Origin of the sequence: Planobispora longispora (assembly GCF_016863135.1) — a bacterium.
Lineage (GTDB): Bacteria > Actinomycetota > Actinomycetes > Streptosporangiales > Streptosporangiaceae > Planobispora > Planobispora longispora.
The window spans coordinates 1-56143 of sequence record NZ_BOOH01000021.1 but is presented as its reverse complement, the minus strand read 5'-3'; the positions used below and the strand labels follow the sequence as shown (position 1 = coordinate 56143).

General features: G+C 70.9%; 55 protein-coding genes, 2 tRNA genes and 3 pseudogenes (1 of these 60 cut by a window edge). 37 read left to right on the top strand and 23 right to left on the bottom strand.

Annotation, left to right across the window (positions count from 1 at the left end):
- On the top strand, window positions 1-542 hold the 3' portion of the coding sequence (locus tag Plo01_RS14320; RefSeq protein ID WP_203891059.1) for a helix-turn-helix domain-containing protein. The gene continues 292 nt to the left of window position 1, outside the view; only the last 542 of its 834 coding nucleotides appear in the window; its start codon lies off the left edge, out of view; its stop codon occupies window positions 540-542.
- An 81-nt stretch (window positions 543-623) separates the two neighbouring features.
- Here Plo01_RS14320 and Plo01_RS14315 read toward each other — a convergent pair whose 3' ends face one another.
- From Plo01_RS14315 to Plo01_RS14300, 4 genes are all read right to left on the bottom strand, one after another.
- Window positions 624-1139 carry a hypothetical protein gene (locus tag Plo01_RS14315; protein WP_203891058.1) on the bottom strand — a complete coding sequence of 172 codons (516 nt, stop codon included), beginning with the start codon at window positions 1137-1139 and terminating at the stop codon, window positions 624-626.
- Between the two features lie 69 nt (window positions 1140-1208).
- Window positions 1209-1730, bottom strand: coding sequence for a hypothetical protein (locus Plo01_RS14310; RefSeq protein ID WP_203891057.1), 522 nt, complete (start codon window positions 1728-1730; stop codon window positions 1209-1211).
- Between the two features lie 103 nt (window positions 1731-1833).
- Window positions 1834-2976: a lipase family protein gene (locus Plo01_RS14305; protein WP_203891056.1), complete on the bottom strand. Its 1143-nt coding sequence runs from the start codon at window positions 2974-2976 to the stop codon at window positions 1834-1836.
- Window positions 2977-3006: 30 nt separating this feature from the next.
- Window positions 3007-4446, bottom strand: coding sequence for an MFS transporter (locus tag Plo01_RS14300; protein WP_203891055.1), 1440 nt, complete (start codon window positions 4444-4446; stop codon window positions 3007-3009).
- Between the two features lie 424 nt (window positions 4447-4870).
- Here Plo01_RS14300 and Plo01_RS14295 point away from each other — a divergent pair, with 424 nt between their 5' ends.
- From Plo01_RS14295 to Plo01_RS14250, 10 genes are all read left to right on the top strand, one after another.
- Complete coding sequence (locus tag Plo01_RS14295; RefSeq protein WP_203891054.1) at window positions 4871-5665, top strand: S1C family serine protease; 795 nt, start codon at window positions 4871-4873, stop codon at window positions 5663-5665.
- A gap of 36 nt (window positions 5666-5701) precedes the next feature.
- A complete protein-coding gene (locus Plo01_RS14290; protein WP_239316312.1) occupies window positions 5702-6691 on the top strand; it encodes an AAA family ATPase in 990 nt (329 codons plus the stop codon).
- A gap of 3 nt (window positions 6692-6694) precedes the next feature.
- Entirely contained in the window at window positions 6695-7579 is an 885-nt protein-coding gene (locus Plo01_RS14285) for a DUF58 domain-containing protein (RefSeq protein WP_203891053.1), read from the top strand.
- Window positions 7580-7709: 130 nt separating this feature from the next.
- The gene (locus Plo01_RS14280; RefSeq protein ID WP_203891052.1) at window positions 7710-8660 is read left to right on the top strand and encodes a VWA domain-containing protein; all 951 of its coding nucleotides are present in this window, start codon (window positions 7710-7712) and stop codon (window positions 8658-8660) included.
- Window positions 8661-9749, top strand: a complete 1089-nt coding sequence (locus Plo01_RS14275; protein WP_203891051.1) for a VWA domain-containing protein — start codon at window positions 8661-8663, stop codon at window positions 9747-9749.
- An 86-nt stretch (window positions 9750-9835) separates the two neighbouring features.
- Window positions 9836-10702: a GNAT family N-acetyltransferase gene (locus Plo01_RS14270; RefSeq protein ID WP_203891050.1), complete on the top strand. Its 867-nt coding sequence runs from the start codon at window positions 9836-9838 to the stop codon at window positions 10700-10702.
- A gap of 173 nt (window positions 10703-10875) precedes the next feature.
- Complete coding sequence (locus Plo01_RS14265; protein WP_203891049.1) at window positions 10876-11439, top strand: DUF6461 domain-containing protein; 564 nt, start codon at window positions 10876-10878, stop codon at window positions 11437-11439.
- Window positions 11440-11464: 25 nt separating this feature from the next.
- On the top strand, window positions 11465-12628 hold the full coding sequence (locus tag Plo01_RS14260; protein WP_444980760.1) for a sigma-70 family RNA polymerase sigma factor: 1164 nt from the start codon (window positions 11465-11467) through the stop codon (window positions 12626-12628).
- Window positions 12629-12683: 55 nt separating this feature from the next.
- Window positions 12684-14105, top strand: coding sequence for a DHA2 family efflux MFS transporter permease subunit (locus Plo01_RS14255; protein WP_203891048.1), 1422 nt, complete (start codon window positions 12684-12686; stop codon window positions 14103-14105).
- A gap of 157 nt (window positions 14106-14262) precedes the next feature.
- Window positions 14263-15072: an isocitrate lyase/PEP mutase family protein gene (locus Plo01_RS14250; protein WP_203891047.1), complete on the top strand. Its 810-nt coding sequence runs from the start codon at window positions 14263-14265 to the stop codon at window positions 15070-15072.
- Between the two features lie 42 nt (window positions 15073-15114).
- Here Plo01_RS14250 and Plo01_RS14245 read toward each other — a convergent pair whose 3' ends face one another.
- Window positions 15115-15603 (bottom strand): hypothetical protein, encoded by a 489-nt coding sequence (locus Plo01_RS14245; RefSeq protein ID WP_203891046.1) that lies wholly within the window; start codon window positions 15601-15603, stop codon window positions 15115-15117.
- A gap of 499 nt (window positions 15604-16102) precedes the next feature.
- Between Plo01_RS14245 and Plo01_RS14240 the strand changes: the two are divergent.
- The 3 genes and pseudogenes from Plo01_RS14240 to Plo01_RS14230 form a co-directional block, all read left to right on the top strand.
- Window positions 16103-16411: pseudogene (locus tag Plo01_RS14240) on the top strand (transposase family protein); the annotation flags it as partial.
- Window positions 16412-16484: 73 nt separating this feature from the next.
- Window positions 16485-17207, top strand: a complete 723-nt coding sequence (locus tag Plo01_RS14235) for a helix-turn-helix domain-containing protein (RefSeq protein ID WP_203891045.1) — start codon at window positions 16485-16487, stop codon at window positions 17205-17207.
- 58 nt (window positions 17208-17265) lie between these two features.
- Window positions 17266-17925, top strand: a complete 660-nt coding sequence (locus tag Plo01_RS14230; RefSeq protein ID WP_239316310.1) for a dihydrofolate reductase family protein — start codon at window positions 17266-17268, stop codon at window positions 17923-17925.
- A gap of 434 nt (window positions 17926-18359) precedes the next feature.
- Here Plo01_RS14230 and Plo01_RS41225 read toward each other — a convergent pair.
- Window positions 18360-18629, bottom strand: a pseudogene (locus tag Plo01_RS41225) (response regulator); the annotation flags it as partial.
- Between the two features lie 76 nt (window positions 18630-18705).
- On the opposite strand from Plo01_RS41225, the gene Plo01_RS14220 reads away from it, so the two are divergent.
- Window positions 18706-20046: a S41 family peptidase gene (locus tag Plo01_RS14220; protein ID WP_203891043.1), complete on the top strand. Its 1341-nt coding sequence runs from the start codon at window positions 18706-18708 to the stop codon at window positions 20044-20046.
- A gap of 326 nt (window positions 20047-20372) precedes the next feature.
- Entirely contained in the window at window positions 20373-21200 is an 828-nt protein-coding gene (locus tag Plo01_RS14215) for a hypothetical protein (protein ID WP_203891042.1), read from the top strand.
- A 4-nt stretch (window positions 21201-21204) separates the two neighbouring features.
- Here the strand turns inward: Plo01_RS14215 and Plo01_RS14210 are convergent, their stop codons facing one another.
- The 4 genes and pseudogenes from Plo01_RS14210 to Plo01_RS14200 form a co-directional block, all read right to left on the bottom strand.
- Window positions 21205-21684 (bottom strand): transposase, encoded by a 480-nt coding sequence (locus tag Plo01_RS14210; protein ID WP_373871691.1) that lies wholly within the window; start codon window positions 21682-21684, stop codon window positions 21205-21207.
- 39 nt (window positions 21685-21723) lie between these two features.
- Window positions 21724-21831: a transposase gene (locus Plo01_RS41310; protein WP_373871692.1), complete on the bottom strand. Its 108-nt coding sequence runs from the start codon at window positions 21829-21831 to the stop codon at window positions 21724-21726.
- Between the two features lie 35 nt (window positions 21832-21866).
- A pseudogene (locus tag Plo01_RS41305) lies at window positions 21867-22004 on the bottom strand (transposase); the annotation flags it as partial.
- Between the two features lie 86 nt (window positions 22005-22090).
- The gene (locus tag Plo01_RS14200; protein ID WP_239316308.1) at window positions 22091-22705 is read right to left on the bottom strand and encodes a TetR/AcrR family transcriptional regulator C-terminal domain-containing protein; all 615 of its coding nucleotides are present in this window, start codon (window positions 22703-22705) and stop codon (window positions 22091-22093) included.
- Window positions 22706-23145: 440 nt separating this feature from the next.
- Between Plo01_RS14200 and Plo01_RS14195 the strand changes: the two genes are divergently transcribed.
- The gene (locus tag Plo01_RS14195) at window positions 23146-23634 is read left to right on the top strand and encodes a DUF6326 family protein (protein ID WP_203891038.1); all 489 of its coding nucleotides are present in this window, start codon (window positions 23146-23148) and stop codon (window positions 23632-23634) included.
- Window positions 23635-24258: 624 nt separating this feature from the next.
- Here the strand turns inward: Plo01_RS14195 and Plo01_RS14185 are convergent.
- A complete protein-coding gene (locus Plo01_RS14185; RefSeq protein ID WP_203891037.1) occupies window positions 24259-24972 on the bottom strand; it encodes a hypothetical protein in 714 nt (237 codons plus the stop codon).
- A 523-nt stretch (window positions 24973-25495) separates the two neighbouring features.
- Here Plo01_RS14185 and Plo01_RS14180 point away from each other — a divergent pair.
- Window positions 25496-26113: a hypothetical protein gene (locus Plo01_RS14180; protein ID WP_203891036.1), complete on the top strand. Its 618-nt coding sequence runs from the start codon at window positions 25496-25498 to the stop codon at window positions 26111-26113.
- Window positions 26114-26327: 214 nt separating this feature from the next.
- On the opposite strand, the gene Plo01_RS14175 is transcribed toward Plo01_RS14180, so the two are convergent.
- Window positions 26328-26389 (bottom strand) — tRNA-Ala (locus tag Plo01_RS14175).
- 288 nt (window positions 26390-26677) lie between these two features.
- On the opposite strand from Plo01_RS14175, the gene Plo01_RS14170 reads away from it, so the two are divergent.
- Window positions 26678-27937, top strand: a complete 1260-nt coding sequence (locus tag Plo01_RS14170; RefSeq protein ID WP_203891035.1) for an ATP-binding protein — start codon at window positions 26678-26680, stop codon at window positions 27935-27937.
- 214 nt (window positions 27938-28151) lie between these two features.
- Here Plo01_RS14170 and Plo01_RS14165 read toward each other — a convergent pair.
- The 7 genes from Plo01_RS14165 to Plo01_RS14135 all read right to left on the bottom strand — a co-directional run bounded on the left by Plo01_RS14165 (window position 28152) and on the right by Plo01_RS14135 (window position 31526).
- Window positions 28152-28223: transfer RNA gene (locus Plo01_RS14165), tRNA-Val, on the bottom strand.
- 34 nt (window positions 28224-28257) lie between these two features.
- Window positions 28258-29223, bottom strand: coding sequence for an ROK family protein (locus tag Plo01_RS14160; RefSeq protein ID WP_203891034.1), 966 nt, complete (start codon window positions 29221-29223; stop codon window positions 28258-28260).
- A gap of 161 nt (window positions 29224-29384) precedes the next feature.
- The gene (locus Plo01_RS14155; RefSeq protein WP_239316306.1) at window positions 29385-29759 is read right to left on the bottom strand and encodes a hypothetical protein; all 375 of its coding nucleotides are present in this window, start codon (window positions 29757-29759) and stop codon (window positions 29385-29387) included.
- 48 nt (window positions 29760-29807) lie between these two features.
- A complete protein-coding gene (locus Plo01_RS14150; RefSeq protein WP_203891033.1) occupies window positions 29808-30266 on the bottom strand; it encodes a peroxiredoxin in 459 nt (152 codons plus the stop codon).
- A 96-nt stretch (window positions 30267-30362) separates the two neighbouring features.
- Entirely contained in the window at window positions 30363-30791 is a 429-nt protein-coding gene (locus Plo01_RS14145; RefSeq protein WP_203874949.1) for a DUF3052 domain-containing protein, read from the bottom strand.
- A 123-nt stretch (window positions 30792-30914) separates the two neighbouring features.
- Entirely contained in the window at window positions 30915-31322 is a 408-nt protein-coding gene (locus Plo01_RS14140; protein WP_203891032.1) for a secondary thiamine-phosphate synthase enzyme YjbQ, read from the bottom strand.
- A 9-nt stretch (window positions 31323-31331) separates the two neighbouring features.
- Window positions 31332-31526, bottom strand: a complete 195-nt coding sequence (locus Plo01_RS14135; RefSeq protein ID WP_203891031.1) for a DUF1918 domain-containing protein — start codon at window positions 31524-31526, stop codon at window positions 31332-31334.
- Between the two features lie 256 nt (window positions 31527-31782).
- Here Plo01_RS14135 and aceE point away from each other — a divergent pair, with 256 nt between their 5' ends.
- Together aceE and Plo01_RS14125 are read left to right on the top strand one after the other, a co-directional pair.
- Window positions 31783-34533 (top strand): pyruvate dehydrogenase (acetyl-transferring), homodimeric type, encoded by a 2751-nt coding sequence (aceE, locus tag Plo01_RS14130; RefSeq protein ID WP_373871687.1) that lies wholly within the window; start codon window positions 31783-31785, stop codon window positions 34531-34533.
- A 166-nt stretch (window positions 34534-34699) separates the two neighbouring features.
- Complete coding sequence (locus Plo01_RS14125) at window positions 34700-36226, top strand: alpha/beta hydrolase (protein WP_203891030.1); 1527 nt, start codon at window positions 34700-34702, stop codon at window positions 36224-36226.
- A gap of 26 nt (window positions 36227-36252) precedes the next feature.
- Here the strand turns inward: Plo01_RS14125 and Plo01_RS14120 are convergent, their stop codons facing one another.
- Window positions 36253-38061, bottom strand: a complete 1809-nt coding sequence (locus Plo01_RS14120) for a bifunctional serine/threonine-protein kinase/glutamate ABC transporter substrate-binding protein (RefSeq protein WP_203891029.1) — start codon at window positions 38059-38061, stop codon at window positions 36253-36255.
- 180 nt (window positions 38062-38241) lie between these two features.
- Here Plo01_RS14120 and Plo01_RS14115 point away from each other — a divergent pair, with 180 nt between their 5' ends.
- The 6 genes from Plo01_RS14115 to Plo01_RS14090 all read left to right on the top strand — a co-directional run bounded on the left by Plo01_RS14115 (window position 38242) and on the right by Plo01_RS14090 (window position 44013).
- Window positions 38242-38748, top strand: coding sequence for a hypothetical protein (locus Plo01_RS14115; protein ID WP_203891028.1), 507 nt, complete (start codon window positions 38242-38244; stop codon window positions 38746-38748).
- Window positions 38745-39794, top strand: coding sequence for a peptidoglycan-binding domain-containing protein (locus tag Plo01_RS14110; RefSeq protein WP_239316304.1), 1050 nt, complete (start codon window positions 38745-38747; stop codon window positions 39792-39794). Before Plo01_RS14115 ends, Plo01_RS14110 begins: the two co-directional genes overlap by 4 nt.
- Window positions 39795-39979: 185 nt before the next feature.
- Entirely contained in the window at window positions 39980-40693 is a 714-nt protein-coding gene (locus Plo01_RS14105; RefSeq protein WP_239316302.1) for an ABC transporter ATP-binding protein, read from the top strand.
- The gene (locus tag Plo01_RS14100) at window positions 40690-41994 is read left to right on the top strand and encodes an ABC transporter permease (RefSeq protein ID WP_203891026.1); all 1305 of its coding nucleotides are present in this window, start codon (window positions 40690-40692) and stop codon (window positions 41992-41994) included. Before Plo01_RS14105 ends, Plo01_RS14100 begins: the two co-directional genes overlap by 4 nt.
- A gap of 139 nt (window positions 41995-42133) precedes the next feature.
- On the top strand, window positions 42134-42820 hold the full coding sequence (locus tag Plo01_RS14095) for a response regulator transcription factor (protein ID WP_203891025.1): 687 nt from the start codon (window positions 42134-42136) through the stop codon (window positions 42818-42820).
- 56 nt (window positions 42821-42876) lie between these two features.
- The gene (locus tag Plo01_RS14090; protein WP_203891024.1) at window positions 42877-44013 is read left to right on the top strand and encodes an ATP-binding protein; all 1137 of its coding nucleotides are present in this window, start codon (window positions 42877-42879) and stop codon (window positions 44011-44013) included.
- A gap of 75 nt (window positions 44014-44088) precedes the next feature.
- Here the strand turns inward: Plo01_RS14090 and Plo01_RS14085 are convergent, their stop codons facing one another.
- On the bottom strand, window positions 44089-45435 hold the full coding sequence (locus tag Plo01_RS14085) for an amidohydrolase family protein (protein WP_203891023.1): 1347 nt from the start codon (window positions 45433-45435) through the stop codon (window positions 44089-44091).
- 75 nt (window positions 45436-45510) lie between these two features.
- Between Plo01_RS14085 and Plo01_RS14080 the strand changes: the two genes are divergently transcribed.
- Complete coding sequence (locus tag Plo01_RS14080; RefSeq protein WP_203891022.1) at window positions 45511-46056, top strand: MarR family winged helix-turn-helix transcriptional regulator; 546 nt, start codon at window positions 45511-45513, stop codon at window positions 46054-46056.
- Window positions 46057-46099: 43 nt separating this feature from the next.
- Here Plo01_RS14080 and Plo01_RS14075 read toward each other — a convergent pair whose 3' ends face one another.
- Both Plo01_RS14075 and Plo01_RS14070 read right to left on the bottom strand, forming a co-directional pair.
- Window positions 46100-46486, bottom strand: a complete 387-nt coding sequence (locus Plo01_RS14075; protein WP_203891021.1) for a VOC family protein — start codon at window positions 46484-46486, stop codon at window positions 46100-46102.
- Window positions 46487-46562: 76 nt separating this feature from the next.
- A complete protein-coding gene (locus tag Plo01_RS14070; RefSeq protein WP_203891020.1) occupies window positions 46563-47264 on the bottom strand; it encodes a helix-turn-helix transcriptional regulator in 702 nt (233 codons plus the stop codon).
- Window positions 47265-47387: 123 nt separating this feature from the next.
- Here Plo01_RS14070 and Plo01_RS14065 point away from each other — a divergent pair, with 123 nt between their 5' ends.
- From Plo01_RS14065 to Plo01_RS14025, 9 genes are all read left to right on the top strand, one after another.
- The gene (locus Plo01_RS14065) at window positions 47388-47816 is read left to right on the top strand and encodes a hypothetical protein (protein ID WP_239316300.1); all 429 of its coding nucleotides are present in this window, start codon (window positions 47388-47390) and stop codon (window positions 47814-47816) included.
- Window positions 47817-47826: 10 nt separating this feature from the next.
- Complete coding sequence (locus tag Plo01_RS14060; protein ID WP_203891019.1) at window positions 47827-48987, top strand: glutathionylspermidine synthase family protein; 1161 nt, start codon at window positions 47827-47829, stop codon at window positions 48985-48987.
- An 87-nt stretch (window positions 48988-49074) separates the two neighbouring features.
- The gene (locus Plo01_RS14055; RefSeq protein ID WP_203891018.1) at window positions 49075-49554 is read left to right on the top strand and encodes a DUF350 domain-containing protein; all 480 of its coding nucleotides are present in this window, start codon (window positions 49075-49077) and stop codon (window positions 49552-49554) included.
- A 111-nt stretch (window positions 49555-49665) separates the two neighbouring features.
- On the top strand, window positions 49666-50775 hold the full coding sequence (locus tag Plo01_RS14050) for a PucR family transcriptional regulator (protein ID WP_203891308.1): 1110 nt from the start codon (window positions 49666-49668) through the stop codon (window positions 50773-50775).
- Between the two features lie 117 nt (window positions 50776-50892).
- Entirely contained in the window at window positions 50893-51846 is a 954-nt protein-coding gene (locus Plo01_RS14045; RefSeq protein ID WP_203891017.1) for an ACP S-malonyltransferase, read from the top strand.
- A gap of 7 nt (window positions 51847-51853) precedes the next feature.
- Entirely contained in the window at window positions 51854-52810 is a 957-nt protein-coding gene (locus Plo01_RS14040) for a beta-ketoacyl-ACP synthase III (RefSeq protein WP_203891016.1), read from the top strand.
- Window positions 52811-52932: 122 nt separating this feature from the next.
- Window positions 52933-53172, top strand: coding sequence for an acyl carrier protein (locus Plo01_RS14035; RefSeq protein ID WP_203891015.1), 240 nt, complete (start codon window positions 52933-52935; stop codon window positions 53170-53172).
- 287 nt (window positions 53173-53459) lie between these two features.
- Entirely contained in the window at window positions 53460-54692 is a 1233-nt protein-coding gene (gene fabF, locus Plo01_RS14030) for a beta-ketoacyl-ACP synthase II (protein ID WP_203891014.1), read from the top strand.
- A gap of 12 nt (window positions 54693-54704) precedes the next feature.
- Complete coding sequence (locus tag Plo01_RS14025) at window positions 54705-56126, top strand: acyl-CoA carboxylase subunit beta (RefSeq protein ID WP_203891013.1); 1422 nt, start codon at window positions 54705-54707, stop codon at window positions 56124-56126.
- The last annotated feature ends 17 nt before the right edge of the window (window positions 56127-56143 follow it).

The following is a 56143-nucleotide window of genomic DNA, read 5'->3' as shown; positions in this document are numbered from 1 at the left end:
ACATCGCGCGCCCGGCCCGTACGGCGATCTACGTGGACGCCCGGCTGCACCTCGCCCACCGCCGCTTCCTCGCGGCCACCGGGCGCGGCCCCGTCCGCCCCGGGAACGCAGACCACGACTACGCCCTCGCCGAGGAGCTGCTGCGCCTGCTCGCGGTCGCGCTGGAGCAGGTGGCCCCGGGCCCGACCCCCGCGGGCGAGCGCGCCTCCCGGGACGATCGGACACTGGTCACCCGCGCCCGCGAGGCCATCGCCGCCGACCACCCCGCCGCCGGAGGACTGTTCCCGCTCGCCGAGCTGCTGGACGTCTCGCCGTACCGGTTGAGCCGCGCCTTCTCCAGGGAACTGGGCGTCTCCCTGACCCGCTACCGCAACCGCGTGCGCGTGGGCCGGGCGCTCGATCGCCTGGAGGCCGGTGAGACCAGCCTCGGCCTGCTGGCCGCGGACCTCGGCTTCGCCGACCACGCCCACCTCACCCGGACCGTCCGCGACCAGCTGGGCCGCACGCCCACGGCCCTGCGCCGACTGCTCGCCCACGGGTGATCGACGCGCTCGCCCCGGAGCGGGGTGACGGGCGCCGGGGGCGGGCGGCCCGGGCGAGATCTTCCGGACCACCCGGTCCCGCTACAGCTCGAAGCTGGTCTGCACCACATTCGTGTTCTTCGTCATGCGGGAGTACCCGGGAGCCTCGAAGATGACCTTGACGTAGATCTCGTCCTCGTCACCCTCGTAGACGTCGTCCTCATCGAGGTATTTCCCGCAGTTGAGCGTGGGATGGGAGAGGATGATGAGCCCGCCCCCGTTCCGGTCCGACCCCGCGCTCAGGCTCGCGTCGGGCGCCTTGTAGAGCCGGTTGTCATAGACGGGGTCGTCGCCCCAGACCTCGATCCGGGCCTTCGCGCCGTTGCCGACCAGATACTGCGCCTGGGCGTTCGTCATCCCGACCTTGGCGAGCGTGACGAGCTTGCAGTTCGAAAGGCCGGGCCCCGTCCTGGTGATGGTCAGGTGAGCGGTCAGCTTGCCGGGGATGTCGTCGGCCTGGGCGGGGGTCGCGGGGACCGCGACCGCCGCGACGGCGACGCCGAGCCCGGCGATCAGGCGGGCGATTCTCTCGGCCACGGGTTTCTTGATTGTCGACATCGTTCCTCCGCTGCTCATCGGGATTGCTGGTCGGGCGTTGCCCATCGGGAGTCGTTCATCGGGAGTCGTTCATCCGGACTGGGACCGGCGCAGCTGACCGCGTGTCCTGACGTGGCGGTTGGTCGCGGGAAGCCAGCACGTCACCAGGGCCGCCAGCGCGCCCAGGGCGGCCAGTGCCGCCAGGACCCCGGTGATCGGGGACACCATGTCCGTCAGGTCCCGCAGACCGAGGAGTACGGCGACGGGCGCGACGACGCTCAGCACGATCCGGCCCCACGTCCTGCCGTCCTTGACGGGAACCAGGAGCAGGCCGAAGACCGCCCCGAAGAAGAGCCAGGCGTACGCCCGCGCCTGAAGCGAGCCGAACGCGGCCTCCACGACGGAGTCCACGGCCGCCGCGTCGATCTCGGCGCCGAGTTCCTCCCGCAGGTAGTCCCGGAGCAGGCTTCTGCCCGCGATCAGGGAGACCGCCGCCGTGACCAGCATGGAAGCGGCGGCCAGGGCGGTGGACAGGATGGCGGCCAGCAATGTCCCCGGCCTGCCCGCGGTACCGCCCGCCGGCTGGTGGACGGTGGGGATGTAGTCGTTCACGAGCGTTCCTTTCGATGGTTCCGTACGGCCTGCGCGCCGTACGGGCGGAGACGGGCAGGGGGCGGCGGAGACGTGCGACGCCCCCGGCGGTCTTCGGCGCCCCTCAACCGAGCCGGCCGGCGAGCCACGCGACGGCGTCCGGGGCGCCGGCGAACGCGCCGGCGAGGTGCTCCTCGGCCCGCACCACGGCCCAGGTCACCTGGGCGCCGCGGGCGGTGTAGTCGGCGAGCAGCTCCCGGCCGAGCTCGGTGGGGACCAGCAGGTCGCCGGCGACGTGGTAGAGGTAGAGCGGCGCGCCCGGCCGGTGCCGGCCGTTCTTCTCCCGGTCGAGGAGCTCCCGCCAGACGGGCTCGTCCCAGGGCTCCTCGCGGACCGTGTGGCGGTGCATGGGCTCGGGGAACTCGACGATCAGCCCGGCCGCGTCCAGGGTCGCGGCCCGGGCGGCGGCCGCCCTCCCGCTCTCGCTGAGGATCGCCTCGAGGGCGGGGTCCCGGTGGGCGTGGGCGAGGCCGACGAGGACCGCGAGCCCCAGCCCGGAGAACGGTCCCCCGTCGATCGCCTTGGCCACCGCCCGCAGGTCGGAGGGGACCCCGCCCGCCGCCACGCCCCGCAGATCCAGGTCCGGCGCGTAGGAGGGCTGGAGTTCCGCCGCCCAGGCGGCGTAGCGCCCGCCTTCGGAGTAGCCCCAGACCAGCACGGGCCCGCCCGCGGCCGGGGTCCCGTCGAGACCGGCGGCCGCCCGGACGATGTCCAGCATCGTGTGGGCGCCCGACCGGCCCGCGCCGTAGGTGTGGGGACCCGGCATCCCGAGACCTTCCCCGTCGGTGACGGCGACGGCCCAGCCGCGCCCCAGCGCGAGGTCGATCAGCGGGATCTCCGTCTCGGCGCCCGACCGCATCAGGTGGCTCGGCGCGGCGTCCCGGCCCAGGCCGTGCACGCCGACCCCGTAGCTGAGAACCGGTCGCGGGCCGGGGTCCGGCCAGGGCGCGGAGGGAACCAGCACCGTTCCCGAGACCTCGATCGGCCGGCCACGCGAATCGGTCGAGACGTAGACCACCTGCCGGGCGGCGGCCTCCACGCCGGTCTTGATCTCGACCCTCCGGGACCGGAGGAGGTCACCGGGGCTGCGGGACCTGCCGGCCTTGTCGGACCTGCCGGACCTGCCGGACCTGCCGGACCTGCCGGACCTGCCGGACCTGCCGCCCGGGGCGTAGAACGGATCCTCGCTGGGAGGGGGGATGGACATGACATCACCTTTCTGGAATGGAGGTGCGGGTCAGCGCTTCGGTGCCGTCCACACGGCGATGACGAGCGCGAGCGCCGCCAGCCCGCCCGCGGCGGCGAAGCCCTGACCGAATCCGGAGACGAGCGCCTCTCGCATCGCGCCCGGCGTCGGCGCGGCGGAGGCGCTCCCGGCCCGGCCGGCCAGGTCCGCCTCGGTCACCGAGGCCGCCAGGGCGGCGAGCGCGGCGACGCCGATCGTGCCGCCCACCGCCTGGAAGGTGCTGAGCAGGCCGGATGCGATCCCGGCGTCCGCCTCCGCGACATCGGTCATCGCCGAGGCCGCGTTGGCCACGAACGTCGTCCCCACACCGGCGCCGAGCCCGATGAGGGCGGGCAGCAGCAGGGCGGGATAGGAACTGCCGGCGTCGACCGTCACCAGGCACAGCGCCGCGGCCGCGGTCGCGGCGGTGCCGCCGAGCACCAGCGGCCGTGTTCCGGTGACGTGCATGAGCCGCCGGGTGACGAGCGCGAAGACGAGCACGCCGAACCCGATCGGCAGGAACCGGAGGCCCGCCTCGATCGGTTCCTGGCCGAGCACGTCCTGCAGCGCCCGGCTGAGGAAGAAGAAGGACGGATAGAGGCAGGCGAACAGCAGCCCGGCGATGAGGTAGGCGCCCAGCCGGGTGCGATGGGCCAGGAGCCGCAACGGCAGCATCGGCTCGGCCGTCCTGCGCTCGACCAGGACGAAGAGCGCGAGCAGCAGGGCCGCCGCACCGAGCGCGACGGTGGAGGCAGGGTCGCCCCAGCCGTCGGCGCCGGCCCGGATCACGCCGTACACCAGGGAGGTCAGCGCGGCGGTCCCCACCGCGGCGCCCAGAACGTCCAGGCGGCGGCGCGCTCCGGTCGACTCGGGCAGTACGCGTGGCGCGCCGGCCAGCAGTGCGACGCCTATCGGCACGTTCACCAGGAACACCCAGCGCCAGGAGGCCAGCTCGGTCAGGAGGCCGCCCAGGACGAGCCCGAGGGTGATACCGAGGCCCGCCATGGCCCCGTAGGCGACCATGGCCTTCGTCCGGGCCGGCCCCGGAGGGCAGAGCGTCGTGATCAGGGAGAGGGTCGTCGGGGTGGCCAGCGCGGCGCCGATCCCCTGGCCGGCCCGCGCGGCGAGCAGGATGCCGGGATCGTGGGCGAACCCGCCGATCAGGGAGGAGACCGTGAACACGAAGATCCCGATCATGAGGGTACGGCGGCGCCCCGCCAGATCACCGGCCCGCCCGCCCAGGAGCAGCAGACCGGCGTAGGCCAGGGTGTAGGCGTCGATCACCCAGGCCAGCCCGGCGTTCGACAGGGCGAGCTCCCGCTGGATCGCGGGCAGGGCGAGATTGACGATCGTCACGTCCAGGGTCGCCATCAGCTGCGCCGTGCAGATGAGCGGTATCGCGAACGCGCTCAGCCGTTTCCCGGACGCCCCGAGAACGTTTACCGCAGTCATCGCCGTCTCTCCTTCACCGTGGGTCGCCTCGAGGTCGCGGAAACCGCTCGCCGTTCAGGTCGCGGAAACCGCTCACCGTCCGCTCAACCGCGGAGAGGCGGCGCGTCATGGAACGTGCCAGCCGTGCCTTCCGGAGGAAGGGCCGGTGAGCCGGACATCCACCAAGGAGTTCCATCCGGGTCCACGCCCGTTCCATCGCGGACGCGTCCCCGTGTCTTCGGTGTGCCGCCGGTACGGCGGACCGGCGGACGTTCGCGGGACGGCGAGGCGCCGGGGACGGGGGTGGCGCGGAGCCTCGATCAGGCCGCCGCTCCGCCGATCCGCCGGGGATCCGGATCCGCGGATCCGCGGATTCTTCCGGTTCTCATGAATTTCCCAGGTGAAGTTTGTAGCACTTTCGACTGGGATTTATGAGTATGGGGCGATGGAGCGCGTGCCGCAGGAGGCCGGTGCGGCCGAGGCTCAGGGGACTCACGGAGCCGTGGCCGGGAGAGCTCGGAGGTTCGCCGTCGGGGGCGGCGCGCTCGTCGCCGTGGCGGTGCTGGCGTACTGGCTGGGAGGCGGCGGCGGGAACGGCGAGGAGGCCGTACCCCGGCCGAGCGCGACGCCGACGCCCAGTGCGACGCTCACGGTGGCCGACGTCTACAAGAGGGTCGGGCCGTCGGTCGTGGTCATCCGGGCCGGCAAGTCGCTCGGAACCGGGGTGATCGCGGCCGAGGACGGGACGATCCTGACCGCGCACCACGTCGTCGAGGGCACGAAGGACATCAACCTGACGTTCGCCGACGGCACCAAGACGGAGGCCGTCGTCACCTCGTCGAATCCCAAGCGCGACGTCGCGCTCCTCAGGCCCGCGGAACTGCCGGAGATCGTCGTCCCGGCGACGCTCGGCGGAGCCGTGACCGTGGGCGCGCCCGTCGTGGCGATCGGCAATCCGCTGGGCCTGACCTACAGCGTCTCCACCGGTGTCGTGTCGGGCCTGAACCGCAGCGCCGAAGACGGCGACCTGAGCGGGCTCATCCAGTTCGACGCCTCCGTCAACCCGGGCAGCTCCGGCGGTCCCCTGCTGGACGCCCGCGGCCTGGTCGTCGGGATCGTCGTCTCGATCGCCGACCCGGGGGGCGACGAGGCGTTCGCCGGCATCGCGTTCGCGGTGCCGATCGGCGCGGCCCTGGGCGGCGAAGACGACGGCCCGCCGGACGAGGGGCCCCTGATCTGACCGAAGCCGACCAAGCGTCAGGAGAAGGAACACCAGATGACCTCGACCAAGTCCCCCGAGTCGGCCCACCCGCTCGAACACGTGCTGTTCGAGGTCAAACGCACGATCGTCGGACAGGACGTCCTGCTGGAGCGCATGGCCGTCGCCCTGATCGCCGACGGCCACCTGCTCGTCGAGGGGGTGCCCGGCCTGGCCAAGACGCTCGCGGTGAAGTCGCTGGCCGCCGCGATCGCCGGGACGTTCCAGCGCGTCCAGTTCACCCCCGACCTGGTGCCCGCCGACCTCGTGGGCACGCGGGTCTACCACCAGCGCTCCGGGGAGTTCCGTACCGAGCTGGGCCCGGTGTTCGCGAACCTGCTGCTCGCCGACGAGATCAACCGCGCCCCCGCCAAGGTGCAGAGCGCCCTGCTGGAGGTGATGCAGGAGCATCAGGTGACGATCGGCCGCGAGACGTTCCGGGTGCCCGAGCCGTTCCTGGTCATGGCGACGGAGAACCCGATCGAGTCGGAGGGCACCTACCCGCTGCCCGAGGCGCAGGTCGACCGTTTCATGATGAAGGTGGTCGTCGACTATCCGACGCAGACCGAGGAGCAGGCGATCGTCGGCCGGGCGCTGCGCCCGCCGGAGCCGCCGCAGCCGATGGTGACGGCCGAGGAGCTGATCGCGATGCGGGCCCGCGCCCGGGAGGTGTACGTCGATCCGGCGATCGTCGACTACGCGGTACGGCTGGTCGCCGTGACGCGTTCCCCCGCGACGGCCGGGCTCGGCGAGCTGGAACGGTACGTCACCTACGGGGCGAGCCCGCGGGCGTCCATCGCGCTCGTCACCGGCGCCCGGGCGCTGGCGTTCCTGCGCGGCCGCGATTACGCCCTGCCGCACGACCTGTCCGAGCTCGCGCTCGACGTGCTGCGCCACCGGCTCGTGCTGTCCTACGAGGCCCTGGCGGACGACGTCGACGCCGACACGATCGTCACCGGGGTGCTCGGGGCCGTCCGGGCGCCCGACGTCGTCCTGCAGAACCGCTGAGCCATGGCCACCGCCCCCGAGAAACTCCTGCTCCGCCTGGAGTGGAAGGTCGTCCGCAAGCTCGACGGCCGGCTCCAGGGCGCCCACCGCACCGCGCACCGCGGCTCCGGGATCGACTTCACCGGGTTGCGCGCCTACAGCGAGGGCGACGACGCCCGGCACGTCGACTGGAACGTGACCGCACGGCTGGACGAGCCGCACCTGCGGGTGTTCACCGAGGACCGCGAGCTGACGGTGTGGCTCGTGCTCGACCGGTCGGCCTCGATGGCGGCCGGCCGGCCGGGGCGCGGCAAGCACGACGTGCTCGCCGAGCTCGCGCTCGTCCTGGCCCGGCTGTTCGGCCGGGGCGGCAACCGCGTCGGCGCCCTGCTGTTCGACACCGGGATGCTGCGCGTCGTGCCGCCCGGCGCCTCCCGGCGGCACGCGCTGCGGATCGGCGCCGAGCTGGAACGCACCGCCGGGACGCGCGGCGGCGCCACCACCGACCTGGCGGAGATGCTCGACGCGGCCGGACGGCTCGCCCGCCGCCGCGCGCTCGTCGTCGTGCTGTCGGACTTCATCGGCGACGGCGACTGGGAGCGCTCACTGCGGCGCCTGGCCCGGCGGCACGAGGTGGTCGCCCTGCGGATCGTGGACACCGCCGACGACGTGCTGCCCGACGCCGGGCTGATCGTGGTCGAGGACGCCGAGACCGGTGAGCAGCTCGTCGTCGACTCCGCCGACCCGTTGTTGCGGGTGCGCTTCCGCGAGGCCGTCGACGCCCGCGACGCCCGGCTCACGGCGGGCATGCGCCGGGCCGGGGTGCCCGTCCACCGCATCGACACCCACCGTGACCTGGCCGAGGCGCTCGTCGAGGTCGTCGCCCGGACCCGGGACCGGTCGTCATGACCGGGCCCGCCGAGGTCGTCAGCCGACGCGACACCCTGGTCATGAGACTGACGGAGGAGGCCGTGACCGGACCCGCCGAGGTCGCCGACGGACGCGGCACCCCGGCCACGAGGCCGGCGGAGGAGGCCTCATGACCCTGTCCTCCCCGCTGCTGCTGGCCGTCGGACTGCTCGTCACGGCGGCGCTCGCCTGGGCGGCCGTCGTCTCGGCGCGCCGCCGGACGGCCGCGCTCGCCGCGGCCGGCGTCGCCGTTCCGGGCGGCCGCCGGGCGTACCTCGGGGTCGGCCTGACGATCGCCGGCGTCGGGACGCTCGCCGTCGCCACCGCCGGACCGGCGGCCATGGTGCCGGTCCCGCGGACCGCGGGCACCGTCATCCTGGCCATCGACGTCTCCAACAGCATGGGGGCCGACGACGTCGCGCCCAACCGGCTGACGGCCGCGCAGCGGGCGGCGCGCGCCTTCGTGGAGGGGCAGCCCGACAGCGTCGACATCGGAGTCGTCGCGTTCGAGCAGGGCGCGCTCACCGTCGCACGGCCCGACGACGACCACTCCCTCGCGCTCAAGGCCATCGACCGCCTGAAGGTCGCCGGCGGCACCTCGCTGGGCACGGCCATCACGGCCTCGCTGTCGGCGATCACCGGCAAGCAGGTGACCGTCGGCCGCGACGGCGCCACGCCCGACATCGGCTACTGGCCGTCGGCGACGATCGTGATGTTCTCCGACGGCCAGAACCGGGGCTCGGACGTCGAACAGGCCGCCGCCGCAGCCCAGAAGGCGGGCGTCCGCATCCACGCCGTCGGGATCGGCACCACGGCCGGGGCGACGGTGAAGGTCGACGGCTACCACCTGCAGACCTCGCTCGAGGAGGACACCCTCACCTTGATCGCGCAGACCACCGGCGGCGCCTACCATCCCGCCTCCGACATCGCGCGGCTCGACGGGATCGCCGACACGATCGATCTGCGGCTCACCGTCTCCGACGAGCCGCTGCCCCTCGCCGGCGGGCTGATCGGGCTCGCCCTCGCGCTGCTCACCGCCGGAGCGGCGCTCACCGTGCTCCGGTCCGGACGGGTGATCTGAATGACGTTCTCATGGCCGTGGGCGCTGCTGGCAGTCCTGATCGTCCCGCTGATCCTCGTCATCCGCGCGTGGGCGCGACGGCGCCGCCGGCGGGCCGCCGTACGCGTCACCTCGATCGCGCTCGTGCGGAGCGCCCTGCCCGGCCGTACGCGCTGGACGCGGAAGATCCCCCCGGCGCTGTTCATGGCCGGGCTCGTCGTGCTGGCGGTCGGGGCCGCGCGGCCGCAGGCGTCGGTGCCGGTGCCGCAGACGTCGGCGACGATCCTGCTCGCGCTCGACACCTCCGGCTCCATGTGCTCCACGGACGTCGATCCCAACCGCATCACCGCCGCGAAGAAGGCCGCCGCGGAGTTCATCGAGTCGCAGCGCGGCGGGCCGCGCATCGGCCTGGTCACCTTCGCGGGCACCGCGGGCCTGCTCGTCCCCCCCACCGACGACACCGACTCGCTGATCGAGGCGCTGGACAACCTCACCGTGGCCCGCGGCACCGCGATCGGGCAGGCCGTGCTCAGCTCGATCGACGCGATCGCGGAGGTCGATCCGTCGGTCGCCCCGACCGGGGCGAACCCCGCAAGCGGCGGCGACGACTACGCCGGCGCCGCGATCGTCGTGCTCACCGACGGCGCCAACACCCGGGGCGTCGACCCGCAGACCGCCGCCCGGGAGGCGGCCCTGCGCCGCGTCCGCGTCTTCACCATCGGGTTCGGCACCACGGACCCGGCCCCGATGGTGTGCGAGAACTCGCAGTTCGACGGCAGCTTCGGCGGCTGGGGCGGCGGCTTCGGCGGCCGCGGCAGATTCGACGGCGGCCGCAACATCCGCCTCATCGACGAGCCCGCGCTCAAGCAGATCGCCCAGACCACCGGCGGTTCCTACCACCGCGCCGAGAACGCCGACCAGCTGGACAGCGCCCTCGCCGCCCTTCCCGGCAGCTTCACCGTCGTCCGCCAGCGGGTCGACACGGCCGCCGCCTTCGCCGCCGGCGGCGCCGTCCTCATCACCGCGGCCCTGTCCCTCTCCCTCTGGTGGAACCGCCCCCGCCCCCCCGGCCCGCTGACGCCGCCTGCGGAACCGCCCCCGGCCCGCTGACACCGCCTGCCGCCTACGGCCGGGCACGCCGAGGCCGGCCGAAATCGGGATGCGGACCGCCGGTCCGGTGATGTGTGATCGGGGCTATGACGATTGCGCTGGACGGGCCGGGAGTCGACGGGCTGCGCGAGGTCGCGGGCGTGCTGCGGGAGTGGCAGCGCGACGGGGCGCCGACGCAACTGCATCCGGGGGACCTGGGCTGGTTCTGGCGGTTCGGCGCGGAGGCGACGGCCGCGGCGGTCCGGACGTGGAGCCGGGACGGACGGATTCTCGCCGTCGGGCTGCTGGACCATCCCAGGCTGTTGCGGCTGGCGGTCGCGCCGGACGCCCAGCGGGACGAGGAGCTGGCACGACGGCTGGTCGAGGACGTGACCGGACCGGAGCGCGGCGTGCTGGTCGAGGGAGAGGCGAGCGTCGACGCGTCGATGTGCGCACCGGTCCAGGACCTGCTGGCCGGGGACGGCTGGAACGCCGGCGAGCCGTGGACGCCGCTGCGCCGCGACCTCACCCGGCCGGTGAAGGACCCGGGCGTGCGGATCGAGGTCATCGGGCCGGAGCGGGCTCACGTGCGGACAGCCGTACAGCGGGCGGCGTTCGACAGGTCGACGTTCACCGACGAGCGCTGGCACGCCATGGCCGCCGGACCTCCGTACGCCGACGCCCGGTGCCTGGTCGCGTACGACGGCCGGGGCGAGGCGGTGGCGGCGGTGACGGTGTGGTCGGCCGGTCCCGGCAGGCCCGGGCTGCTCGAACCGATGGGCGTGCACCGGGAACATCGCGGTCACGGCTACGGCAAGGCGATCACCGTCGCCGCGGCGGCCGCGCTCCAGGATCTGGGCTCGTCGAGCGCGATCGTCTGCACCCCGAGCTCCAACGCCGGCGCCGTCGCCGCCTACGAGTCAGCCGGCTTCCGGCGGCTCCCCGAGGTCCGGGACCACTGCCGGGACGCCTAGCGCCTCCCCGGCTTCCCTGAAGGGGGAGAACGCGAAGCGGTCCATGGCGGCCGATCTCGATGTCCCCGCGCCGCGAAGATCGGTGGCCGGCCCCGGTCATCGCACCGCTTGCACATGTGGGATTTGTCGGCGGCCGCTGCGATCATGCCGTCCACATGATCGAAGGAGCGGCAGTGACCGAGTGCCCCGAGGAATTCCGCTGGCTCTCCGGCTGCGAGGACCTGGATGAGATCTACTGCGTGTCCTTCGTCCGGGACCTCACCCCGGACGAGGTCCTCCGCCGCTTCAGCGTGGACGTGAGCACCGCGGACGAGTGCGACCCGGCCGACTACGTCGGCACCGCGAAGATCGGCGACTGGACCCTGACCGTCGAACCGGGAGGATGGCAGCTCGCCGCCGACCCCGAGACATACACCCGGGTCGGGCGGGGAACCGAGATCGTGTCGGTCTCCCGCCACGACTACGCCTCGGACACCTTCGCCTACATCGTCGACGGCGAGCCGGTCGTCTGGTTCGACCCGATGTTCCCTGAGGAGCGGTCGGGCACCGATCCGGACCGCTTCGTCGGGGAGATGCGCGAGGTCGGCCTGGATCCCGACCACGACATCGACGACTCGGAGGACATCCGCTTCCCGATCGAGAGGTCCTTCGCCCTGGCGAGCAGGATCACCGGCCTCCGCTTCTCCCCGGAGATGCTGGAACTGTGCTCCTACCGCATCGAATCCGGTGAGGACTGAAGGGCATCGGCGTCAAAGACGGCGGATGAGCTCGCAGAAAATTCGGCGCCGGCCGACCACTTTCCGGCGGTGGCGGTGTCCATCCCCACGAGAGATACCCGGGAGAGAGGGAGCCACCATGCGAGGGATTCCGCCGAGCGGGGAACCCGGCGCCTCGGCCTGTGCCCGGCGCCCGGACGGCGATCTGCTGGTGCTGGCGCGAAGCGGGGACGGTGAGGCGTTCCGCGAGCTCGTCGAGCCGTACCGGCGTGAGCTCCAGGTGCACTGTTACCGCATCCTCGGCTCGGTGCAGGACGCCGAGGATCTGCTGCAGGAGACGCTGCTGGCCGCATGGCGCGGGATCGACGGCTACGCGGAACGCGCGTCGGTGCGGACGTGGCTCTACCGCATCGCGACCAACCGCTGTCTCAACGCGCTGCGGGCCGGTACCCGCCGCCCGCAGGGATATGCGGCCTATCAGCCGGAGGTCCCGTTGCCTGAGCCGTCGCGCCTCCGGGCGGAACCGAGCTGGCTGGAGCCGTACCCCGATGTGCTGCTCGACGAGATCGCCGACCGCCTGCCCGGACCGGAGGCGCGATACGAGGTCAGAGAGTCGGTGTCGCTGGCGTTCCTGGCGGCGCTGCAGCGATTGCCGCCGAGGCAGCGAGCCGTATTGGTGCTGCGGGACGTCCTGGCGTTCCGGGCCGTCGAGACGGCGGAAATTCTCGGCACGACCGAGAACGCGGTGACCAGCGCGCTGAAACGGGCACGGGCCGCGCTGGCGCACGAGCTTCCGGGTTCCGACCGGGAGAGCGCCCCGCTGCCGAACTCGCCGGAAGAACGCCGGATCGTGGATGCTTTCATCCGCGCGTTCGAGGCCGGAGACGTCGATGAGATCGTGGCTCTGATGACGGACGACGCGTGGCTGACCATGCCGCCGCTGCCGCTGGAATATCAGGGCCTTGACGCCGTCCGGAACTTCCTGGCCACCGTCGCGTTGCGCAACGGCCTCAGATACGTGCTGATCCCGACGCGGGCGAACGGCCAACCGGCGTTCGGCTGCTATCTGCGTGACCCGCGGACCCCGATCATGCACGCGCACGGAGTCCTCGTACTCACCCTGACCGGCGATCGGATTTCCGTCCTGACCCGATTCATCGACAACTCGCTTCTGACGGTCTTCGGACTTCCGCGATCGCTGCGCGCCTGATCGGCCGCGAAGAACCTGAACAGGAGGAGAAACGGTGAGTGGCGGCGGCGGAGGAATGACGTCCAAGCAGGCCTGGGTGTTGGGGCTTGCTTCGCTGGCATCGTTCATGATGTCCCTGGACAGCCTGATCGTGACCACGGCGTTGAACACGATCCGCCAGGACCTGGCGGCGTCGATCGAAGAACTCGAGTGGACCGTCAACGCCTACAGCCTGACGTTCGCGGTGCTGCTGCTGACGGGAGCGGCGCTGGGTGACCGGTTCGGCCGCCGCCGCGTGTTCGTCGTCGGACTGGCGCTGTTCACCGTCGCGTCGGTGGCCTGCGCCTTGTCACCGGACATCGGCGTTCTGATCGCCTCCCGGGCGTTCCAGGGCGCCGGCGCCGCGCTGGTGCTGCCGCTGTCGCTGACCCTCGTCAGCGCGATGTTCCCGCCCCGGCAGCGGGGCAAGGCGATGGGGCTGTACCTGGGCATCACCGGCCTGGCGACGTTCGGCGGCCCGTTCATCGGCGGTGTCGTCACCGAAGAGCTGGCCTGGCAGTGGATCTTCTGGCTGAACCTGCCGATCGGAGTGATCGCGATCCTGCTCACGGTGCGGCGCGTCGATGAGGTCACCGGCCCGGACAGCCGGCTCGACCTGGGCGGGGTCGCGCTCGTGACCCTGGGCGCGTTCGGCGTCGTCTGGGGTCTGGTCCGCGGAAACGCGGCGGGCTGGAGCAGCGCGGAGGTACTGGGCGCGCTGGTGCTCGGCGTCGTGCTGGTGATCGCCTTCGTGCTCTGGGAACGACGCACGGAGGCGCCGATGCTGCCGATGCGCTTCTTCCGGCTGAGGGCGTTCGCCACGGCCAACCCGGCGAACTTCTGCGTCTTCGCTTCGCTGTACGGCACGCTGTTCTTCCTCGCGCAGTACTTCCAGACCGTCCACGGTGAAGGACCCCTCGGCGCCGGCCTGCGGTTGATGCCGTGGACCGCGACGCTGATGGTGTGCGCGCCGATCGCCGGCCGGTTGGCCGACAAGGTCGGCGAGCGGACGTTCGTGGTCGGCGGGCTGCTGCTCCAGACCTTGAGCATGGGCTGGATCGCCGTGGTCGCCGACACCGGTACGGACTATCTCGAGCTGCTGCCCGCGCTGATCATCGGCGGCGCCGGACTGACCATGGCCATGCCCGCGGCGCAGAAGGCGGTGGTCGGAGCAGTGCGGCCGCAGGAGATCGGTCAGGCGTCCGGCGCGTTCATGACGCTACGGATCTTCGGTGGGGTGTTCGGCGTCGCGGTCACGGTCGCCGTCTTCGCGGGTGCCGGGGGTTACGCGTCAGCCGGGGAGTTCGGCGAGGGTTTCACCGCGGCGATGGGCGCGGTCGCCGCTTTCGCGTTCGCCGGCATGCTCATCGCACTCGGCATGCCCGGCGGACGGCTGACTGCCGTGACCGCACCGGCGCAGGCGGCAGGCACCGCGCCTCAGGGTGAGAAGGTCCCGTAGAGAAAGGTCCCGTGGCCCGGTGGTCCAGTCGTGACCGGTCCGGCCGCGGGCACGGCGGGATCCGCCGGTTCCACCGCCGGATCGCCGCCGTTCCCACGGCCGGGCGCGCATCGTGAGTGACGTTGTCCAAGAAGACGCCCATGACATGGAGGACTCAATGAGCGACCTGTCCCACCCGGAAGCCCGGGATGCTTCGCCGTCCCGGGAGAAGGCCGCCACGCTCCGCAGGCTGCACGTGGCCGGTGATCCGCTCGTGCTGCCCAACGCCTGGGATGCGGCCTCGGCCCGGATGGTCGAGGCGGCCGGGCTGCCGGCCGTGGCCACGAGCAGCGCCGCCACGGCCGCGGTGCTCGGCTACGACGACGGTGAGGCGGCGCCGGTCGAAGAGGTGCTGGCCGCGACCGAACGGATCGTCCGGGCGGTGAGCCTGCCGGTGACCGTCGACTTCGAGCGCGGCTACGGGCTCGCGCCGGCCGAGCTGGTCGAGCGGTTCGCCGCGACCGGGGCCGTCGGATTGAATCTGGAGGACTCGAACCCGCCGGACGGAAACATGATCGACATCGCTGAGCAAGCGGACTTCCTGGCCGCGGTGCGCGAGGCGGCGGTATCGCTGAACGTGGACCTGGTCGTCAACGCGCGTACGGACTCGTTCCTGCGCCGGTCCGGGCCGCCGGAGGCCCAGCTCACCGCCACGCTCGACCGCGGCGCCCGATATCTCGCAGCCGGCGCCGACTGCGTCTATCCGCTCGGCGTCGGCGATCCCGGCGTGATCCGGGTCCTGACCGAGGGCATCCCCGGTCCCGTCAACGTCGCGTACGGGCTCGGGAAGCTGTCGCTGGCCGAACTCGCCGCGCTCGGCGTCGCGCGGGTGACCTTCGGGCCCGCCCTCCAGCGGCACCTGTACGACACGTTCGGGTCCGCGCTGTTCTCGGCCGTCGCATCCGGCGAGAATCCCTTCACGCTCTGACCTCGCCCACGGTCGTCGTCATCCGATCGGTCACTCGCGGACTCAGAAGTTCTCTCTCCACACGTACCAGGAGCCATGGAAGTGTTCGACGTCGGGCGCGTAGTCCGTCTCCTCCGGCAACGGCGGCTCGCCCTTCGGACTCCAGATGAAACCATGATCATGGATGCCGTTTCCTCCCCCCGCCAGGGCGAAACGCACGGTGTCCCCATGGCGGGTGGCCCAGGAGATGTCGAACGACCCCAGCGTCGCCGGCCCCGTCTTCCAATCGGGACCTCCCTCCATCGCCGAGCGCGCGACCTTCTCGAAGCTCTCCTCAGAGAGGGCGAACCTGGCCTGCTTCACCACCCCGGACGACGCGAGCACCAGGAGGACCGGAAGTATCCAAAGCGGGCTGAGCCCCGGGAAGGAAGCCGCGTACAGAAGCAGCAGACCGATGACCACCTGCGAACCGATCAACAGAAGCCCCGGCGCGCCGATTGATCGTCCAGACCGTTCCTTCACAACCACGACAGCTCCAACCAGCGTCGGCACATCTACGACATTCCAACCTTGAAGGTTAGGCACTCATGAGGCGGCGAGCCGGTAGCTCACGCACCTGAAGGATGCCGACGTACGGCTTGAGCCGGGCCGGACCACGCGAACGTACTGGATCCTCATAATTCAAGCGCCCGCCGGAGGGGGAAAAGGAAACATCGGTCGCCAGTTCTTTCGGGCACGCCGCTCTCGCATCTGCAACGAATTCATGAATCACCCTATCGATCACATGCAAGGGGCGAGGTTCCGTCCACACCTCATCCTGGAATACTGAGGCTTTTTCATCCCCCGATGGACCACCGGCTGGTCACAGCATGATCGCGGGTGCGGCGTTTGCCTGATGACGTAGAGAAGCTCCCGGTAGACGGGTTGATCACCACAACCATCACCGTCACAGCCAGGAGCTTCAGGTGCTGTTCCACCGCGCCGCGGTCGATGTGTCGCGTCCAACGCTGACCTACGTGGCCTGCGCAAGGCCAGGAAGGACGGACTGCACTACCTGGTCCTGGACGGCACGCTGATCCACACCGACCACGTCAAGGCCGACCGGCCCTACTACTCGGCCAAGCACCGCGTGCACGGCATGAACATCCAGGTCATCGCCTCCCCGAACGGGACGATCATCTGGACCTCCGGCGCCCTGCCGGGCAAGATCCATGATCTGACCGCCGCCCGCATCCGGGGCATCCTGCGCGCGCTGGAGCAGGCCGGCATCCTCACCCTCGCCGGCAAGGGCTACCAGGGCGCCGAAGGGCCGATCGTCCCGCCGTACAAGGGCCGGAATTCGATCACGATCACACTGCCGTTGGTGACACTGCCGATTTTTCTCTACGCTCCGGGGGAACCTGAGCAGGTTGGAAGTGGAGGGAGCCTTGGCCTTGCGGTTCGAGCATCGCGACACCGAGATCGACGCGAGCATCGTCGACCGCGTGTGGCGCACCCGCAGCGATGTCGAGGACACGATGACCTCCGCGGCGCGCACCTGCCGGCATCTGATCCTCTCGCGGACGCGGGGACGCCTGCTCGCCGGTCTGCGCGGGCCGGAGACGAGGGCGACCACCGCACCGGTCTCGCCGGACGCCGAGTTCCTCGGGGTCCGGTTCGCGCTCGGCACGGTTCTTCGGCCGCATCCCGCAGCCTCGGCCATCGACGGGTACGTGCCGTTCCCGGTGACGGACTCGGGCAGGATCGTCATCGGCGGCCAGGACTGGGAGGCGCCGACGTACGAGAACGTCGAGCACTTCGTCCGGCGACTGCAGGACGCGGGTCTGCTGGTGCGATCGCGCCTCGCGGACCAGGAGCACGCCGCCGAGCATCCCAAGGCCAGTCCCACCGAGCGTACCCTTCAGCGTCGCTACCGCGCGATCACGGGGCTGTCGCGAACCGCCGTGACGCAGATCGACCGCGCGAACGCCGCGGCCACGATGCTGCGCGACGGCCACGACTGGCGCACAGTCGTCGAGACGCTCGGGTACTTCGACCAAGCCCACCTCGCCCATGCGCTGCGTCGCTACGTCGGGCGCACCGCGCGCGAGCTGCAGGCGGGCGAACATGCCGCGATGTCGTTCCTGTACAAGACCCACCCCGGGCCCGGCAGCTAGCGTCCGCCTGTCGGCCGATCCCGGCCGGCCGTCCGCAACCCGGATTCAGGGGAGAACCGTGCTGCTCAGCGTCAATATCTTCGTCAGCCTCGACGGCGTCATGCAAGGGCCCGGAGCCCCCGGCGAGGACCGCTCCGGCGGCTTCGACCGCGGCGGGTGGCTCGTCCCGCACGCCTCGGCGCACACCAACGAGGTCGTCGAGAGCTGGTTCCGTGAGGCCGGTGCGTTCCTGTTCGGTCGCACCAGTTTCGGCCTGCTCGGCGGGTACTGGTCGAAGGTCACCGGACCTGACGACCTGATCGCCACCCAGCTCAACACGTTGCCGAAGTATGTCGTCAGCTCGACGCTGACCGACGAGGAAGCCGACTGGAGCCCGACGACCGTCCTGCGCGGTGACCTGCTCGACGAGGTACGCCGCCTCAAGGAGCTTCCCGGCAAGGAGCTCCAGGTTCACGGAAGCTGGAGGCTCGTGCAGACGCTGCACCGGGCAGGACTCGTCGACGTCTACCGGCTCCTCCAGTACCCGGTCGTCGTCGGGACGGGGAAGAGCCTGTTCCCGGATGGATCGACCCCCGCGACGTTCACCACCGCAGAAGAGCACGCGCGCGTACTGCCCGGCGGCGTCGTCTCGCTGACCCTCACCCCAGCGAGCCTCGGCACGATCTCCGCGGGCGCCTACACCGTGGACGAGGGGCGCTCGGTGACGGTCCTTGGCTGACACCGATGCCCGACCGGCTTCGGGAGGCTGATCTCCGGCCAAGACGAAGGGGGCCTCAGCTCATCGCCACCACCGGTTCCATTCCGCTGCGCGAAAGCCGGAGCAGGAGCCCTTTCCCACCTGGCGGCGCTGGTCAACGTAGGCGCAAGGGGACTGGGTTGAGGTGAGATGAGGCCCCCGGTGAGACAGCAGTCGACCAAGATCCGATGCCCCGACCGGGAGCCTCGTCTCATCCGCTACCGCCTTCTGCAGGTCCGCCGTGACCTGGGCCATCAGGATGAAAAAGCCTCACCGATCCGACACGCCACCCGTCTTCGAACCGCCGGACACGGACAGCCCCGTCCTCAGAGAAGCCGCCCGATTCCATTACGAACGGGCGCCTCTGACCAGTTTTTCCCTTTCAGCAGTTCCACAGCGAGTTCGACAACGGGGAAGAGGCCCGCCACCCGCTTCGGCACCGATGCCGCCGCCGTCAGCAGGGTCCGCGTACGGCTCCCGCGCATCACCGGCTCACGGCAGACGGGGTCACCGTGCATCTCGGGCAGGTCCCGATCCAGCACGAGAACGTCGTAGTCGTGCACCGCCGGCCGCGCCACCGCAGCGGCCCCGTCGTACGCCACGCCGACGGCCATGGCATGGCGGCGCGGCCCCACCGCCACGGGACCGGCCAGATCGCGTTCGTCCTCAACCACCGGAACCCGCATGCCGGCGTTCCGCCACGAATGGCGGTAACAGCGGCGTTCACCGCCGTGTAACCGGCCCCCGGCCATGCTGGCGGCCATGATCAGAACCCTCTGCGCCGCCGTCCTGGTGACGGCCTGCTCCATGTCCGCGTCTGCGTCCGCCCTCACCCCTCAGCCGGTCTCCACCCCGGGCGCCGACTGCGCCGCCGTCACGGGGCCGCCGCCGCAATCGGTGCCGCCGACCTCGGTGAACACGCTCCGGCAGGCGTACTTCTGCGTGCTGGACAACTACTACAGCGGCCCGGCCATGGATTCCAGGGCACTGCTGAAGAGCGCCCTGGCCGCCTACACCCAGGATTTGATACGGCGCGGCGCCGACCGGGCCGACCTCCAGTTGCCCGCCCTGACCGGGGACCGCGACACCGACTGGGCCGCCTTCGCGAAGGTCCTCGGCACCGGCGATCCCGCCGCGCTGCGCGCCGCGATCACCGGCATGGTCGCCGGACTCCACGACAACCACGCCCGCTGGGTCAGGCCGACCCCGCCGCCGGAGGGCGGGCCGGTCGGGACAGGCATCGTGGGCGTGTCGGCCGGGCAGGGCCCGCAGTTCGACCCGGCGGCCCGGCCGCCGCTGTTCATCACCCGGGTCCTGCCCGGCAGCCCCGCCGCCAAGGCCGACATCCGGCCCGGCGACATCATGCTCAAGGTCAACGGCGTGCCGACGGTCATCGGGGACACCGTCAACGACGGCATCATCGACGCCTTCGCCTCCGACCCGGTACGGCTCACGCTCAAGCGCCCGACGACGGGACGGACCCGCACCGTCGAGATCAGGCAGGGCCCCGTCACGCGGCAGCCCCCGAAGGTGACATCGAAGACGCTCCCCGGCGGCGCCGTCTACGTCCAGCTGCCCGGATTCTACGAAGGCGCCGCCGACCAGGTCATCGCCAAGCTGCAGGGCAAGCCGAAGGCGGTGGTCCTCGACCTGCGCGGCAACGGCGGCGGGTCACCCCGCGAGGTGACCCGGCTGCTCGGCGCGTTCGCGCACGGCAAGGTCACCAGCTACTTCTGCCCGCTCAAGGGCGACTGCGTGCCCAACCGGACCGACGACAGCGTCCCGCTGCTCGGCTCGCGCCTGGTCGTCCTCACCGACCGCGCGTGCGCCTCGGCCTGCGATGACTTCAGCGCGGCGGTCAAGGGCAACGGCCTGGGCACCCTCGTCGGGACCCGCACGGCCGGGGCCGTCTCCGGCCCCGGCGAGGGATACCTCCTCGACGACGGCAGCGTCCTGATCCTGCCCAAGGTCCGGCACCTCGGCCCCGCCCGCGAAATCATCGACACGATCGGCGTACCGGTCGACCACTACGCCCCCATGACCGCCCTCGACCTGGCCACTGGGCGCGACCCGGGCGTGGCCAAGGCGCTCACGCTTCTTTGACGCGCTTGCCGGCTTGAACGAACCGGCACGCGTTCATCCCGGTGGGCGTGTGCCGGACCGAAGACCGATGCCGGTGTGCGGAGCGGCATCTCGTTTACAAGGCAATCTCGACAAGTCCCCGACCAGGACCGATACCGCGCCTGAGCTGCGGCTACGATCTCTCGTCGTCCACCGGTGTCCAGTCGCATCCACGGTCGTTGTCACTCAGCCGGTCATCCGGAAAGAGATCCCTACAGGCAGGGATCTCCTCCGGCCGAGTGTCCAGACTCCTTTCATCCGTGACTGCTGCGATCATGCGACGCACATGGTCGATGAAGGACTGACAGATGCAGCAAGAACCAGGGACTCCAGAAACCAACGGCGGTACGGACACGGCTCACCTGACCGTACGCGCCCGTGACAAGCGAGTCCGTATCCGGCTGACCGTGGCGAACGATCCCGCCGCGCCTCCAGAGGTCCTCCGAGCCATGGCGGCAGATCCTTCCCGCACGGTCAGGCGTGCCCTCGCGGCTCGGACCGACGCACCCGGTGAACTGCTGCGTGAACTCGCCCGGGACCCGGATCTGAAGACCCGCCAGACACTCGTCGAGAACCCTGCCTGCCCGCCTGACGTGCTGATCATTCTGGTGGACGACCCTCACGGGTCAGTCCGGTGGTCGCTGCCGGACCATCCGGGCGCCGACGTCGAAGTCCGCCGCGTCATCTGCCGATCCGCCGATGAGGACCTGCGCCGACTGCTCGCCGGGAGAGGTGGGCTGGACGAGGAGACGAACACGGCTCTCGCTGCGGACCCCTCTCCGGCCGTCCGAGCAGGCTTGGCAGCGTACACCGATGATCCGGACCTCCTCACCGCCCTGATAGCCGACCCCGACCCCAAGGTCCGCATCGGCGCCACTCAGAACCCGCGCACCACGACAGAGCAACATCGCCTTCTCGCCAACGACAAGTCCATGGCCGTCCGCGCGGCCGCAGTGCAGTCCGAGCGACTCCCGTATGACGAGTTGCAGCGCCTTGCCCGTGATCGATCGGTCAACGTGCGATGGTGGCTGGCCGTATGGCCCACGACACCGGAAGCCATCGTGCGGATTCTCGCTGATGATCCCCATCCCGACGTGATGACCCAGGCCCGGGCGAGACTCGGGCAAAGCACGTAACCCTTCAAACGCTTACGGGATAGAACGGCGGCAGCCCGCGCAGCGAGCCGCCGGTCTCGCTGAAGACGGTGAGGATCTGCTGGTAGTCGGGATGATCGAAGCCGACCAGCGGCGGCGCATCCGGTTCGGCCGGAGCGGGGTCCGCTTCAGCGAGAGACAGGAGCGTCTTGCGGCTGATCCGCAGATGCTCGGCCTCCTGACTGAGTTCACTGAGCCGCGCGGTCAGGGAGTCGATGCCGGTCTGGGTCTGCTCGATCTGGCGGGTCAGGGCCTGTTCGCGGGTATCGAGGCGGTCCAGCAGGGCGATCCCGGCGGCGTTCTCGTGAGCTGAGGCCGCGAGCACGACGACCGCGATGACCAGCCCCAGCACGTCTACGGCCAGACCTCGTTTGCGGCCCGGCACCTTCTTGGCGACGTCCCGGCCGGTCGTTTCGGCGGGAACCCCGGCCGCGACGTGGACGCTTTGGGTGTCCAGCACGACCAGGCTCGGGTCGGCTAATCGCTTCTTCTGCTCGCGCAGATGTCAGCGCAACAGGTCGTGGATCGTCTCGTCGGTGCCGTCGTCGCGCCATTTGGCGAAGTAGTAGTACGTCGCGCCCTTGGGCGGCAGGTCACGGGAAGATAGTCCCATTGGACGCCGGTTCGTCCCTGGTAGCGGATCGCGTTGACGATCTCCCGCAGCGCATGGTTGCCTTCGTGGCCGCTGACCGAGGGGTGCGCGGCCTTCCATGCCGTGAGGACCGGTTCGATCAACGCCCGCTGAGCGTCGGTTAAGTCGCTCGGGTACGGCTTGCGCTCAGTCACCGCGCCATCCCAGCACAACTGGACCCGCAGACTGGCGGTAACACCACAAATCCACACGATCACATAACGACATCACGGATGGAGGCTCACGTAGGCACTCTCAGGGGCTCGAGGGCGGCTAGGACGAGGTTGAGGCCGAAAATGAACTCCTCCGCCGGGTCGAAGCCGGCAGCGACGAGCGCCGCGGCGGACTCGTTGAGGTAGGGGAACTCGTCAACAGGAAGCTGGGGCAGGAAGACATCCTCGGCCATGTCCGCGAACTCATCGGCGGTGTCGAACGGCAGGCTGGCTTCCTGCAGGGCGAAACCGTAGACGTAGCTGTCGAGCAACCAGTTGGCGTGCGTCGCCGTCAAGACCGGGAAGCCAGCCCTCCGCAGGCAGGCGGTGACCGCTTCGCGGTGGCGGAGGTTCGCGGGCCCCGGCGATGTCCGCGACTCCATCAGGCCGATCGCCCACGGGTGGCGTGCGAGAACCTGCCGGGCGGATACCGCCCGACGTCGCATCGCTGACTGCCAGTCGGTCTCTTCGGGCGGGAGCTCGATCTCCTCGAACACGACGTCGATCATGGCGTCCAGCAACTCCTCCTTGCTCGCCACGTAGTAGTAGAGCGACATCGCGCCCGCGCCGAGCGCGCGAGCCAGCCGGCGCATACTCAGCTCGCCGACCCCCTCGCGGTCGGCGAGCCGGACCGCCTCGGCCACCACCCGCTCCTTGCTCAGCCCCGCATCTGACGCGACCTGGCGTCGTTCCCTCGCAGACAACGGGTCTCCTCGCTCCCTCGAACGCCTTGACAATCGTCCAGCGCACGGTCATGGTACAGCGTACTACTTCTTCGTACAACGTACGACGTACGATGTACGAAGCAGCGAGAGTCGTAGCTCGGACGCGAGGAGGCTTCTGTGGGAATCGAACAGCGATCGAGTGCCGGAGCACGCCTGGCGCCGGGGGCGAGTCCGGCCGGGGCGACAACGATGCGGACCGCCGACCAGCACCGCTACGGCCTGCCCTCGGCGCTCGAGTCGTCCGAGGTCAGGGCTACCGATGCCCGGTCGAGGCGATGTGCTCGTCCAGGTGGGCGCGGCCTCGGTACATCCCTGCCGCCACTCCGGCGGAGGGACCGCTCCTCTCGAAAGAAGAACCGATGACCATCCGAACGAAAACCCCGAACCTGTTCGACAACCCGCCGGTCCCCGTGCAGGCCAAGCTCGCCGCCGCGTGGACCAGCTTCATGTTCCTCTACATCTACGTCGACTACTTCCACCTCCACAAGCCCGGCGTCATCGACAACCTCCGCGCCGGCGTCGTCTTTGAGTTCGACATCGGCCCGACGTTGTTGACCATGATGCTCGCGTCCGTGGCGATCCCGGCCCTGATGGTGATGCTCTCCATGACGCTGCCCGCCCGGATGAACCGCGCCACGAACCTCGTTGTCGCATTGCTCTACATCCCCTACTCGGTGGTCAACGCGGCAGGGGAGTCCTGGGACTGGGCCTTCTTCTACGGCCTTTCCATCGGAGTCGAGGTGCTGCTCCTGGCCTTCATCCTGCGCTCCGCCTGGACCTGGCCTCGAACCCCCGCCGTCCCAGCCGGTCCCGCGACGACCGATCTTCGACAGGACCTCCGACAGTAGGTATCCGTGTAAAGCCCTACGGCGTGAAGCCCGCCGCCGCGGACACCGGGCCGACCGTGACCAGCCCAGTCGCGGTATACGCAGAGAACCTGCTCACGAGCGGTCCGGTGTCCGCGCCAGCCGCGCCCGTAGGCCGAACGGCGGCTGACCGACCAGCAGACCTCATCCAACCAACCACAACGACGAAAGGCGCATTAGCTCGCTTAACGCACTCTCAGATCGAAAGCGGCGATCTCGACGCCATGGAACGGGAAACCCTCCGCGCCTACGCAACCGCGCTGGGTGGACACCTCGATGTGACGATCAGCGTCGGCCCGCGCTCCGTCAAGGTCGCCTGAACCAGGTACGTTCGCCAGGACCAGCTCTCGCCTCATCGTATGGAGACTCGCCGACGAAGCGAGATGTCGCCAAGCGGCAATCCGAGCAGGTCCCCGACCAGTACCGGTACCGATCCTGACCTGCGGCTATGACCTCCGGCCGTCCACCAGCGTCCAGCCGTGTCTACGGCCGTTGTCACACCCAGTCGCTCACTCAGCGACTTCCTTGGACATGGCCTTATCACACCCGTCTTCGATGGGCTTCGTCGCACGAGTGCCGAAGGAACCCCGACCACGTATTCGTTGATCACTGTCTACCGCCGGTAATCCGCCGAGCCGGGTGGACCGACGCGTCGATGAGAGCGCGGTCACCGAGTGGTTCGTCGAGTTCGACGGTGAACGGCGTCGGGGGATTCCCCTGGCACGTCCGGACTCCTTCCGAAGCAAGAGGTTCGACGCCGATGACCAGACGCACCTCAGCCGGAGTCTGCTCAATGCCGGCCAGCCGTACGCGACCGTCCGCCCGCTTGCCGCTGGCGCATCCTCGCTCGGTGACCAGAACGTGCACCTTCCGCGCCTCTACGCCCGGTGGCACAGCGGGATCCAAGGTCACTTCAGCTGCTCTCAGGGAACCGAGGTCTTTTCGCAGATCACAGTGACCGGACGACCTCAGGTGCCAGCCAGGGCGACCGTCATTCCCCGGAGGACCGAACCGTTCGACCACCAGGAGGGCATGAGCGCCCACCGTCCCTTGCCCCTGTTCGTGCGACACGTCTAGCTCTCGCATGAGAGCCACCCGGGCGTCGCTCTCTTCGATGATCCTCCAGGAGGGAAGATCCTCAATCGGCCGCACCTCTTGTCCCTTCAACGCCTCCCGGCCGTCCGGACCGAGCTCGCTCGCCGATCTCGCCTCCTTCAGTGCTTGCAGCGAAACCTCCTGGTCACCACACCGGTAGGTCGTATCGGTGAATCCGGAAACGCTGCATCCGACCGCTCCCATGATCATCAGAAAAGAGAGCAACACCGTTGTTCTATGAGACATCATCACTCCACTCAACGCCTGAGGCGCCTTCCACCGCCAGAGGATCTGAGCTCGAGAGGCTGAAGTTACAGCGCTGAAGGGTAGTGACGACCGGCGCAGGACCGTCTATGCCGGAGGCCTGAGGTACGGCGGGGGCGGTGGACTGACCGCCGAGCATCGCGCCAAACGTGGGCGGCTGCGCTTTGAGGCCGCCGGCCGAGGTCAGCAGGATCATCGCCCGCCGGTAGCGCACCGTGCCGGTCGTGCCGCGTCGCACGATCCCCTGCAGTTTCTGTCCTTCTTGGTCGGTGAATCTGCGGACCTTGACCGGTTGGGTCGCCTGGCCTCCCGAGCGCTGATCGAATGTGATCAGCGTCCATCCAACCGGCCGGAACGTCCTGCACGCCAACCCTGTGATCGTTTCTAGTCACAGCACCAGGTCGTTCTGATATAAGACGTGAACCCAGCGCACATCCCGGGCGTCTCCTCTCCCGTCCACCTCTCTGCCCCCGGGAGACACTCCATGCGCCTGCATCGCGCGCTCGTCGCTCTCGTCCTGCTCCCCGCCGCCTTGTTCGTTGCTCCGCCGGCCGCGGCCACGCCCGCCCAGAAGTCCACGAAGGTCGTCGAAGGGTCCGGCGACGACGTCTTCCGGATCACGGCGACGAAGACTCGCGGCATCCTGAAAATCACCCACGACGGTGAGATGAACTTCGCCGTCTGGTCCCTCAGGCCCGGCGGCGGCAAGAACGACCTGCACGTCAACCACATCGGCGCCTACTCCGGCACGATCGTCTACAACCTCTACAACTGGCACAAGACCTCGGCGTTCGAGATCAACGCGGACGGCAACTGGCGGGTGGAGGTCAAGCCGATCACCTCCGCGCCGCTGTGGAAGACCCGCACGATCCGCCTGTCCGGAGACCGGGTCCTGAAGCTGCCCACCACGGTGAGGGGTCTGAAGACAATGCGTTACCGCCACTCCGGTGCCGGCCATTTCGCGATCCACGCTTTCGGCTCTGCAGGGAATCCTCACCTGCTTGTCAACAAAGTCGGCAAGACCAGCGGGAAGGTTGTTCTCCCCGCTGGTGTCCGATACGTGAGCGTCAAGGCCGATGGAGCCTGGTACCTGGTCAGGTAGGGGGCCGTACAACGTGGAGGCCGCTCACCGGAGGGGGTGAGCGGTCTCCACTCAGTCGTCGACGATGACGCCGATGTCCGCCATCCGGTCAGTGACTCCGCGGCCGGCGAGAGGACCGTCTCATAGGCGGTGGCTGCCTGAGCGACGTAGCCAACCTGTGGCTGATCGAAAACGAAGACCTCTCGGCCTGTTTTACCAGGCCAGGAGGCTTCGGTGGGCACTACTGGGTTCGAACCAGTGACATCTCGCTTGCAAGGCGATCCGAACGGATCTCCCATCAGGATCGATATCGCCTCTGACCTGCGGCTACGATCCATGGCTGTCCGTCGTTGTCCAACCCCGTCCACAGTCGTTGTCACCCAGTTGGTCACTCAGGACACAGCCCCCAGGGTGCGGGTCACCCCTCGGTGCTCCCCCACCGACCGGAGCTTCGAATCTCTTTTGGGGATGGCTGCGTACCACCGACCAATCCACCATTGCATCAGCGTCCATCGCACCATTCAATCAGCGACTATCTCACCGCGATCATGGCGTCTATCTCACCGCCTCTGACATGATGAGCGTATGGTCACCACACCTATGGGGCACCTGGTCCGACGTCACGCGGAGCAGGCCGTCACAGACGCTTTAGCCGATACCCGCGTCGTCCTGGTCAACGGCGCCCGACAGTCAGGCAAAAGCACTCTGGTCCGGCAGCTCGCCAAGGCTGGAGACACCGAGTGGCGTGATCTCGACGACCCATTGACCCGGCAGGCGGCGCTGAGCGACCCCAGCGGATTCGTCGATTTTCCGGAGCGGATGGTCATCGACGAGATTCAGCGGGCCCCCGAACTGCTGCTCGCCATCAAATCCCAGGTGGATGCCGACCCGAGGCCCGGTAGGTATCTACTCACCGGCTCCTCTCGTCTCCTCGCGCTGCGTGGGCTACCCGACACCCTGCCGGGACGGATGGAGACCATCGAACTCTGGCCGTTCGCGCAGGGGGAGATCGACGGGCGACCCGATGGGTTCATCGATGCGGTCTTCGCCCAAGGGCCCGAGTTACGGCACACTTCCCAGCTGACCCGCGCTGACTACACCGAGCGCCTGGTACGCGGCGGTTACCCCGAGGCGGTCGCCCGCACCAGTGCCCGTCGCAGGCAACGGTTCTTCGACTCCTACGTCGGCGACCTGATCAACCGTGATGTGATGCGGCTGTCGGAGATCGAGCGCACCGCGGAACTACGCGCGTTGATCAAACTGCTCGCGGCCAGATCCGGCCAATTGCTCGTCATCCAAGCGCTGAGCCGTGATCTCGGGTTGCCTGGCACCACGACCGCGAGGTTCTTGGCGCTTCTGGAAGAGGTCTTCCTGGTGAAGCGTGTTCCCGCCTGGTCGAAGAACATCAGCAGTCGGGCCGTCCACACCCCCAAGATCGCCTTTGTCGACTCGGGTGTGGCCGCGAACCTGCTCGGCGCCGACGCCCGGGGCCTGCTCCGGCCGGGTTCCGCGTTCGGCCCTCTGCTGGAAGGGTTCGTCCTCATGGAGCTGGCCAGGCAGACGACCTGGTCAGACACCCTGGTCGAGCTCTATCACTACCGGACCAAGGACAAGGTGGAGGTCGACGCCGTCCTGGAGACCCGCCAGGGCCAAGTGGTGGGCATCGAGGTCAAGGCCGCGTCCACCGTGCGGCCGGAGGACTTCAAAGGACTTCGTCACCTCGCCGAGCGCATCGGCCCCGACTTCGTCGCCGGACTGGTCCTGCACACCGGCGCCCACACCTTCTCCTTCGGAGACCGCATGCTGGCCGTCCCGGTAAGCACTCTCTGGGAGACACACCCGTAGCCGCCACGACCGCCCGGAACCCGATCAGCCATACCTTCACCGACCCTCAGCAAAGGTCCCGCTCCTGAGCCGGACGGCTGCAGCATTTCTCATCCACAGTGGAAATGTACGAGCGATAGCCCGTTAAGCGAGTGCTCACCGAGCGGTGAACGCTCGACACCCCCCTGAAAACACGGCGCCCCTGGCCTGTCCGTGCAGGCCAGGGGCATTGTTGTGGGCACTACTGGGTTCGAACCAGTGACATCTCGCTTGTAAGGCGAGCGCTCTACCGCTGAGCTAAGCGCCCGGAGGGTTCCTGACGGAACAGGCGGGACACAACCTTACGGCACCGCCGGGGTTTTCGGCACATCGGGCGACCATGACGCGCCTGCGTGCGCGAATCCGGCCGCGCGCCAGCCGAGCAGGGACGCGCCCAGCATGCCCGCGTTGACGCCGAGGGCGGCCCGGCGGAGCGGGGGGGCGGCGCGGAAGGCCAGGCGTTCGGCCAGGCGGGCGGCCAGGGGGTCGGACAGGAGGGGGCCGGCCTCGGCCAGGCCGCCGCCCAGGACGATCGCGGAGGGGTCCAGCAGGAGCGTGTAGGTGGCCAGGGCCAGGGAGAGGGCCTCGACCGCCTCGTCCCACACCTCTGTCGCCACGGGGTCGCCGGCGGCGGTCAGCGCGGCGATCTCCTCGGCCGTGGCCGGGGATCCCGCGCGGGCGGAGTAGCGGCGGCCGACGGCCGAGGCGGAGGCGTAGGTCTCCAGGCAGCCGATCTGGCCGCAGGCACACGCCTCGCCGTCGGGGAAGACCGGGATGTGGCCGATCTCGCCGCCCCAGCCGGAGGTCCCGCCGTACGGCTCGCCGCCGATGATCATCGCGCCCGCGATGCCGGTGCCGATGGGCAGGAACAGGAAGTCGGCGATCTCCCGGCCGGCGCCGAGAACGCTCTCGGCCAGCCCTCCCGTGCGCACGTCGTGGCCGAGCCGGGCGGGGACGTCCAGCGGGACGAGGTCCGCGGCGGGGACGTCGCGCCAGCCGAGGTTGGCGGCGTACAGGGCGGTGGCGGTCGCGTCGTCCACGAGGCCGGGTACGGCGATGCCGACGGCGGCCGGGCCGGCGCCGAGGACCTCCTCGCCCCGGGCGGCCAGGTCCCCGACGAAGGAGCGGATGGCGGCGACCACGGCGGCCGGGCCGCCCTCGCGGCCGGTGGGGCGGCGGTCGGTCACGGCGACCTCGCCGGACCGGGTGACGATCCCGCCCTTCATCGAGGTGCCGCCGACGTCGACGGCCACCACGTAGTCGCTCATCCAGCCCTCATCACGATCATCGGTGCGGGAACGCCCGTTCCGGGGAGAGGGCAGCGCGACATTACGATCATCTGCCCTTTTTGTGCCGACTTACCCTAACCCAGGGCGGGGCAGCGCCGGCATCGCCTTCCAGGAACCGAGACAGGCGGAGGACGATGCCGTCAGGCGTGCGAGGTGAGCCGGCCGAGCACGCGGTCCAGCGCCGCCGCGACCTCGTCGGCCAGTCCTTCCGGCCCTTCCGGCCGCGCGGGGCAGTCCGGGCGGTGCCCGGCGAGCCGTACCTCTCCGCAGGAACGGCACTCCACCTCGCCCAGCCGGCAGATGAGCGCGGTGGAGCCGCACGTGGCGCAGGCGTCGAGGTCGAGATCGGTCATCCGCTGGCAGTCCGGGCAGACGAGCACCTGGGCATCCTGGCGCACCCCGCGCTTCCACGGGCTGGCGCCGCGTACCGGGTCGGTCTGCCGGGCCCCGCACGAGAAGCAGGGCATGATCGCCTCCGAGTGGTCGAGACCGGCGGGCGCTCGGATCGCGTCCACCGGATCACCGCTGAGAAAAGGTTCGGCGAGCACCTCGCGGCACTCGGTTCAGGGAAGCTGCGCGAGCGCCGTGCGGTACTCGGCGATGTCGCGTGCCTCCGGGATCGGGTTCACGACGCGCCAGCGGACCACGCCCTCGCCGTCGATGATGAAGGTGCCCCGTCTCGCGACGCCCCTGTCATCGTCGAACACACCGTACGCCCGCGCGACCTGTCCGTGCGGCCAGAAGTCGGAGAGGAGGGAGAAGCCGTAGCCCTCCCGGTCGGCCCAGGCCCGCTGGCTGAACACCGAGTCGACGGAGACGGCGAGGATCTGGACGTCCTCCGGCAGGCCGGCGGTCAGTTCGTCGCGGACGGCGGAGAGTTCGCCGTGGCAGACGCTGCTGAAGGCGAGCGGGTAGAAAATCAGCACGACCTTCTTGCCCCGGTGGCCCGAGAGCGTCACCGGGGTTCCGTGCTGGTCCCTCAGCTCGAAGTCGGGAGCCAAGGAGCCCACCTCGACCGCCATGGTCGCTGGTCCTTTCACGCGGATGACGGACGGACGTCATCATCCTGCCGTACGGCTCGCGCGAGCCGTACGGCAGGGCGGACCCCTACCGGTCCCTTACCGGCGTGCCTTGGGCGTGGCGAGCCGCGTCCCCGACCAGTCGGGGGCGGCGCTGATGCTGCTGGTCTGCGAGAGACCCGCGGTCGTGGCATCCTCACCGATATCGCTGGGCTCGACGTGCCCTTCCCGGCCGGCCTTGGGAGTGAGCAGCCAGATCTGGCCGCCGTCGGTCAGGTTGGTCACCACGCTGCTCAGGGCGTCGAACAGATCCCCGTCCCCGTCACGCCACCAGAGCAGCACGACGTCCACGACGTCGTCGTAGTCTTCGTCGACCAGTTCGTTACCGGTCAGCTCCTCGATGGAGTCGCGCAGATCGTCGTCGGCGTCCTCGTCCCATCCGACCTCCTGCACCACCTGACCCGGCTTGAGGCCGAGTCGTTCGGCCAGGCTGCGTTCGCCCTGCGCCTGACCCGCGGTCGCGCTCACGTTTATCCCTCCTGCTTCGACGGCCCCGCCCTTGCACGGTGCTCACAGTGCTTCGGCACAGTCCACACGCTGTGACCCTCAGTCGTCAACGGTCGCCACGGCAACGACTAGGCCACGTCTGGATCAGTCCGACAAAAATGACAGGCGCACCTGGCGCTCCCTGTTGTCAACGTTGAGATCCACCACGGCGATGGACTGCCAGGTGCCCAGCGCGAGCCGCCCGGCGATCACCGGGACGGTGGCGTACGGAGGAACGAGAGCGGGCATGACGTGCGAGCGCCCGTGCCCCCGGGATCCGTGCGCGTGCTTCCACCGGTCGTCGGCCGGGAGCAGGTCGGACAGGGCCGCGAGCAGGTCGTCGTCGCTGCCCGAGCCGAGCTCGATCAGCGCGACGCCGGCGGTCGCGTGCGGCACGAAGACATGCAGCAGTCCGTCGCCCCCGCACGATCGGACGAAGCCCTCGCACTCGGAGGTGATGTCGTGCACCCGCTCGCGGGAGCCCGTCACCACCTCGATCGTCTGAGATCTCACATACGAATCCTACGATCCGCGCTGCGCAGGGACGACGACCGCGTCGGGGCCGGGGAAGACCAGCCCGGTGTGACCGTCCTCGAACCGCACCAGGTAGGGAGGTTCTCCCCCGGTCCCGCGCACCTCGACGATCTCTCCACGCCGGTTTCCCTGCCCGGTCGTGTGGCCGTGGACCAGGATCTGGTCCCCCACCGTCGCGTGCATCTCTTGTGCCTCCCTCCAAACATGATGAGTCCGGACATCTCCAGATTCGTACGGAGGGGCTCTCCAGAAAAGGGGGACCCCCATGTAATCTTCCCCAAGGATTCGTCCTACCATCGGTGGTCTAGGCCACTTCCCCACCCCTGCCAGCAGGGACATCATGGTTACCGGTCAGTAGAGATGCACTTTCCGGAGGAAGAGACCAGGATGGAAGGCGACCTACACCAGACAAAAGTCCATCCTCGGAAGGCGAGACCCAGTGGCTTCCGGACGCCAGCGTTTCTCGATCATCAGCGACGGCCTACCCAGCCAGCTCCCTGATGTCGACCCCAGCGAGACCCAGGAGTGGCTCGAGTCACTCGACAACGTCATCAAGACGGAGGGCCGCACCCGGGCGCGATACTTGATGCTCCGGCTGCTCGAGCGGGCCCGTGAGCGTCAGGTCGGCGTACCCGGCCTGCGCAGCACCGACTACATCAACACCATCCCCCCGGAGCGCGAGCCCTGGTTCCCCGGCGACGAGCACGTCGAGCGGCGGATCCGCGCCTACATCCGGTGGAACGCCGCGGTCATGGTGACCCGGGCCAACGCGCGCACCAACGTCGGCGGGCACATCGCCACCTACGCCTCCGCCGCGTCGCTCTACGAGGTGGGCTTCAACCACTTCTTCCGCGGCAAGGACCACGGCGAGTCCGGCGACCAGGTCTTCTTCCAGGGCCACGCCGCCCCGGGCATCTACGCCCGCGCGTTCCTGGAGGGCCGCCTCAACGAGGCCCAGCTCGACGCCTTCCGTCAGGAGCTGTCGCACGGCTTCAAGGGCCTGCCCTCCTACCCGCACCCCCGCCTCATGCCGGACTTCTGGGAGTTCCCCACGGTCTCCATGGGCCTGGGCCCGATCGGCGCGATCTACCAGGCGCGGTTCAACCGCTACCTGCTCAACCGCCAGATGAAGGACACCAGCCGCAGCCACGTCTGGTGCTTCCTGGGCGACGGCGAGATGGACGAGCCGGAGTCGCTCGGCGCGATCGGCCTGGCCGCCCGCGAGGAGCTCGACAACCTCACCTTCGTCATCAACTGCAACCTGCAGCGCCTCGACGGCCCGGTCCGCGGCAACGGAAAGATCATCCAGGAGCTGGAGTCCTACTTCCGCGGCGCCGGCTGGAACGTCATCAAGGTCGTGTGGGGCCGCGACTGGGACCCGCTGCTGGCCGCCGACGTCGACGGCGTGCTCGTCAACCAGATGAACACCACCCCCGACGGCCAGTTCCAGACCTACTCCGTCGAGACCGGCGAGTACATCCGCGAGCACTTCTTCGGCGGCGACCCGCGCCTGCGCAAGATGGTCGAGCACCTGACCGACGACGACATCCGCAAGCTGTCGCGCGGCGGCCACGACTACCGCAAGGTCTACGCGGCCTTCAAGGCGGCCCGCGAGCACGTCGGCCAGCCGACGGTCATCCTCGCCCAGACCATCAAGGGCTGGACGCTCGGCAAGGACTTCGAGGCGCGCAACGCGACGCACCAGATGAAGAAGATGTCCAAGGCCGAGCTGAAGGAGTTCCGCGACCGGCTGTACCTGCCGATCCCGGACTCGGCGCTGGACGCCGAGCTGCCGCCGTACTTCCACCCGGGCGAGAACGACCCCGAGATCGCCTACATGAAGGAGCGCCGCGCGGCCCTGGGCGGCGTCCTGCCCAAGCGCGTGGTCCGCGCCAAGCCGATCACGCTCCCCGGCGACGCGGCCTACGCGCAGCTCAAGAAGGGCTCCGGCAAGCAGAACGTCGCCACCACCATGGCGTTCGTCCGCCTGCTCAAGGACCTCATCCGCGACAAGGAGATCGGCCACCGCTTCGTGCCGATCATCCCGGACGAGGCGCGCACCTTCGGTCTCGACGCGATCTTCCCGACCGCGAAGATCTACTCTCCGCACGGCCAGACCTACGAGGCCGTCGACCGGGAGCTGCTGCTGTCCTACAAGGAGTCGACCGAGGGTCAGATCCTGCACGAGGGCATCAGCGAGGCGGGCTCGATGGCCTCGGCCATCGCCGCCGGCACGTCGTACGCCACGCACGGCGAGCACATGATCCCGGTCTACATCTTCTACTCGATGTTCGGCTGGCAGCGCACCGGCGACCAGATGTGGCAGCTGGGCGACCAGATGGGCCGGGGCTTCCTGCTCGGGGCCACCGCGGGCCGCACCACCCTGAACGGCGAGGGACTGCAGCACGAGGACGGCCACACCCCGCTCATCGCCTCGACGAACCCGGCGGCGGTCTCCTACGACCCGTCGTGGGCCTTCGAGATCGGGCACATCGTCCGGGACGGCCTGCGCAGGATGTACGGCGAGCAGCCCGAGGACGTCTTCTACTACCTGACCGTCTACAACGAGCCCTACCTCCAGCCCGCCGAGCCGGAGAACCTCGACGTGGACGGCCTGCTCAAGGGTCTCTACCGGTTCGCGCCCGCGCCCGCCGGGGTCTCCGGCCCGAAGGCCACCATCCTGTCCTCCGGCGTCGCCGGCCCGTGGGCGGTGGAGGCCCAGCGCATGCTCGCCGAGGACTGGGGGGTGGCGGCCGAGCTCTGGTCGGCCACGTCCTGGTCGGAGCTGCGCCGCGAGGCGCTGGCCGTCGAAGAGCACAACATGCTCAACCCCGACGCCGAGCAGCGCGTGCCGTACGTCACCCGGGCCCTCTCCCGGGCCCAGGGCCCGTTCGTGGGCGTCAGCGACTACATGCGCGCGGTGCAGGACCAGATCGCCCAGTGGGTGCCGGGCGACTGGACCTCCCTCGGCACCGACGGCTTCGGTCTGTCGGACACCCGCTCGGCGCTGCGCCGCCACTTCCACGTGGACGCCGCCTCCATCACGCTGGCGGTGCTCACCCAGCTCGCCCGGCGCGGCGAGGTGGACGGCGAGGTGCTGCGCGAGGCCATCGCGAAGTACCACCTGAAGAACGGCGTGACCGAGGCCGGTGGCGCCGAGAGCAACGACCTGCAGTCGATGGGCCTGTAGGGCCCTGCTCCCGCGCGGGAACCCCCTTCCCGGCGTAGCCTCTCCACTACGACGAGGCCCGCCGGGGGGAGGGGTTCCCATGCCCCCTCCCGGGTAGGGGTTTCTACCGTCCGGCCCGGGTGAGGTTGAATCTCTTCCCCTGGGAGCGATTCGAGGGGAGCACATCGTGCGAAGGATCCTGGCGGCCGCCGCGGCGGCGGCCCTGTCGGCCGGGCTGGCCGCGTGCAGCGGGGACGACGCCGCCGCACCGGACGCCACGGCGCCCGGCACCGCCGGGCAGCAGGGCGCGATCGCCTGGGAGACGTGCACCGACATCAAGCGGCCCGACGGCGCCGCACCGGCCTCGCCGGACGAGCGCCTGCAGTGCGGGAAGCTGGCCGTCCCCCTCGACTACGCCAAGCCCGACGGCGAGAAGATCGACATCGCTCTCCTCCGCGTCGAGGCGACCGGCCCCGGCGAGCGGATCGGCTCCCTGCTGTTCAACTTCGGCGGCCCCGGCGCCTCCGGGGTCGACACCCTGGCCCAGGCGGTGAAGGCGTTCGGCTCCCTGGGCGCCCGCTACGACCTGGTCGGCTTCGACCCGCGCGGGGTCGAGCGCAGCTCCGGCGTGCGGTGCGGCGACAACGCGATGATGGACCGGTTCACCTCCGCCGACAGCGTGCCCGGCGACGAGGCCGAGCGCACGGAGATCACACAGACGATCAAAGACTTCGCCACGGCCTGCCAGGAGACCTCCGGGAAGGTCCTGCCGTACATCGGGACGGTGAACGCCGCCCAGGACATGGACCGCATCCGCGAGGCCCTGGGCGACGCCAAGCTCAACTACTTCGGCATCTCGTACGGCACGCAGCTCGGCGCGGTCTACGCCACGAAGTTCCCCGGCAAGGTGGGCCGCTTCGTGCTGGACGCCCCGCTGGACCCGAGCGTCTCCATGCACCAGCGCACCCTGATCCAGACGGCCGGCTTCCAGCAGGCCTACGAGTCCTTCCTGGCGGACTGCGTCAAGGACACCGGCGGGTGCGAGATCGGCTCCGACACGGAGACCGCGAACGCCAACATCGGCAAGCTCCTGGACGAGCTGGACGCCGAGCCGATGGCGGTCGGGGACCGGCAGCTCACCCAGGGGCTCGCCGTCACCGGCGTCGCCGCCGCCCTCTACTCGGAGCTGAGCTGGCCCTTCCTCGACCAGGCGCTGGGCCTGGCGATGAAAGGCGACGGGCGGGGCATGCTGGCCCTGGCCGACAGCTACAACGGCCGCAACCCCGACGGCTCCTACTCGACCATCATGAGCAGCTTCCCGGCGGTCAGCTGCGTGGACAGCAGCGAGCGGCCGACCGCGGAGCAGCTGGCCGAGACCGAGGCCGAGGCGCTGAAGATCTCCCCGCTGTTCGGCAGCAGCGGGCTGGGGACCATCTGCACGGTCTGGCCGGCCCCCGGGAGCGACGAGGCCACGAAGGTCGACGCCACCGGCTCGGCCCCGATCGTGGTGATCGCCACCACCGGCGACCCCGCCACGCCGTACGAGTGGGGGCCGAAGCTGACCGAGCAGCTCAAGACCGCGACGCTGGTCACATACAAGGGCGAGGGCCACGGCGCCTACCTGTCCGGCGACGCGTGCGTGAAGAAGACGACGGACGGCTACCTGCTCGACGGGAAGGTCCCGGCGGAGAACACCACCTGCCCCGGCGCCTGACCCGGCGGGCGTTTCCCGTCACCGCCCTAGCGGCAGGCCGTCGGCTTGGGCTGCTCGGTCTCGTAGCGGAAGTCCACGGTGGCGAAGTGGCGCTCGAGCCGGTCCTCGATCGTCCCGTCGCGGTACATGGCGGTGATGATCTCGTTGAGCTTCTCGCAGGCCACCCGGTCGCCCTTCCGGAAGGCGACGCCGTACGGATCATCGGTGAGCTTCGCCCCGACGATCTTGAGGTTGCTCTTGCGGGCGCCGAACCCGGCGATCACCAGGTCGTCGCCGACCAGGGCGTCGGCGCTGCCGTCGAGCACCTTGTCCGCGCACTGCGACATATCCGCGGCCTCGACGGCCTCGAAGGCGACTTCGTCCTTGAGGATCCCGGCGGCCGTCGAGCTTTCCGGCACGCAGACGGCCTTGCCCCGCAGGTGCTCCACCTTGGTGATCTTGGAGCTGGCGCGGACCAGGATGTCCCGGTGGGCCAGGTAGTACGGCCCGGCGAAGGAGACCTGCTTGGCTCTCTCCGGGGTCATGGTGAAGGTGGAGATGATGAGGTCGACCCGCCCGTGCTCCAGCGCGGACACACGCTCGGTGTAGCCCACGGGGACGAACTTCAGGCCTTTCCTCGGCACCTCGAGCTCCTCCGCGATGCGCGCGGCCACGTCGATCTCGAACCCTTCGAGCGGGCCGCCGCGTGAACCGAGGGCGATTCCCGGCAGGCCCGTGCGATAGCCGACCCGCAGTTTCCCGGTGTCCCTGATCCGGTCGAGCAGCTTCGAGCCGGTGGAGGCCGTCGGGGTCGGGGTCGGGCTGGCGACCGGCGTGGGCGTGGGCGTGGCCGTGACGCCGTCGCCGAAGGTGGGGCCGAGCCGCACGAAGGCGACGGCCGCGGCCAGGCCGACGACCGCCACCCCGCTCACCAGCACGGGCCAGCGCCGCCCGGCGGCCGGGCCCGGCCGGTCCGCCTGGGTCAGGTCGATCGTGGCCATCTGGGCGCCCTCGGCCAGCACCTCGTCGGAGACCTCGGCGTCCTGGGCCGGGTGGCCGAGCAGGCGCCGGAGCACCTCATCGGCGGTGGGCCTGCGGGCCTGGTCCTTGCGCAGGCAGGCGGCCACGACGGGGCGCAGGTCCTCGGGGAGCGCGTCCAGGTCGGGCTCGTGGTTGACGACGCGGTTGAGCGTCGCCACGATCGTCTCCTTGGCGAAGGGGGCCTGGCCGGTGGCGGTGAAGACCATGGTCGAGCCCCAGGCGAACACGTCGGCGGGGCAGCCGACCTCCTCCCCGGCGATCTGCTCGGGCGCCATGTAGGCGGGGGTGCCGACCGCGCGGGTGGTGATGGTCCCGCTCTCGTCGATGATCTTCGCGATGCCGAAGTCGACGACCCGGGGACCGTCGGGGGCCAGCAGCACGTTGTCCGGCTTGAAGTCGCGGTGCGCGATCCCGGCGTGGTGGATGGCGGCGAGCGCGGTGATCGTGCCGACGGCGAGCTTCTCCAGCGCCTCCCCGGTCAGCGGCCCGTCGCGCCCGACGACCTGACGGAGCGACGGCCCGTCGATCAGCTCGCTGGCGATGTACGGCGTCTCGCCGTCGAGGTCGGCGTCGAGCACCCGGGCCGTGCAGAACGCCTCCACGCGCCGGGCGGCGGCGAGCTCCCGCGCGAAGCGGGAACGGGCGTGGGCCATCCCGGTGAAGCGCACGTGCAGCAGCTTGATCGCGGCGCGCTCGCCCTTGCCCGACTCCCCCAGATAGACGACTCCCTGGCCTCCCTCCCCCAGCCTGCCCTTCAGCTCGTAGTCCCCCAGCCGCGGCGGATCCCCCGGCCGCAGCGGTTCCATATCCGGCATCGCCGACCCCTCGTGCTACGGCGGTTTGCCAGAACATTACACACCTCCGGCCAGGACCGCCGCTCCCGCCCGAGCCGGCCGGCATAAGAACGGGTTAAACGAATTCGCTTAAGGAGTGTTTAACAGGGCTTCCGTTGAATCTGTGGCGACAGGAAGGGAAGCCCCATGAAAAGAATCCGGATGGCGGCGGCGCTCGTCCCGCTCGCCGTTCTGACCGCGTGCGGCCAGGCTCCGAAAGCCGAGGTCGCCACGGCGGGAAGCACGGCCTCCTCGACCGGTCCATCGGCATCGCCGTCCGCGTCCGCGCAGGAAGACGGGGTGAAGTACGCCCAGTGCATGCGGGAGAACGGCATCGACATGCCCGATCCGGAACCGGGTGGCGAGCGCGTGAAGATAGCGGGGAAAGTCGACAAGAATAAATTCGATAAAGCACACAAAGCCTGCCAGAAATACGCCCCGAAGGCGATGAGGGGTCCGGTGGACGACCCCCGGGCCCGCGACGCGCTGCTCGCGTTCGCCCGCTGCATGCGGGAGAACGGCATCGACATGGCCGATCCCGACTTCTCCGGCGGCGGTGGCGGGGTCAAGATCGGCGGCCCGGAGCTGAACCCCGACTCGCCGGAGTTCAAGAAGGCGCACAAAGCCTGCGAGAAGCTCCTGCCCGGCCGGCCCGCGGAGCGGTCGTGAGGCGCGGCAGGGTGGTCACCGGCGCCGCCACGGCCGTCCTGCTCGCCGGGGGCGGCGCCGCGGCGTTCATCATGACCGGCGAGGAGAACGGCACCGCGGCGGCCTCCGCCACCGCCCCCGCGGCGACCGCCGAGGTGACCCGCTCCGACCTGGCCGACACCGAGGCGGTGGACGGCACGCTCGGCTACTCGGACCGCCGGACGCTGCCCAACCACGCTCAAGGCACGGTCACCCGGACCCGCGACGAGGGGGCCGTCGTACGGCGCGGCGGCTGGCTCTACCGGGTGGACGGCCGGCCGGTGGTCCTGATGTACGGCGACATCCCCGTCTACCGCACACTGTCGTCCTCCACCTCGGGCAGGGACGTGCGCCAGCTGGAGCGCAACCTCAAGGCCCTCGGCTACGACCCCGGCGCGGTGGACGAGGACTTCACCTGGGAGACCGGGCAGGCCGTACGGGAATGGCAGGAGGACGCGGGCCTGGAGGAGACCGGGACGGTCGACGCGGCCCAGGTCGCCGTCGCCCCGGGCCCGGTCAGGATCGCCGAGGTCACCGCCGCGGCCGGGACGTCCGCCGGGCAGTCCGTGGTGACCACGACGAGCACCCGCAGGACCGTCCACGTCGACCTCGACTCCGCCGACCAGCGGCTCGCCAGGGCCGGCGCCCCGGTGACGGTGGACCTGCCCGGCGGCGGCTCCGTCGAGGGCCGCATCACCGGGATCGGCACGGTCGCCGAGCCGGTCGAGCAGAACGGCCAGCCCACCGGCGAGTCCACGATCGATCTGGAGATCATTCTGGACGACGCCGGGAAGCTCGGCCGTCTCGACCAGGCCCCCGTCACGGCGCACCTCCGCAGCGAGGTGCGCGAGGACGTGCTGTCCGTCCCGGTCGAGGCCCTGCTCGCCCTGCGTGAGGGCGGGTACGGCGTCCGCCTGGCCGACGGGCGCGTCATCGCAGTGGAGACGGGCCTGTTCGCCGCCGGCCGGGTCGAGGTGTCCGGCGAGGGCCTCGCCGAGGGTGTGGAGGTCGAGGTGCCGCGGACATGAGCGGCCTCGCGAACGGGGCGGAGCCCGTGGCCGATCCGGACGGCCCCGGAAACACGAACGGGACCGGGACCGGGACGGAGTCTGTGGCCGGGCCGAGCGGACCTGGGAACGGGCCGAGCGGACCTGGGAACGGGCCGAGCGGACCTGGGAACGGACCGAGCGGACCTGGGAACGGGACGGGACCCGTGGTCGAGCTGCGAGGCGCGGAGAAGAGCTACCCGGGAGGGGTCCGGGCGCTGCGGGGCGTGGACCTGCGAGTGGACGCCGGAGAGCTCGTCGCGATCGTGGGCCCCTCGGGATCGGGCAAGTCGACCATGCTCCACCTGATCGGCACGCTGGACCGGCCCTCGGCGGGGACCGTCGCCATCGCCGGGCACGAGGTGGGGTCGCTGACGGACCGGGAGCTGTCGGCGCTGCGCGCCCGGCACGTCGGGTTCGTCTTCCAGCAGTTCCACCTCGCCGACGGCGTCACCGCGCTCGACAACGTCGCCGACGGCATGCTGTACGCCGGGATCCCCCGGCGGGAACGGCGGCGGCGGGCCGCCGCGGCGCTGGAGCGGGTCGGGCTCGGGCACCGGCTGGGCCACCGGCCGAACGAGCTGTCCGGCGGGGAGCGGCAGCGGGTGGCGGTGGCCAGGGCGGTGGCCGGAGGGCCGTCCCTGCTCCTGGCCGACGAGCCGACCGGCAACCTCGACACCGCCTCGGGCGGCGAGGTGCTGGCCGTGCTGCGCGAGCTCAACGCCTCCGGCACCACCGTCGCGATCATCACGCACGACGAGGAGATCGCGACGGTGGTGCCGCGCAGGATCCGGCTCCGCGACGGCCTGATCGTCGCCGACGAGCGGACATCCCGCGAACCGGCATCCGGAGGGCGGGCACTTTCCGGAGGTGCAGGATGAAGCTGTGGCGATCGGACCCCGTGGAGCGCACGGAGCTTGCGGAGCCCATCGAGCCCGCCGAGCCCGCCGGGCGGCGGTCCGGACGGGTCGAGACCGTACGGGACCGCGGGCGGGGCGCGCTGGTGCCCGCGCGGCTCGGCTGGACCGACCTGGTCCGCGTGGGGGCCTCGGGGCTGCGGACCCGGCCGGGCCGGGTGATCCTGTCCGCGCTCGGCATCGCGATCGGCATCGCCACCATGGTCGCGGTCGTCGGGATCTCCTCCTCCAGTAAAGCGCGCCTGCTCGGCGAGCTCGACCGTCTCGGCACGGACCTGCTCACCGTCTCCCCCGGCCAGACCCTCTTCGGCGAGGACGCCGAGTTCTCGGAGAAGTCGGTCGTGATGGCCGCCGGGATCGGCCCCGTCACCGCCGTCGGCGCGACGGGCGGCACCGGCGAGAGCGTGCGGCGGACCGGCATGATCCCGCGAGGGCAGACCGGCGGGCTCGCCGTCCTGGCGGCCTCCCTCGACCTGCCCGGCACCCTCCGGACCCCGATGGACCGGGGCGTGTGGCTCAACGAGGCGACGGCGGCGCAGCGCGCGGCGGTGCTGGGCTCGGTGGCCGCGCGGCGGCTGGGCGTGCGGGAGACGGGCGACCAGGTGTGGATCGCCGGGCAGTGGTGGACGGTCGTCGGCGTGCTGGAGCCGTCCACGCTCGCCCCGGAGATCGACCGGTCGGTGCTCGTCGGGTTCGAGGCCGCCCGGCGGCACCTCGGCTCGGAGGGGAACCCGACCACGCTCTACGTCCGCTCCGACGACGCGTCGGTCGCCGCCGTACGGGACGCGCTGCCCAGGACCGTCAACCCGGAGAACCCGGAGGAGGTCGAGGTGAGCAGGCCCTCCGACGCGCTGGAGGCCAAGGCGGCGGCCGACGGGGCGTTCACGAACCTGCTGCTCGGCGTCGGCGCGGTGGCACTGCTCGTCGGCGGGGTCGGCGTGGCCAACACGATGGTCATCTCGGTCCTGGAGCGCCGCAGGGAGATCGGGCTGCGCCGCTCGCTCGGCGCCACCCGGGGCCAGGTCCGCAGCCAGTTCCTGGCCGAGTCGCTGCTGCTGTCCGGCATGGGCGGGGTGGCGGGCGCGGCGCTGGGGGCGGCGGTCACGGTCGGCTACGCGGCCGTGCGGGACCTGCCCGCGGTGGTCCCGGCCTGGGCGCTGGCCGGAGGCCTGGCAGCCACCTTGATCGTCGGGACGGCCGCGGGGATATACCCGGCGGCCCGCGCGGCCCGGATGTCCCCCACCCTCGCGCTGAACACGACCTGACCACGGGCCGTGCCCCGGTGTCCGGCCGGGCGGCGGGCTTCGCGTCCGCCGTCCGTCGCCTCCGGTCCGCCGTCCCTCCAGGCGGGCCGGGCACCGACCCTTATGCGATGTTTACCCGCCGCAACCCAGGATGGCCGCCATGCGGGTTCTCATCGCGGAGGACGAGCGGGTGCTCGCCGACATCGTGGCGACCGGACTGCGGCGCGAGGCCATCGCCGTGGACGTGGTCTACGACGGCGACGCGGCGCTGGAGCGGGCGGCGGTCAACGACTACGACGTGATCGTGCTGGACCGGGACCTGCCGGTGGTCCACGGCGACGACGTCTGCCGCCACCTGGTGTCCGGGCGGGTGTCGGCGCGGATCATCATGCTGACCGCCGCCGCGGACCTGAACGCGAAGGTCGAGGGGCTGACGATCGGCGCCGACGACTACCTGTGCAAGCCGTTCGACTTCCCCGAGCTCGTTGCCCGGGTGCGCGCGCTGGCCCGCCGCACCTCCCAGGCGGTCCCGCCGGTGCTCAGCCGGGCGGGCGTCACCCTGGACCCGGCCCGCCGCGAGGTCTTCCGGGACGGCCGGTACGTCGGGCTGAGCCCGAAGGAGTTCGCCGTCCTGGAGATCCTGCTGCGGGCCGAGGGCGCCGTGGTCAGCGCGGAGGACCTGCTGGAGAAGGCATGGGACGAGAACATCAACTACTTCACGAACTCGGTGCGGGTCATCGTGATGAACCTGCGCAAGAAGCTCGGCCCTCCTCCGGTGGTGGAGACGGTGACGGGCTCGGGCTACCGCCTGCTGGAACGCGGGGCGGCCCCGGAAGCCGGACGGTGAGCACGCGCGGCGGAGCGCGATCCGCGGATGGGCGCGACGGCGACGGGACGCGACCGGTGAGCGCCCGGCGGATCTCGGTGCGGCTGCGCCTGACCCTGGTCTACGGCAGCCTGTTCTTCGCCGCCGGCGCCATACTCGTGCTGGTCAACTACTTCTTCGTGGAGCGGGTGATCTCACAGACCGTCCTGGCGGCCAAGCCGGGCACGGTGTTCGGGACGGGCGGGCCCGTCATCCGGATCCCCGCCGACGCCGGCACCGTCCGGGCCGTCGCCATGACCAAGGAGATGTACCGCGAGAACATCATGACCTCGATGTTCCAGTGGTCGCTGGCGGCCGTCGTGATCGTCGGGTGCGTCGGGCTGGCCATCGGCTGGATCGTGGCCCGCCGCGTGCTGGCGCCGCTGCACAGGATGACCGAGACGGCCCGGCGCCTGTCGGAGAGCACCCTGCACCGGCGCATCGCCCTGGACGGCCCGCACGACGAGCTGCGGGAGCTGGCCGACACCTTCGACTCCATGCTGGAGCGCCTGGGCCGGGCCTTCGACAGCCAGCGCCGGTTCGTCGCCAACGCCTCGCACGAGCTGCGCACCCCGCTGGCGATCGACCGGGCGCTGCTCCAGGTCTCCATGACCGATCCCGAACTCCCCCGGCCGGTCAGGAGGGTCGGCGCCGAGCTGCTGGAGTCCAACACCCGCCAGCGGCGGCTGATCGAGGGGCTGCTCCTGCTGGCGCAGAGCGAGCGCGAGCTGACCGACCGCCGCCCGGCGGACCTGGCCGAACTGGCCGGGAGCGCGCTCACCTCGGTTCCGGAGGCCGCCGCCGACCTGTGCCCGGCCCCGGTGGAGGGCGATCCGGTGCTGCTGGAGCGGATGATCGGCAACCTGCTGGACAACGCGGTGAAGTACAACGACGAGCGCGGCCTGGTCGTCCTGCGCACCGGTCGGGACCGCTGGGGAAGCCTCGTCACCGTGGAGAACACCGGCCGCGTCGTCCCCGCCGGGCGGGTCGACGACCTCTTCGAGCCGTTCCGCCGCCTGGACCGCGACCGCACCGGCTCGGCCGGCGGCGCGGGTCTCGGCCTGTCCATCGTCCGCGCCATCGCCCTGGCCCACCGCGGCTCCGCCGAGGCCCGCCCCCGCCCCGACGGCGGCCTCGTGGTCACCGTACGGCTCCCGCCCGCCCCAGTCCCCTGACCTCTGTGAAAGCGCCGGGGCTCCTCATCGTGATACGACGACGCCCATCCCGGCGGTCCGGCCGTGATGAGCCGCTCACCGCGAGACGGCCGCGCCCGTCCCGCCGGCCCCGGCCACGACGTGGGCCGCCGAGCGGGACGCGAGGGTGAGCGCCCCGGGCAGGCCGGGGTGGAGCAGGCGGCCCGCGCGCTTCACGATCCGCCCGGCGACCAGCACGGTGTCCACGTCGCGCACGCCCGCGGCGGTGACCACGGCGCCGATCGGGTCGTGGACCGGGGCCAGTCCCGGGCCGTCGGTGCGCAGGAGCACGAGATCGGCCTGCTTGCCGGGGCGCAGCGACCCGATCCGGTCCTCCAGGCCGAGGACGGCGGCGCCCTCGATCGTGGCCATGCGCAGCACGTCGGCGACGGTCAGGCAGCCGCCCCGGACCCGGTCCGCCGCGAAGGCGGCGCGCATGACGGCGAACATGTCGCCCGGGACGTTCGTCACCGTGTCGACGCCCAGGCCGGTGGGGAGGCCCGCGGCGCGGAACCGGCCGGTCTCCGGGTCGCCGAATCCCATCTGCATCTCCACCGCCGGGGTCACGGACGCGACGCACCCGCCGCCGGCCAGCAGCTTCACGGCCTCGTCGGTGAACCCGTTGCCGTGCACGACCATGACGTCCGGCCCGAGCAGCCCGGCGGCGTGCAGCCGCTCGACCGCGCCGGTCCCGGTGGCGTGCAGGCTGATCCGCAGGCCGAGCTCGCGGGCGAGCCGCCAGTCGGCCTCGGCCCCGGCGATCGAGCCGTAGACCGGGCCCCAGGCGGCGAGGCCGGGGGTGACGAGGCCGGAGCCGCCGAGCGTCGCGGCGGTCCGCCGTACTTCGTCCTCCCGGCGTACGGCGTCGCCGCTGCCGGGGTGCGCGTAGGCGAAGACCGCTCTGATCCCCGACTCCCGCAAGCCCTGGATCGCCGCGTCGGTGTGCTCGGGGGTGAGCTGGACGTGCGACCAGTCGTGGAGCGTGGTGATCCCGGCGTCGAGCGCCTCCAGCGCGCCCCACAGGTTCGCGGCGTGCACGTCCTCGGCGCGGAAGGCGGGACCCAGGCGGCCGAGGATGAGGTCGAGGTAGCCGCCCAGCGTCATGTCGGCGGCGACGGAGCGTAAGACGCTCTGCCAGACGTGCCGGTGGGTGTCGACGAACCCGGGCAGCACGATCATGCCCGTCGCGTCGACGACCTGGACGTCCGGGGATCCGGCCTCCGCGAGCCCCGCGGCATGCGACGGCCCCGCCGGCTCGGGGAGTTCAGGGAGGCCGGCGGACGTCGCGAGTCCCGGCCCCACGGCGGTGATGACGCCGTCCTCGACCAGCACGTCGGTCCCGGGCAGGACGCGCGGCTCCGGCTCGGTGTCGATCACGGTTCCGCCGGTGATGAGAGTGCGCACGGAAGTCCCCTTTCGGAATAGCAATCAAGAAAGCTTTTTTGAAAGCTATCAGGTGAGGGAGATATCCTCAATCCCATGCCGAAAGGGGAGAGCGGCCGCATCGGAGAGCGCGACCACGTCGACGAGATGATCGAGGCGTGGCGGGCCGAGCTGCCGGAGACCGCCACCGTGCAGCTGGAGATCGTCAAGCGCCTCGGACGGCTGAAGGGCCGGGTCGAGGAGGTCACCCAGGCCGTGCTCGGGGAGCACGGCCTGACCTACGCCGACTTCGACGTCCTGGCGACGCTGCGCAGGGCCGGAGCCCCGTACCGGCTCAAGCCGAGCCTGCTGGCCGCGCGCTCCTCGCTCACCACCGGCGGGACGAGCAACATCCTGCAGCGGCTCACCGCCGCCGGGCTCGTCGAGCGCGAGCCCGACCCGGCCGACGGGCGCAGCTCGTGGGTGCGGCTGACGCCGCTGGGCGTCCGGCGCGCCGAGGAACTGGCCGTGGCGACCACCCAGGCCCACGAAGCCCTGTTCGCCGGCGTGCCCGAGGAGACCGCCCGGGCTCTGGCCGACCTCCTGCGCGAGGCGCTCCTCGCCCTGGGAGACCGGCCGGGCCCGTCATCGCGTCACCGGTGACCGGCGAGGCGGGGCGCCTCCGGGCAGCCGGGCCCGCGCGCGGTCACGCCCCGGCGGGGAGGTTCGGCGGGGTGAAGACGCCGAACAGGTTGCCGGAGACGTCGCGGATGTAGGCGAAGTCGGGCCCGTGGGGGTTGTCGAGCAGCTTGAACACGATCTCGCCGCCCAGCTTCTCCGCGTGCTCGCAGGTGACGGCGGTGTCGGCGACGACCACCGAGAAGACCCCGTGGTTGGGGAACTGGCCGCCGTTGCCGTACACCCCGCCCTTGGGACCCTCGGCGCCCGGGTAGCCGATCAGCCGGTAGTCCATCCCGCCCTTGGCGGAGTCCTCGTCGGTGGAGAACGTCCAGCCGAACAGGCCGCCGTAGAACTTCTCCGCGCCCTGCGGGTCGTCGGTGGCGATCTCGAACCAGGCGACGGTGTTGATCATCAGGTGTCCCTTCGGATTGTTTTCCTCGAACACCTCTACGATGAACCGTACTGACGACAGCCCTATGTCGGTGTTTTCATTCGAGTTTCGGATTTCCGAACACCAGGCCCGGCACCTCGGGGGAGAACCGCTCCGGCGGGTGCTCGGGGGAGGGCTCGTCGGTCTCCTCGGCCCTGGAGATCCGGTCGAGCCGGAAGATCCTGACGTCGCCGCGGCTGCGGCACCAGCCCACGAGATACCAGTGGCCGCCGCGGCCGCCGACGAAGACGCCGGGCTCCACCTCGCGCTCGGTGGCCTGCCCCTTGGAGTCGGTGTAGGCGATCCGCAGGACGCGGCGGTGCAGCAGCGCCTGCTCGATCACCCGCGAGACCCGGGGGTACGGCTCCGGCTCGACGAGCAGGTGCACCCGCCCGGCCAGCTCTCTGGCCCGGTCGCCGTCGAGCTCGGGCATCGCGGCCATCAGCTTGCGCAGGGCGCTGCGGGCCTGGGCGGAGAAGGGGCTGTCGCCCGCGCGGCTGAGCGCCACGGCGACCGCGACGGCCTCCTCCGGGGTGAAGTTCAGCGGCGGCAGGGACTTGCTCTTGTCCAGGACGTAGCCGCCGCGCCTGCCGGGCTCGGCGTAGATCGGCACGCCGGACTGCTGGAGCGCGGAGATGTCGCGCTCGACCGTGCGCACGCTCACCTCGAACCGCCCGGCGAGATCGCGGGCGGACCGGGGCCGGGGAGAGATCGCGCGCAGCTCCTCGACGAGGGCGTATAGCCGGTCGGTACGGTTCACATCCCCGACGTTACGGTCCCTCACCGACAACCCCGCCGCCCGGGGAACTTAACAGGATGGTCACACAGTTGAACAGCTAAAACGCCCTGGCTACGCTGGCCTGACACATCTCATTGGAGTTCAATGGCGCAGAAACACCCGATGGCGCAGAACCCCTCCGGCAAGTCCAACCCCCAGGCGAAGAAGTCGGGGAAGTCGGGCTCGAAGGCGTCCACGGTCATCACCCTCGGCACGATCGGCGTCGTCGCGCTGGTCGTCATCGGCTCGTGCGCGGCCGTTGACGACGACTACGAGGAGGTCAACGCCGACTGCGTCAACCTCGGCAACCAGCTGTCGGACGGCACCTACGAGGTCGTGGACGACGACTACTGCGACGACGACGGCTACCACGGCTCGCGCGGCGCCTACGGCTGGTACTACGGGGGATTCCGCTCCGGGACCAAGGTCTCGAAGGGCACCACCGTCAAGCCCTCCGACGTCTCCATCGTCAGCCGCAACGGCACCGTGATCCAGCGTGGCGGCTTCGGCGGCCGCGGCGGCTCCGGCAGCTGACCGCCGGCCGATGCGACGAGAGACCTCGCTCCCCCGCGACGGCTGGGAGCGCATCATCGAGAGCCAGGGCCTGGCCTACCACCGTACGGCCCACCCCGGCGGTCTCGACCGTCCCTACTGGGACGAGAGCGCGCACTACGTCTTCTCCATGGAGGAGGTCCTCTCCCTGGAGGAGCAGGTCGAGGAACTGCACCGCATGTGCCTGCACGCGGTGGAGCACGTCGTCGAGCGGGGCCGCTACGCCGACTTCGCCGTCCCCGAGTGGGCGGCGCCGGAGATCGCCCGCTCCTGGGAGCGGCGCGACCCGCACCTGTACGGCCGGTTCGACCTGCGCTACGACGGCACCGGCCCGGCCAAGCTGCTGGAGTACAACGCCGACACCCCGACCAGCCTGCTGGAGAGCTCGGTCGTGCAGTGGTTCTGGCTCAAGGACCGCCACCCGGACGACGACCAGTGGAACTCCATCCACGAGCGGCTGATCGACCGCTGGCGGGACATCGCGAAGGTGATGCCCACCGGGCCCGCCCACTTCGCCTGGACCAACAGGGACGAGACCGGCGAGGAGGCGATGACGCTCGCCTACCTCCAGGAGACCGCCGACCAGGCCGGGCTCACGACCGTCGCGGTGGCCATGGAGGACATCGGCTGGGACGGCCTCAACCTGCGGTTCGTGGACATGGAGCGCCGGATGATCCGTACGCTCTTCAAGCTCTACCCGTGGGAGTGGGCGATCGCCGACCCGTTCGGGGAGCGGGCCGTGCGCCAGCAGATCTCGATGACCTGGATCGAGCCGCTGTGGAAGATGCTCCTGTCGAACAAGGCGCTGCTGGCCGTCCTGTGGGAGCTGTACCCCGGCCATCCGAACCTGCTGCCCGCCTACCTCGACGGCCCCCGCGACCTGACCGCCCACATCGCCAAGCCGCTGCTGGGCCGGGAGGGCGCGAGCATGCGGATCGTCGGCCCCGGCCAGAACGTCGAGACCGGCGGCTCCTACGGCGCCGAGGGCTACGTCCACCAGGCTTTCGAGGCGCTGCCGTCCTTCGACGGCAGGCGGCCGGTGCTGGGCGCATGGGTGGTCTGCGACGAGTCGGCGGGGCTCGGCATCCGCGAGACCTCGGGGCTGATCACCGACGACACGTCGTCCTTCGTGCCCCACCGCATCGAGTTGTGAGGGCAGGATGGTGACGCCCCGCACCCCGGCCCCCGCAACCTCTTCAGCCCCTCGAACACCAACCTTCACCGCCCGGAGAGAATCCATATGACTCCCAGCCCGCAGCCGGTCCCGCTTCCCGACACGACCGGCACCGTCACCCTCGCCGAGACCCTCGTCCGGGACGCGCTCGCCATCGCCTCCTACGCGGCGCTCGGCGTGCTCCTGCTGATCATCGGCTTCTACGTGATCGACCTGGCCATCCCCGGCAAGCTCAGCCAGCTGATCAAGACCGACCGCAATCCCAACGCCACCCTGCTCACCTCCTCCGGCCTGGCCGCCGTCGGCCTGATCGTCGCGGCCTCCATCTGGTCCTCCGGCGGGGCGCTGCAGGAGGGACTGCTGGCGACGCTGGTCTACGGGCTGGTCGGCATCGCCGTGCAGACCGTGGCGATGATCCTCTTCGACCTGGCCGCCGGGATCTCCGTCCGCAAGCTGGTCTCCGAACCGGAGCTCCAGCCCGGCACGCGCCTGCTCGCGGTCACCCACCTGGCCCTCGGTCTGATCACCGCCGTCGCCGTGATCTAGCCCTCCCATGTCCACGACTCGGACGGGCTGGCGCATTCCCGGCGACCTGGCACTCTTTATTCCGTGAACGATCGGATCCGCGAGGACACCACACGCAGGCTGGAACGGGCCATGGGCTCCCTGGGCACGGCCGCCATGGCCAGAATGGACGAGCGGCTGCCGTGGTTCCGCGCACTGTCCGCCGAGGACAGGTCCTGGGTGGGGCTGGTCGCCCAGGCCGGGATCGCCGCGTTCGTGGAGTGGTTCCAGCACGCCGGGAAGGGACAGCCGGCGCCCAGCATCGAGTTCTTCGGCACCGCGCCCCGCGAGCTGAAGCGGTCCATCTCCCTGCAGCAGACCGTGGACATCGTCCGGACCGTGGTCGAGGTGGTCGAGGCGCAGACCGGAGAGCTGGCCGCGCCGGGCGGGGACGACCAGCTCCAGCAGGCGATGCTCCGCTACACGCGGGACGTCGCCTTCGCCGCCGCGCACGTCTACGCCCGCGAGGCCGAGGCGCGCGGCGCGTGGGACGCGCGCCTGGAGGCGCTGATCGTGGACGCCCTGGTCCGCGGCGAGGTGGACGACGGGCTGCACTCGTGGGCCGCCGCGCTGGGCTGGACCTCCTCGCCGGTGGTCGTGCTCGCCGGGCAGGCGCCCGACGACGACCCGCAGGCGGTGATCGACGGGCTGCGCGACCGGGGCCGCAGGGCCGGGCTGGACATGCTGGCCGGGGTCCAGGGCGACCAGCTGATCGTCATCGTCGGCGGGGCCGACAGCGTCTCCGCGGCGGCCAAGCACGTGGTGCCGCGTTTCGGCCCCGGCCCGATCGTGATCGGGCCGGAGGTGAGCGACCTGCACACCGCGGCGCGGTCGGCGCGGGCCGCGATCGCCGGGCTGCGGGCCGCCTCCGGGTGGCCGGACGCGCCCCGGCCGGTCCACGCCGAGGACCTGCTCGCCGAGCGGGCCATCGACGGCGACGAGGACGCCAGGGCACAGCTGGTCGAGAACGTCTACCTGCCGCTGGTGGGCACGCCGCTCCTCGACACGCTCGCGACCTATCTGGAGCAGGGCACGTCCCTGGAGGCGACGGCCCGGTTGCTGTTCGTGCACCCGAACACGGTGCGCTACCGTCTCCGGAAGATCACAGAGCTGACCGGATACCAGCCCACGGAGGGGCGTTCGGCCTTCACCCTCCAGGTGGGCCTCATTCTCGGGCGTCTGTCCGAACCGTCTCTGACGTAGGTGTCCTTACTTAATTCTGCCGAAACCTCCCCTGTATGTTCCCTACAAAAGATTGCGGACAAAGTTCATCCTGATCTCTATCCGTGTGGTGGACCTCTACAGGGCAGGCTGGATTTCGTGCTCGTCATCGTCGCTCCGGGCCAAGGCGCCCAGACCCCAGGCTTCCTGACCCCCTGGCTTGAGATCCCCGGCATCGCGGATCGGCTGTCCGCGTGGTCCGAGATCGTCGGCCTCGATCTGATCGCCTACGGGACCACCGCCGACGCGGACGAGATCCGTGACACCGCGGTCGCCCAGCCGCTGCTCGTGGCCGCGGGCCTGGCCGCCGCCGAGGTCCTCGGCGTCGTTCCCGCCTCCGGCGCGCCCGGCTCGGGCGCGCCCGGCATGGTCGCCGGGCACAGCGTCGGCGAGCTGACCGCCGCCGTCCTGGCCGGAGTCCTCACCGCCGAGCAGGCCCTGACCCTGGTCCGCGAGCGCGGCCGGGCCATGGCCGAGGCCGCCGCGATCACCGAGACCGGCATGGTCGCGGTGCTCGGCGGCGTCGAGGAGGACGTGCTCGCCTCGATCGACAAGCACGGCCTCACCCCGGCCAACATCAACGGCGCCGGGCAGGTCGTGGCGGGCGGCATGCTGGAGCGGCTGGAGGCGTTCAAGGCCGAGCCCCCGGCCCGGGCGCGCCTGATCCCGCTCTCGGTCGCCGGGGCCTTCCACACCGTCCACATGGCGCCGGCGGTCGACCGCATGCGCGAGACCGCCGCCTCACTCCCGCCCCGCGACCCGTCCGTCGCGCTGCTGTCCAACGCCGACGGCGCCGTGATCACCAGTGGAGCCGAGTTCATCGGGCGCCTGGTCGACCAGGTCGCCAACCCCGTGCGCTGGGACGCCTGCATGGCCACGATGGCCGAGCGGGGCGCCACCGCGATGATCGAGCTGCTGCCCGGCGGCACGCTCACCGGCCTGGCCAAGCGCGCGCTGCGCGGGGTCACCGCCGTCGCGCTGAAGACGCCCGACGACCTCGGCCCCGCCCGGGAGCTCCTCGCGTCCGGGTCCGACACGACCGGGGAAGGGTGATCGTCCGATGAAGATCTCACAGGGCGCCCCGGGCGCGAAGATCCTGGCCTTCGGCCACTACCAGCCCTCCAACGTGGTCACCAACGACGACCTGTCGAAGACCATGGAGACCAACGACGAGTGGATCCGCACCCGGGTCGGCATCCAGGAACGCCGGATCGCCGCACCCGGCGAGTCCGAGATCGACCTGGCCGTGCAGGGCGGCGGCAAGGCCATCGCGGCGAGCGGGCTGTCGGCCGCCGACATCGACCTGGTGATCGTGGCCACCTGCACCCTGGAGACGCAGATCCCGAACGCGGCCGGCCGGGTGGCCGCCCGGCTCGGCATCAACGCCCCCGGCGCCTTCGACGTGAACACCGCCTGCTCCGGCTTCTGCTACGCGCTGGCGGTCGCCAACGACGCGATCCGCGCGGGATCGGCCACCAACGTGCTGGTCGTCGGCGTGGAGAAGTTCTCGCCCTGGATCGACTGGACCGACCGGGCCACCGCGGTGATCTTCGCCGACGGGGCGGGCGCCGCGGTCGTCGGCCCGTCCGACACCCCCGGCATCGGCCCGGTGGTGTGGGGCAGCGACGGCGACAAGTCCGACGCGATCATCGTCAAGGACCGCCACTCCTTCCTCCATCAGGAAGGCCAGACCGTGTTCCGCTGGGCTACGACCTCGCTTCACCCGGTGGCCAGGCAGGCGTGCGAGCGTGCCGGGGTGGACCCCGCCGACCTCGCCGCCTTCGTGCCCCACCAGGCCAACGTGCGCATCATCGAGGCCATCGCGCGCAAGATCGGCGCCGACAACGCCGTCGTCGCCAAGGACATCGTGCTGGCGGGCAACACCTCCGCCGCCTCGATCCCGATGGCCCTGTCCCGGATGATCGAGCGCGGCGAGGTGGAGTCGGGCGGGCTCGCCCTGCTGCTGGGCTTCGGGGCCGGTCTGACCTACGCCGCCCAGGTCGTCGAGATCCCATAGACCGAGAGCACGCACAACCCCATACGGACCTCGTCGTCCCGGACGTTTGAGATCCTTTCCAGTGCTTGCGCGGCCCCGCCGCGCAGAACGAGAAGAAAACCGACCCAAGGAGAACACGCGACATGGCCATGACCGAGCAGGAGATCCTCGCTGGTATCGGCAAGATCATCAACGAGATCACCGGCATCCCGGCCGCCGAGGTCACCCCGGAGAAGAGCTTCGTGGACGACCTCGACATCGACTCGCTGTCCATGGTCGAGATCGCCGTCGCCGCCCAGGACGAGTTCGGCGTCGAGATCCCCGACGACCAGCTCAAGCACCTGAAGACCGTCAAGGACGTCATCGGCTACATCCAGGGCTGAGGCGTGACTCGGTGGGTCTTCGCCGGGGCGCGCCCGCGGCGGGGATCCACCGGACACGCCCCGGGTCGCGGCCACGGGCCTCGCCCACGGCGAGGATCCGCCCGCGACTCCCCGGGGGCCCGGGGGTCCTGACCGGGCCCCGGCGGCGCCGTCTCCCCCGGCACGCGGCGCCGTACCACCCTCACCTCGCCACCCGAGGACGCCGGGGACACGTCGGGGACGCCATCCGGTGACGAGAAGTCCCGGAGATCCCCGGCACCGACCGCGAGATCCAAGGAGTGCAGAACGTGAGTACAGACCGGGTACGTGTCGTCGTCACCGGGTTCGGCGCGACGACGCCCCTCGGTGGGGACGCCGCCTCGACCTGGTCGGCCCTCCTCGCCGGTCAGTCCGGGGTCCGCACGCTCACCGAGGACTGGATCGACTCGGTCCCGGTGAAGTTCGCCGCCGTCGCCGCCGTCGACCCGACCGAGGTGCTGCCCCGGCCGGAGGCGCGGCGGCTGGACCGGGCCGAGCAGCTCGCGCTGGTCGCGGCCCGCGAGGCCTGGGCGCACGCCGGGATCGAGAAGGTCGACCCCGAGCGCCTCGGCGTCGTGGTGGGCAGCGGGATCGGCGGCATCACCACGATCCTGTCCGCCTACGACACCTTCAAGGAGAAGGGCTGGCAGCGGCTCTCGCCGTTCACCGTCCCGATGCTGATGCCGAACGGCCCCGCCGGCTGGATCGGCATCGAGGTCGGGGCGCGGGCCGGCGTGCACGCGACCGTCAGCGCCTGCGCCACCGGCGCGGAGTCCATCGGCTACGCCATCGAGATGATCCGCTCCGGCCGGGCCGACGTGATCGTGGCCGGCGGCACCGAGGCGGCCATCCACCCGCTCAACATCGGCTCCTTCGCGGCGATGCGGGCCATGTCCACCCGGAACGACGACCCGCAGGGCGCCTCCCGGCCGTGGGACCGGGCGCGTGACGGGTTCGTGCTCGGCGAGGGCGCCGGCATCCTCGTCCTGGAGTCTGAGGAGCACGCCCGCGCCCGGGGCGCCACGATCTACGCGGTGGCCGCCGGCGTCGGCTACTCCGCCGACGCCCACCACATCGCCCAGCCGGAGCCGACCGGCGCCGGGGTCATGCTGGCCATGCGCCGCGCCCTGGAGAACTCCGGTCTCACCGGCCAGGACGTCAAGCACGTGAACGCGCACGCCACCTCCACCCCCGCGGGTGACGTGGTGGAGACCATCGCGATCAAGGAGGTCATCGGCGGCCACCCGCTGGTCACCGGGACCAAGTCGATGACCGGTCACCTGCTGGGCGGGGCCGGGGGCATCGAGTCGGTCTTCACCGTCCTGGCGTTGCACGAGCGGGTCGCCCCTGGAACGATCAACGTGGACGACCTCGACGACGGCATCGAGGTGGACCTCGTACTCGGCGGCCCCCGCACGCTGCCGGGCGGCCAGATCGCGGCGATCAACAACTCCTTCGGGTTCGGCGGACACGACGTCGCCGTGGCCTTCACCAGCGTCTGACAGGAGCTCCGTATGACCGTGCTCGACAACAGGGTGGTGACCGAGCCCTCCGACAAGGAGGCCGCTGATCCCCGGGATCCCCAGGTGCGCCTGGCGGCCCTCCTCGACGAGGGATCGATCCGGCTGATCACTCCGGAAGACCGCAGCGGCGTGCTCGCCGCGATGGGCCGCGTGGAGGGCGTGCCGGTCGTCGTGTTCTGCAGCGACGCCCGCGTCCAGGGCGGCGCGATGGGCAGCGAGGGCTGTGAGCACATCGTGCACGCCTACGACGTCGCGGTCCGCGAGCGGGTGCCGGTCATCGGCGTGTGGCACTCCGGCGGCGCCCGTCTCGCCGAGGGCGTCGAGTCCCTGCACGCGGTGGGCCGCGTGTTCGCCGCGATGACCCGCGCCTCCGGCGTGGTCCCGCAGCTGTCGGTGGTGGTCGGTCCCGCCGCCGGCGGCGCCGCCTACGGCCCGGCCCTCACCGACATCGTCATCCTCGCCGACGAGGGCCGCATCTTCGTCACCGGGCCCGACGTGGTCCGCAGCGTCACCGGCGAGCAGATCGACATGGCGGCGCTCGGCGGCCCCGAGCCGCACAGCAAGCGCAGCGGCGTCGTGCACGTGGTCGCCAAGACCGAGACCGACGCCTACGTCCAGGCCCGCCGCCTGGCGGTGCTCCTGGGCCACCAGGGCCGCATCCGCACCGAGGTCGACGAGGTCGACTTCTCCGACCTGCTCCCGGAGAGCGCCCGCCGCGCCTACGACGTCAAGCCCCTGGTCAAGGGGTTGCTCGACGAGCCGGGTGTCGAGCTGCACCCCAAGTGGGCGCCGAACATCGTCACCACGCTGGGCCGGCTCGGGGGCCGGACCGTCGGAGTGATCGCCAACAACCCGATGCGTCTGGGCGGCTGCCTGGACGCGGCCTCCGCCGAGAAGGCCGCTCGGTTCGTCCGGATGTGCGATGCCTTCGGCGTCCCGCTGGTCGTCCTGGTGGACGTCCCCGGCTACCTGCCGGGCGTCGGCCAGGAGCACGACGGCGTGGTACGGCGCGGAGCCAAGCTGCTGCACGCCTTCGCCGAGGCCTCGGTGCCGCGGGTCACGCTGGTGACGCGCAAGGCGTACGGCGGCGCCTACATCGCGATGAACTCCCGCTCCCTGGGCGCCACCAAGGTCTTCGCCTGGCCGACCACCCAGATCGCGGTCATGGGCGCGGTCGCCGCGGTCCGCATCCTCAAGCGCCGCGAGCTCGCGGCGGCCCCGGAGGAGGAGCGGGCCGCCCTGGAGACCAAGCTCGCCGAGGAGCACGAGATCCTCGCCGGCGGCCTCGACCGGGCCATCGAGCTCGGCGTGGTCGACGAGGTGATCAAGCCCGAGGAGACCCGCGGCGCCATCGCCCGGGTGCTGGCGCAGGCCACCCCGGCCCGCGGCGCCCACGGCAACATCCCTCTCTGAGTCACTCGCGCAGACGA

Bases quoted from the DNA above. Each gene is read 5' to 3' on its own strand.
- Plo01_RS14315 (WP_203891058.1), bottom strand. From the start codon at position 1,139: ATGTCGACAATCAAGAAACCCGTGGCCGAGAGAATCGCCCGCCTGATC.
- Plo01_RS14305 (WP_203891056.1), bottom strand. From the start codon at position 2,976: ATGTCCATCCCCCCTCCCAGCGAGGATCCGTTCTACGCCCCGGGCGGC.
- Plo01_RS14300 (WP_203891055.1), bottom strand. From the start codon at position 4,446: ATGACTGCGGTAAACGTTCTCGGGGCGTCCGGGAAACGGCTGAGCGCG.
- Plo01_RS14295 (WP_203891054.1), top strand. From the start codon at position 4,871: ATGGAGCGCGTGCCGCAGGAGGCCGGTGCGGCCGAGGCTCAGGGGACT.
- Plo01_RS14290 (WP_239316312.1), top strand. From the start codon at position 5,702: ATGACCTCGACCAAGTCCCCCGAGTCGGCCCACCCGCTCGAACACGTG.
- Plo01_RS14285 (WP_203891053.1), top strand. From the start codon at position 6,695: ATGGCCACCGCCCCCGAGAAACTCCTGCTCCGCCTGGAGTGGAAGGTC.
- Plo01_RS14280 (WP_203891052.1), top strand. From the start codon at position 7,710: ATGACCCTGTCCTCCCCGCTGCTGCTGGCCGTCGGACTGCTCGTCACG.
- Plo01_RS14275 (WP_203891051.1), top strand. From the start codon at position 8,661: ATGACGTTCTCATGGCCGTGGGCGCTGCTGGCAGTCCTGATCGTCCCG.
- Plo01_RS14270 (WP_203891050.1), top strand. From the start codon at position 9,836: ATGACGATTGCGCTGGACGGGCCGGGAGTCGACGGGCTGCGCGAGGTC.
- Plo01_RS14260 (WP_444980760.1), top strand. From the start codon at position 11,465: ATGAGCTCGCAGAAAATTCGGCGCCGGCCGACCACTTTCCGGCGGTGG.
- Plo01_RS14255 (WP_203891048.1), top strand. From the start codon at position 12,684: ATGACGTCCAAGCAGGCCTGGGTGTTGGGGCTTGCTTCGCTGGCATCG.
- Plo01_RS14250 (WP_203891047.1), top strand. From the start codon at position 14,263: ATGAGCGACCTGTCCCACCCGGAAGCCCGGGATGCTTCGCCGTCCCGG.
- Plo01_RS14220 (WP_203891043.1), top strand. From the start codon at position 18,706: ATGATCAGAACCCTCTGCGCCGCCGTCCTGGTGACGGCCTGCTCCATG.
- Plo01_RS14215 (WP_203891042.1), top strand. From the start codon at position 20,373: ATGCAGCAAGAACCAGGGACTCCAGAAACCAACGGCGGTACGGACACG.
- Plo01_RS41310 (WP_373871692.1), bottom strand. From the start codon at position 21,831: ATGGGACTATCTTCCCGTGACCTGCCGCCCAAGGGCGCGACGTACTAC.
- Plo01_RS14195 (WP_203891038.1), top strand. From the start codon at position 23,146: ATGACCATCCGAACGAAAACCCCGAACCTGTTCGACAACCCGCCGGTC.
- Plo01_RS14180 (WP_203891036.1), top strand. From the start codon at position 25,496: ATGCGCCTGCATCGCGCGCTCGTCGCTCTCGTCCTGCTCCCCGCCGCC.
- Plo01_RS14170 (WP_203891035.1), top strand. From the start codon at position 26,678: ATGGTCACCACACCTATGGGGCACCTGGTCCGACGTCACGCGGAGCAG.
- Plo01_RS14160 (WP_203891034.1), bottom strand. From the start codon at position 29,223: ATGAGCGACTACGTGGTGGCCGTCGACGTCGGCGGCACCTCGATGAAG.
- Plo01_RS14150 (WP_203891033.1), bottom strand. From the start codon at position 30,266: ATGGCGGTCGAGGTGGGCTCCTTGGCTCCCGACTTCGAGCTGAGGGAC.
- Plo01_RS14135 (WP_203891031.1), bottom strand. From the start codon at position 31,526: ATGCACGCGACGGTGGGGGACCAGATCCTGGTCCACGGCCACACGACC.
- Plo01_RS14120 (WP_203891029.1), bottom strand. From the start codon at position 38,061: ATGCCGGATATGGAACCGCTGCGGCCGGGGGATCCGCCGCGGCTGGGG.
- Plo01_RS14115 (WP_203891028.1), top strand. From the start codon at position 38,242: ATGGCGGCGGCGCTCGTCCCGCTCGCCGTTCTGACCGCGTGCGGCCAG.
- Plo01_RS14100 (WP_203891026.1), top strand. From the start codon at position 40,690: ATGAAGCTGTGGCGATCGGACCCCGTGGAGCGCACGGAGCTTGCGGAG.
- Plo01_RS14095 (WP_203891025.1), top strand. From the start codon at position 42,134: ATGCGGGTTCTCATCGCGGAGGACGAGCGGGTGCTCGCCGACATCGTG.
- Plo01_RS14080 (WP_203891022.1), top strand. From the start codon at position 45,511: ATGCCGAAAGGGGAGAGCGGCCGCATCGGAGAGCGCGACCACGTCGAC.
- Plo01_RS14075 (WP_203891021.1), bottom strand. From the start codon at position 46,486: ATGATCAACACCGTCGCCTGGTTCGAGATCGCCACCGACGACCCGCAG.
- Plo01_RS14065 (WP_239316300.1), top strand. From the start codon at position 47,388: ATGGCGCAGAAACACCCGATGGCGCAGAACCCCTCCGGCAAGTCCAAC.
- Plo01_RS14060 (WP_203891019.1), top strand. From the start codon at position 47,827: ATGCGACGAGAGACCTCGCTCCCCCGCGACGGCTGGGAGCGCATCATC.
- Plo01_RS14055 (WP_203891018.1), top strand. From the start codon at position 49,075: ATGACTCCCAGCCCGCAGCCGGTCCCGCTTCCCGACACGACCGGCACC.
- Plo01_RS14050 (WP_203891308.1), top strand. From the start codon at position 49,666: ATGGGCTCCCTGGGCACGGCCGCCATGGCCAGAATGGACGAGCGGCTG.
- Plo01_RS14040 (WP_203891016.1), top strand. From the start codon at position 51,854: ATGAAGATCTCACAGGGCGCCCCGGGCGCGAAGATCCTGGCCTTCGGC.
- Plo01_RS14035 (WP_203891015.1), top strand. From the start codon at position 52,933: ATGGCCATGACCGAGCAGGAGATCCTCGCTGGTATCGGCAAGATCATC.
- Plo01_RS14025 (WP_203891013.1), top strand. From the start codon at position 54,705: ATGACCGTGCTCGACAACAGGGTGGTGACCGAGCCCTCCGACAAGGAG.